Below are 57671 nucleotides of genomic sequence, written 5' to 3' on the forward strand. Positions count from 1 at the left end.
AACAGCGCTTGCTGGCACTGGCCGCGGGACTTGAGCAGCCCTCCGAGCACCCGCTTGCCGAAGCCATTCTGGGCAAGGCAGAACAGGACGGGGTTCGGCCCGAAAAAGTCACCGGCTTCGAGGCACTGAACGGCAAGGGAGTTCAGGGTGAGTTTGAGGGCCAGATCCTGCGCCTGGGCAACCGCCGCTGGCTGGAAGCCGAAGGGCTGTCGGTCGACGGGCTGAACGACGCCTCCCAAACCATTACCGAAGAAGCCGGCACACCGCTGTTCCTTGCGTTGGGCACCGACGTGCTGGGGGTGATCGGCGTGGCAGATGCCATCAAGGCGGATTCAAAGGCGGCCATTCAGCGCCTGCACGACGCCGGCATCCGGGTGATGATGGTCACCGGTGACGTCGACGCCACCGCCAAAGCCATCTCCGCCAAAGCCGGCATCGACGACTACCGCGCCGAAGTGCTGCCGGAAGACAAGGCCGAAGTGGTCAGTGCCATGCGCGGCAAAGGCTATACCGTGGCGATGGTGGGCGACGGCATCAACGACGCGCCGGCCCTGGCCGCCGCCGACGTGGGGTTCGCCATTGGCACCGGGACCGATGTCGCCATCGAGAGCGCCGCCATCACCCTGATGCGCGGCTCCCTGCACGGCGTGCCGGATGCCATTGAGATATCCCGTGCCACCGTGCGTAATATTCATCAGAACCTGTTCGGCGCGTTCATTTACAACTCGCTGGGCATTCCGGTGGCCGCCGGCCTGCTCTACCCGGTGTGGGGCATTCTGATGAGCCCGATACTGGCCGGCGCAGCGATGTCGCTGTCGTCGGTCACCGTGGTCACCAACGCCAACCGCCTGAGGCTGTTCCAAACCAGCCACCGGGGCGGGCAGCGCCAGCAGGAGGAGCGGAACTGATGGGTACATTACTGGTCAATGCCGGAGGCTTGCTGCTGATGGCCGCCATCGTCTGGTGGTTCTGGCTGTCACCCTCGTCCACCGGTCCCGATAACGACGATCACCGTCATCACCACTGAGGAAATGCCATGTCTTTACGAAACAGAATCGTCGGCCTGACCGCCGCCGTCGGGCTCAGCGTGCTCGCCAGCGGCCCGGTACTGGCGGCGGACGACGCCGACAGCATCCATGTGTACAAATCGCCGACCTGTGGCTGCTGCAGCGACTGGATCGACCACCTCGAAGACAACGGCTTTGACGTCACTGCCACCGACACCAACGACATGGGCAAGATCAAGGCCGATGCCGGTCTGATTGCCGGGCTTGGCAGTTGCCACACCGCCTTTGTCGGTGACTATGTGATTGAAGGCCACGTACCCGCCGATGACATCCGCCGCCTGCTGGCGGAAGCGCCCAAAGCCACCGGCCTGAGCGTGCCCGGTATGCCGGCAGGCTCCCCGGGCATGGAGATGGGTGACCGCAAAGATCACTTCAAGGTCATCCTGTTCAATGACAAAGGCCAGACCCGGGTGTTCGCCGAACACAACTAGGCGAATCCGGCCCCGGCGGGGTGGCGCGTTACCGCGCACTCCGTCTGTGTTGCGGTTGTGTAAGAGGTCTGACGTGCCCGGCCATAACCGGTATACTCCGCCCCTGACATTCACAACTTCGCCAGCCAGGTCCTGTTCATGCTCAATGCCGACGCTCTCAGCCAGTTGCGCCAGCTGAAAACCGACATTAAAGAAAACAAGGTGGTCTTTCCCGGCACCGTCAAAGCCACCAACGGTCGTTTCGGTTTCGTAGCGCTGGATGAGGGGCGGGACGTGTTCCTGCCACCGGAGGAGATGCAGAAAGTGCTGCCCGGTGACCGCGTCAACGTCACCGAGCAGGAAGGGGACAAAGGCAAGATCCAGGGTGTGGTGGACGAGCTGCTGGACAGCAGCCTGAATACCTTCGTGGGCCGTTACCTGATCAAGGGCAAGGGCCATTTCGTGGTACCGGAAACCCCGGGTATCAATCGCTGGATCTTCATTCCGCCGAAGGAGCGGATGAACGCCGAGCAGGATGATTTCATTTACTGCCGCATTCACCGGCACCCGATCAAGGATGGCAAGGGCCAGGCGAAGATCCTGAAGGTGCTGGGCAAACCCGGCGATACCGGCATTGAGCGGGCGCTCACCCTGGCCACTTTCGACCTGCCGGACACCTGGCCGGAGGCGGTGCAGCAGCAGGCGGACGCGCTCAGCGAAGCGGACATCGAGGCGCACAGCGACGGTCGCGAAGATCGCACCGCCCTGCCCTACGTCACCATCGACAGCCCGGGCACCCAGGACATGGACGATGCCCTGCTGGCCGAACCCAATGCCACCGGCTGGAAACTGTCCATCGCCATCGCCGATCCCACGGCGGTGATCGAGCCCGGCAGTGCCGCAGAAAACGAAGCCTTCCGGCGGGCCACCGCTATTTATTTCCCGGGTGAGCCGCTGCCGATGCTGCCCGACACCCTCAGTACCCGGCTGTGCTCTCTGATGCCCGAGGTAAAGCGTCTCGCCCTGGTGTGCGATCTGCAGGTCAATAACGACGGCAGCCTTGGCGCGTACAGTTTCCACCAGGCGGTCATCCAGTCCAAAGGCAAGCTCAGCTACGAACTGGTGTCCAACCTGATCGAGGGGCGCGAAGATGACGACATCAAGGCGCTGCCGGATGCCGTCGCCAACAGCCTTGACCAGCTGCACCAGACCGCCACGGCACTGCGCAAATGGCGCGGCGAACACGCGCTGCTGAGCGCCGATCGCCCGGAATTCCGCCTGCGGCTGGACGAGAACAAGCGCGTGCGGCTGATTGAGCCGTCGGTGCAGAACGAAGCCCACCGCCTGGTGGAGGAGTGCATGGTGGCGGCTAACCGCTGTGCCGCCGACTTCCTCAGCCAGCAGGCCAAAGGCTTGTTTATTCAGCACCCCGGCCTGCGGGCGGATCGCGCCGACAATATTCGCGCCCTGCTCGATGGCTATGCCCCGGATCTTTCCGGCGTCGACGCCACCTCGGCCGAGGGCTTCCGGGAGTTGATGAAACACACCGATAACCTCAGCGCGGAGGTGCCGGTCAAGGCCATTCTTTCCCGTCAGCTGGCGCGCGCGGAACTGGCCTTCGACGCCGCGCCCCATCAGGGCATGGGGCTGCCGGCCTACACCACCTTCACCTCACCCCTGCGCAAGTTCAGCGATTTCCATGTGCACCGGCTGATCAAGGCGGTGCTGTGGCAGGACGCCCCGGCGGAACTCTCCGGCGAGCAGCTGGCGGAGCTGCAGACCACCCAGATCCGTGCCCGCCAGGCCGCCAACAGCCTGGAAAACTGGCTCAAGAGCGACTTCGCCAAGACCCTCGGCACCGAGCCAATGACCGGTGTCATCAGCCGCACGGTGCCGGCGGGGTTCTTTGTGCGCCTGGACGCCAATGGCCTGGAAGGTTTCGTCAGTTGTCGCACCCTTGAGGGCAAGTACGGTTTCGATCCGGTGACCCTGCGGCTCATTCACAACAAGAACGGTCGCATCTTCCAGCTCGAGCAGCCGGTGACGGTGACCTTCGCCGACGTCGACGAGGAGCGCCGGCAGATCAATTTCAAGCTGGTGAGCGCGGAAGAGGTCGCGGCGACCAAGGGCACCGACAGCGAGAAGGCCGGGGCTTGAAAAACCGGGGCGGCGGGCGCACCGTATTTATCAGGAGTTGATACACCGAAGGAGGTGATCGCCCATGCCCATCAGCCCCGATGAGTTTCTGAGAAAACACGGTTTCGACACCGACGAGGAAGAGCGGGACCACAGCCTGCGCCACAATGCCATGGAGCACGCCAGACACCTGCGCCGGCCCCACGCCGGTACGCCCCACGACTGGGAAGAGTGGGAGCGTTTCAAGCAGGAGCATCCCGATGAGGTGGAGGATGACGACGCTGACCGCAAGCCCTGAGTCAGCGTTCGAATTCTACTGCTACTGCTCCAGCATCTGCGTCAGCCGCGCGTCCTTGGCCCGCCACTGTTCCGCCAGCCACTCCTTGACGTTCCTGCGGTGTTCGGCATCGGCCGAGTAGTCCCGACCCTTCAGGTGTTCCGGAATGGTCACCGTCTGGATCTCCATCTTCACTTCCGTTACCCGCCCACAGATAAAGTCCCAGAACGTCGGTGCCCCGCCGGGGTAGGCGATGGTTACATCCACCAGGGTCTGGATGGAGTCGCCCATGGCGTCCAGTACGAAGGCCACACCCCCGGCCTTGGGGGTCAGCAGATGGGTGTAGGGTGATTTCTGCTTGTCGTGCTTGGCCGGAGTGAACCGGGTACCCTCCACGAAGTTCATCACGCTGACCGGGGTATAACGGAACTTTTCACAGGCGATACGGGTGGCCTTGAGGTCTTCGCCGCGCTTCTCCGGGTGCTTGATCAGGTATTCCCGGGTGTAGCGTTTCATGAACGGGAAATCCAGTCCCCACCAGGCCAGGCCAATCACCGGCACCCAGATCAGCTGCTGTTTCAGGAAAAATTTCAGGAACGGCGCCCGGCGGTTGAAGACCCGCTGCATGGCGAAGATGTCGACCCAGCTCTGGTGGTTGCTGAGCACCAGGTACCAGCTTTCCCGTTTGAGGTTTTCCGCGCCTTTGACCTCCCAGCGCGTAGCGTGGGTCAGTTTCATCCAGCCGGTGTTGCAGGCCACCCAGGATTCGGAAATCCAGATGATGACGCGGGTGCAGATTACGCGGAAGCCTTTGTGGGGGACTATCAGCTTCAGTACCGCCGGAATGTAGAGCAGCAGGCACCAGAAGAGGGTGTTGATTCCCAGCAGGATCGAGTTGATAACACCGATGACGGGAGCGGGCAGGAAGCTGAGCATGGTGGTCCTGTTTTGGTTGTTGTTTGCGATGGGGTGCAATCATACCAACCGGAGCCCTCATTGGGCAGTGGCCTGAAGTGACCGGTTTGCCCGCAGGATGTGACAGTTATGCCATGTTTCATCGCCCCCGCCTGATCTACTCTTGCTCCCATTCTGCGGGCTTTGGAGTAAGGCGCAGGCAGGAGGGGACTTGCCCAGACACGCCGTGAACCCATCCTTGGGGGCTCGGCATTGCCATCCCTGGCAATGCACGGTCTGGGCAAGTCCCCTCCTACCTGCTCTGCCAACCTCTGTTCTGTCCGCCCTGTATTCTTCATAATTCCGGGTTATCTCTGCTATGGACGCCTCCATGCCAAATCTACTCAAATCCGCAGCCGACAAAGCCGCGGGGCTTACGCGGCAAACGGCGCTTTATGCCGGCAATGCCTTCGATCGGGTGTTCCGCGCTGCCAGCCTGGTGCAGGCCGGACAAACGCCGTTCGAGACGCTTTACACCGACGGTCTGGTGAGCCTGCGCTATTACCCGCCGCTGGCGGAGGATTTTATCGAGCTGGACGGTCAGACCATTGCGGTGGAACGCACCGCTCACAAGACGCCGATTGTGATTGTGCCGCCACTGGCGGTGAACATGCTGATTTACGATCTGTTTCCTCAGCGCAGTCTGGTGCGGTTTCTGCGGGCGAAGGGCTTTGAGGTGTATCTGATCGACTGGGGCGTTCCCACTCGTCAGCACAGTCACTACAACCTGCACACCTACGTGGCGGAGCTGTTGCCGGCCTACCTGAACCGGGTACGGGAACACAGTGGCGAGCGGGAGCTGTCGCTGCATGGCTGGAGCATGGGGGGTATGTTCACGCTGTTCTATTCGGCGCTGAGCAAGGATCAGCACATCCGCAATGCGGTGGTGCTGGGGCTGCCCATCGACAGTCATGCTTCCGGGCTGATGGGGCTGATGTATCAGCGGGTGGCGGATGTGGCGGAGTTTGTGCGCAAACGCACGGGGTTTCGTCTGCATAACGTGAAGCCGCACTGGTTTCACACGCCGGGCTGGGCCAATACCATCGGTTTCAAGCTGACCAATCCGATCGGCAGTGTGATGGGCTACTGGGAGCTGGTGGTGCGTCTGGGCGACCGGGAGTTTGTCAGCAGTCACGCCACGACGTCGGCGTTTCTGGACCGGATGGTGGCGTATCCCGGGGGTATTATTCAGGACACGGTGGTGCGGATCTGGATCGATAATCAGTTGTCGAAGGGGGAGATCCAGATTGGCGAGGATGTCGCTCGCCTGGAAAATGTGAGTGCCAACTTACTCGCTATCGCCGGGCAGGAGGATACGCTGGCAACGCCCGGGGCGGCGAAGCGGGTGATGGACCACGTCAGTTCTACCGATAAGACGTTCCGGGTGGTGCCCGGCGGACACATGGGGATTCTGGCGGGGAGCAAGGCGCCCGGGGAAAGCTGGCTGGAATTAGCGGAATGGCTTGCCCAACGTTCTGATTAAGTCGATGTTTCTGTGAGTGGGCCGGCATGTGTGGGGGTGGGCTTGCCAAAACACGCTCAAGCCCATCCATGGGGCGCTTGGGCTCCGCCATCCATGGCTCCGCACAGTTTTGGCAAGCCCACCCCCACACCTGCCTCCGCAGGCTTCAGAGGTGTTTCAATGTTTCGGGAAGATCTGAAAGGCTTTTGATAACGGCTGAAGGCTCGATTCCCCAGTCTTCGAAGACTTTCTCCGAGTCACGCTGCACCCATACCGCTTTTAACCCTGCCGCACGAGCGCCAATCACGTCCCATGCATTACTCGACACCAGGCACAACGGCTCATCCCAGGCGCCCGTTGCCCGGCGGGCATAGGCGTATACGGCCGGGTCGGGTTTGAAGCTTTTGATGTCGTCCACCGAAACCAGGCCTTCGAACTGGTCGAGCAGGTCGTTGTGGCCCAACACTTTCTCCAGCGCGGGGTAGCTGCCGTTGGAGAAGGCAAACAGCGGGTAGCTTCCGTTCAGGGCTTTCAGCGTCGGCAATGCATCGTCGAACGCGGGCAGGGAGAGGTAGGCGGTCATCAGTTCGTCTTCACGGTCGCCGGCCAGATCCAGTTTGTGGGTGGCCATGGCGTAGCGCAGGGCCTGGCGGGTGCACACACCAAAATCTTCGTAGGCGCGCATCAGGCCCTTGCGGAAGGAAAACTCAAGCTGCTTCTCTCGCCACAAGCTGCTGACGGCTTCGGCCTGATCGCCGGCATCCTGTTTCAACAGGTCGGCCATGCCCATGGGGTCGACCAGGGTGCCGTACACGTCGAATGCGAGCCTGAGTGCCATAGATTTTCCTCCGTTACTGTCATTCTTGAGCGTTCGTTCACTCCACACTAGTACATCCGCGATGCTTTGTGTAGGCGAGCGGGGTCCAGGTGGATTACACTGCGATCCATGAACAGCATTGATACATTAAACCTCGACACCCGCTCTCTGAGTACGTTTCTGACGGTACTTGATGAGGGCAGTGTGTCCCGCGCCGCGGTGCGGCTGGGGGTCAGTCAATCGGCGGTGAGCCATACCCTGGACCGGCTGCGACAGTCGTTGGGGGATCCCCTGTTCGTCAAGTCCGGCCGCGGCATCGCACCGACCCAATACGCACTGCGGGCGGGGCCCCATATCCGGCAGATTCTGGACGACCTGCAGGCCCTGTCCAGCGGCCCGCTGTTCACACCGGCCACCGCCGAGTTCACCTTTACCATTGCCGCCAACGATTACCAACGGGATCTGCTGTTGCCCGGACTGCTCCGTACGCTCAGGCAGGAAGCACCGGGGATCCGGCTGCAGGTGATTCCCTCCGGTATTCCCTCTGCCGACATGCTGCGCAAGGAAGTCTGCGACCTGATTATCTCGCCCCACGCGCCGGAGGCCACGGACATCATGCAGCGGGGCCTGATGGCCGATCGCATGGTGGTGTACTACGATCCGGATCATCGCGAGCCGCCACAGGACATGGCGGAGTATATGAAAGCGGACCACGTGTCCCTGCTGTTTGCCACCGGGGAAAAGCCGGCGCTGGAAACGTCACTGAACAGCCGCGGGCTGAGCCGGCGCAATGCAGTGACGGTATCCAACTTTTCCGGACTGCCGGAGTTCCTGCGTGGCACAGATATGCTGGCGACCGCGCCGGAGCGCATGAGTAACCACTTGCTCCGGGGGTTCGCCTGGGTGCCCCTGCCCTTCGATTTCAAACCGTTTACCTTGCTGATGCTCTGGCACCGGCGCAACCAGAACGACCCCGCCCACCGCTGGCTTCGAAACCAGGTGAACGCCGTCGCCGCGACCATGAATGGCCTCAAGGATTAATCAATCGATATCGCTCATATGTTGTATGAATCGTTGAGCCGTTATCCCTGCTACTCATAGGCGTAGACTTCTCGAACCTAGAGTAGGTCGCAGGTAGTGGGGTCGGGCTTTCCGAAACACGCTGTGAATACATCCCTGTAAGCTCCGCTCCGCCATCCATGGCTCCGCAGGGTTTCGGAAAGCCCCACCCCACTACCCGCTCGCTCACTTTCAGATTAGACCGGGAAACTACATGCTTGCGCTGACCAGCGTTTGGACAACCATATTACTCGCCGCCGCTGTGGCTCTGGGGCCGTTGGCTACTGATATGTATTTGCCAGCGTTACCGCAGATTGGCGCCGATTTTGGCACCGGCACCGATCAGGTGCAGCTGACGCTGAGTCTGTACATGCTGGGCTTTGCCCTGGCGCAACTGGTTTGTGGGCCACTGGCCGACCGCTTTGGCCGCAAGCCGATCATGATTGGTGGATTCCTACTGTTTGCCGTCGCCAGCATCGGCTGCGCCTTTGCCACCAACATCGAAACCCTGATGCTGTGCCGCTTCCTGCAGGCGCTGGGGGGTTCCGCCGGTCCGGTTCTGGGGCGTGCGGCCATTCGTGATATCTACACACCACGGGAAGCGGCCCGGATCATGGCCATTCTGGCCAGCATCATGGCGCTGGCGCCTGCGGTGGCACCAACAATCGGTGGGTTCCTGGTGTCGGGTCTTGGCTGGGCATCCATCTTCCTGGTGCTGGCCGGCTATGCGCTGGTCATGGCCGGGGTAGTCGCCCTCGGCATCCCCGAGCCAATGCGCCCGGAACACCGCCAGCCTTTGCGGATGTGCAGCCTGCTGCGGAACTATCGGGTGATTGCCACGGACATCAGCTTCCTCGGGTACACCCTGACCAATGCGCTGATTTTCTCCGGCCTGTTCGCCTTCCTGTCTGGCTCATCGTTCGTACTGATCGATTTTCTCGGCGTGAAACCCGAACATTTCGGACTCTACTTCGCCGGTATCGTGGTGGGGTACATCACCGGCAATCTGACCGCCGTTCGCCTCGGCAGCCGGCTGATACCGGACCAGATTCTGGTCAGGGGCCTGACCATCGCCGTGGCCGGGGGCGCCCTGATGGCCGGCCTGGCGCTGGCTGAGATCTACAGCGTCTGGGCCGTTATCCTGCCCCAGGCACTGTTCATGATCGGCGTCGGCATGGTGCTGCCCCAGACCATGGCCGGGGCCCTGGCGAATTTCCCCCACATGGCCGGCTCCGCCTCCGCCCTGTTCGGTTTCACCCAGATGGCCATCGCCGCGGTCGCCGGTGTTCTCGTTGGCCACCTGCACGACGGCACCTCACTCGTGATGGCAATGATCATTGCAGCCTGTGCGGCTGCAGCACTGACCAGTTATCTGATCCTGGTTCAGCGACACCCGGCAATAGGATTCGAGGCACAGGCAGCTTCTCCCCGTTAATCACGGTAGAAAGTGGAATGGCCACTCCCAAGTCCGGGATTGGCCAGGGTGGCCCTGGCCGATTTACCCAGAGGTTTGGGTGCAAAGTCATCCAATGTGAGCTAAACAGAGTAGGCTGTCCTAGTACAATCCAGACAACAGGAGCATCCCATGAGTAACGTTACCCTTGATGGCAACCCCATTGAAGTCACCGGCAAATTCCCCCAGCCCGGAGACAACGCGGCCCCATTCACCCTGACCAGCAGCGGCCTGGAAGAAGTCAAACTTGACCAGTGGGCCGGCAAGCGCAAGATCCTCAACATCATCCCCAGCATCGACACCGGTGTCTGCGCCGCATCCACCCGAAAATTCAATGAAAAGGCAGGCGGCCTCGACAACACCGTGGTGCTGGTAATTTCAGCGGATCTGCCCTTTGCCGCCGGACGCTTTTGCGGCGCCGAAGGCCTGAAGGACGTGGAAACCCTCTCCACCTTCCGCAACTACAGTTTCCAGCAGGACTACGGCGTTGCCATCCAGAATGGCCCGCTGGCCGGCCTGTGTTCCCGTGCCGTGGTGGTGCTGGATGAAAGCAACAAGGTCCTGCACAGCGAACTGGTCAGTGAAATCAAGAACGAGCCGGATTACGAGGCGGCCCTGAAAGTACTCTGATCCTGTAGGATGTCGGGTTAGGCTGCGCTAACCCGACCTACAGCGCTTTTAACGTTCTGACTCGAGCACCACACCACCTGTGAGCAAACCACCCCACACCGCATCACTGGCCCGCCACCTGTACTCGATGACGTGGCCCATGCTGTTCGGGGTGCTCTCGCTGATGACCTTCCAGCTGGCCGACAGTGCCTTCATTGGCCAACTCGGCCAGGCTCCCCTGGCCGCACTCGGTTTCACACTGCCCATGCAGCAACTCATCATCGGCCTGCAGGTGGGGCTGGGCATTGCCACCACCGCCATTATCTCCCGCACCCTGGGCCAGGGCGACGAACTCCGCGCGTTCCGGCTCGGTGGTCTGGTGATCACCGTCGGTGGCAGCCTGGTGTTTGTGCTGTGTGTTGGCCTGTGGCTGTTGCAGGAACGCATCATGTCCGCACTCGGGGCCGAGGACTCGCTGCTGCCCATGATCCGCAGTTACTGGCTGCCCTGGCTGATCGCGGCCTGGACCGGCGCCACCCTGTACTTCGGCTACAGCGTATGCCGCTCCCACGGTGACACCAAACTGCCGGGCTACATGATGGTCGCCACCAGCCTGCTCAACATTGCCCTGGACCCCTTGTACATCTTCGTCTTCGACTGGGGCTTGCCCGGCGCAGCCTGGGCGACGGTTACGTCCTTTACCCTGGGCTGCCTGGTGATCTACCCCAAGCTGCTGAAACGTCACTGGGCCCGGTTCGACCTGCGCCAGCTTGCCCTCGGCCCTGCCTTGAAGCAGCTCAACGGCATCATGGCGCCGGCCATGGTCAGCCAGCTGATGCCGGCGGCCTCGGCCATGCTGGCCACCGCGTTGGTGGCCGGTTTCGGATCGGCGGCGGTGGCCGCCTGGGGGCTGGGGACGCGTCTGGAATTCTTCTCGATCGTGGTGGTGTTGGCGCTAACCATGTCGATGCCTCCGATGATCGGCCGCCTGCTCGGCGCCGGGGATATCGCGCAGATCCGCAAACTGGTGCGCCTCGCGGTCCGCTTCGTGGTCGGTTGGCAACTGGCCATCGGCCTGATCTGGCTGGCGGCCTCGGGGCTGGTGTCGGAACTGTTCACCAGCGATGCCGAAGTGCAGGAGATCCTGGCCGGTTACCTGCTGCGGGTGCCCCTCAGCTACAGCGGCCTGGGGGTCTGCATGCTGATGGTATCGGTGTGTAACGCCCTCGGTCTGGCCATGCGGGCATTGCTGGTGTCTACCCTGAGGCTGTTCCTCTGTTTTCTGCCGCTGCTCTGGCTCGGCAGTCAGCTCAATGGCATCTACGGCCTGATGAGTGGCGCGCTGGTCGGCAACCTGTTCGCCGGCGCCATGGCCTACAGCTTCTACCGCGCCGGCATGAACAAGCTGCGCGCCGCGCCGGTATCAGCCGAAGCGTGAGCGGAAGCTCTCCGGCATCGGGGTCACTTCCTTGCGCTGGTAATTGAAGAACACGAACCCGTACTTGGCCAGCGCCACCGGTTGGCCACTGTCGGCCTTGCTGACCCGGAACACGAAATCGCCGCCGTACTTGTTGAAATCCATCAACCCCACCTCGAACCGCAGCATCTCCGGGAAGAAGGATTCCGACTGGTACATGGTGGCCAGGTCGGTCACGATGATGCCCACGCCGTTCTGATCGGCTTCCTGAACACCGTAGGTCACCAGGAACTGGGCCCGCGCTTCGGAGAGCATGGAGATCAGCGCATCGTTTCCCAGGTGGTTGGCGCCATTGATGTCGGTGATGCGAACCGGCATTCGGGTTTCAAAACAAAAAACGTCATCCGGGAAGGAAAGCTTTATACGGGCCAAGGTCAGTATCCTGCTGGGAGAAAGTTTCAGAGAGGCGCCATGATACTCCCTTGCCGACTTGCCATCACCCCGAGACAGCGGGCGGAACTTTGGCTATCTTGAATTGCTATTGGCGGCCACCACGGTGCTGGAAGAAAGAGGTTGGAAGGCTGCTGTCAAAACTGTGCGGAGCCAGGGATGGCGGAGCCCAAGCGTCCCAGGGACGGGCCGAAGGAGCGTGTTTTGACAGCAGCCTTCCAACCTCTTTCCTGCACCCATGGCCCGACGTACTGAAAATAACGGAAAGTCTATGGATATTCGCCCTGCTGCCACACTGGTTCTGACCCGCGATACCGACGAGGGTCTCGAGGTCTTGCTGTTGCAACGCACCTGGGACGCGGTGTTCTTACCCGGTTACTACGTGTTCCCTGGCGGTGCGGTGGATCAGCAGGAACCTCTGGCGCGGCAACATGCACTGGGGCCAGCGGACGCGCAGATCAGCCAGACCATGAGCCTGGACGAAGGCGGCGCGGATTATATGCTGGCGGCAGTCAGGGAGTGTTTTGAGGAAGCCGGGATCCTGATGGCGGTGGACGCTGACGGCGCCAGCCTGGGCGGCGACCACCCGGTGCACGCTGAACGGCAGGCGTTGTTTCAGGGCAAGCAATCGTTGGCGCAGTTGTGTGCACAGCACGGCTTGTCGATTCCACTGGATCGGCTGGCGTATCTGGGGCACTGGATCACTCCGCCGGGTCCGCCGCGGCGGTTCGATACCCGGTTCTTCGTGGCGGTGGCGCCGGAAGGCCAGGAGGCCAGCCACGACGGGGTAGAGACCATCGACCAGGTGTGGATCAGCCCTGCCGAGGCCTTGAGTGAACACCGCAGCGGTGAGCGTTTGCTGGGACTGCCGACGATTCGCACGCTGCGGATCCTGAGCAGCTTTGACACCACCGACGAACTGATGCGCTATGCCCACGCCAATCCACCGGAACCTTATCCGGACCAGCCCTGGCCAGCTTTGAAGAAGGGCGAGCCGGTGCTGCTCGAACCCGGCTCCCCGGCCTACGATGAGGCGATGAAACTGGACCCGGAGGGCGAGGGCTCTACCCACGCGCAAATCCTACCAGGAGAGCCGGTCGAGGTGGCCGCCGGCGTCATCCGCCTGACTGCACCCAACCCCGGCATGATGACCGGGCCCGGCACCAATACCTATCTGCTGGGCCACGAGCGGTTCACGGTGCTGGACCCGGGGCCTGAGAACGAGGCCCACATCGAACGGATTCTCGAACTGACCGGCGGGGTGATTGATCAGGTCGTGGTGACCCACACCCATCTTGACCATTCACCGGCAACGGCGGCGCTGAAGGCCAGAACCGGCTGCCGGGTGTTTGGCCTGCCGGCGCCGGCCGGGGCATCACAGGACCCGACGTTCGCGCCGGACGATGAACCGGAGCATGGCGACCTGATCGTCACCGAGGTCGGCGTGCTCAAGGTGATCCAAACCCCGGGGCACGCCTCCAACCACATCTGCTATCTGCTGCTTGATCAGCAGCTGCTGTTCTCCGGCGACCACATCATGCAAGGCTCCACGGTGGTAATTAACCCGCCGGACGGCGATATGAAGGCCTATCTGGAGGCGCTGTACGACCTGCTGGCCGAATCCATCCGCTACATTGCACCGGCCCATGGCTTTCTGATGGGCCATCCCGAAGCGGTGATCGATTTCCTGATTACCCATCGGCTGGCCCGGGAACACAAGGTGGCCAAGGCGCTGAAACACCTTGGCCCCGCCCCGCTGAAGGACCTGACGACCCACGCCTACGACGACGTTCCGACCGCCATCCATGGTCTGGCGGCGCGCTCGGCCCTGGCGCATTTACTGAAACTGGAGATCGACGGCCGTGCCCGCCAGACGGATGAGGTCTGGCACGCGACCCGCACCACCTAGGGCTTGCAGGTGGTGGCATCGGCCTGGCCAAAGCAGTGCTGCAGGCTGTAAAAATAGGTGTCGATAGTGCGCGCTGCCTCGCGCTCGAACTCAAAGGTGTCGGGCAACAACAACCACAGGTAGATCAGCCCGGTGAGCTGGACGTGCAGCTGTACAATCGCCTGCTCGATGTTGATGTCCCGGGGTAACTGATCACGTTTCAAGGCGTTCTCCAGCGCCCGCCGCATCCGATCGGAGCCATCCAGAAACGCCTGGCGGTGTTTACTGCCCAGGGGTTCGTTGGCATCCGTCAATTCGCATTTCAGGAAAACAATCTCATACACCCGCCGCCGGCGCGGATCGCGGGCAATCTGCTGGGTCAGGTAGATCAGCAGTTCCCGGAAACGCCCCAGCGGATCCGGTTCGTCGGGGTGTTCGATGGCGTCGTGCAACAGTTCCAGCGGTGTTTTCAGCCGCTCGATCATCGCCTCGAAAACGTCGTGCTTGTTCTTGAAATGCCAGTAAATGGCCCCCCGCGTGACGCCGGCGGACTCCGCAATGTCACTCAGCGACGCCTTGGAAACGCCCTTGTCGTAAAAAACGTTCTCCGCCGCTTCGATCAGCAATTCCCGCGTCTTCTGGGCGTCTTCTTTCGTCCGCCTGGCCATGGCCACTCCTGTCAAAGGTATGCAAACACCGTATTTGCCACTATACATACATTCGTGGATGTATGTATGATGCTGTTTTCACCTACACCCGATTTCAGGCTTACAAGGGCACCATCCCTGCTGTAAACCGACACCGCTCATCTGAGGTCATTCATGCGCCATTCTACGCAATCCGCCCTGCTGTTGCTGACCCTATCACTCCTGCTGTCTGCCTGTGGCCAGCAGCAAGGGACTGAAAAGGCCGCCAGCCCGGCTCCACCCAAGGCCGGTTATCTGGTGGTCCAGGAACAGCCGTTTACTCTGGTGAACGAATTACCGGGCCGCACCAGTGCCTACCAGGTGGCGGAAGTACGCCCGCAAATCAGCGGGCTCATCGAAGAGCGACTGTTCGAGGAAGGCCAGTCCGTCGAGGCCGGCCAGGCCCTGTACCGGATTGACGACAAACTCTACCGCGCTGCCGTGGCCAGCGCCGAGGCGGACCTGGCCGACGCCAGGGCCTCGCGGGAATCGGCCCGGCTGACGGCCAGGCGCTATGAAACACTCATTAAAACCGGTGCCGTCAGCCAGCAGGAGCTGGACGAGGCCCGCGCCACCCTGAACGCCACCAGCGCCCGGGTGGCTGCTGCCGAGGCGGCGCTGGATACGGCCCGTATCAACCTCGACTATACCCGGATCAAGGCGCCGATCAGTGGCCGGATTGGCCGGTCCACGGTCACCGCCGGGGCCCTGGTCACCGCCAACCAGGCAACGGCGCTGGTGACCATCCGCCAACTGGATCCGATCTTCGTGGACCTGACCCAGTCCTACGACGAACTGCAACGGCTGCGATCCGCGCTCGCCAAGGGGGAGCTGGCAACCGTGGGGGAAGATCAGGCCGCAGTGCAACTGACCCGAAACAATGACGCCGATTACCCGCATCAGGGCACCCTGCAATTTTCCGAGTTCGCTGTCGACGAAGCCACCGGATCGGTGACGCTGCGGGCCCTCTTCCCAAATCCGGACCACTCGCTTCTGCCGGGCATGTTCGTGCGCGCCCGGTTGCCCCAGGCGCATCGCAACGACGCCATTCTGGTGCCCCAGAAAGCCATCAGCCGTGAACCCGACGGCCAGGCCGTGGCCATGGTCATTGGCGCGGACAACACCGTGGAAAAGCGCAAGGTGGAGGCGGAAAAGGCCATCGGTAACCAGTGGCTGATTGGCTCGGGGCTCGCCGCCGGAGACCGGCTGATTGTCGATGGTCTGCAGAAAATCCGCACCGGATCAGCCGTCACGCCGGTCGATGTGGCCGGCGAAACCGCGGCCACCCTTTCCACCACCGCTGACTCCCGGGGCTGATTGCCATGGCACAGTATTTCATCGACCGACCGATTTTCGCGTGGGTCATCGCGATCATTCTGATGCTGGCGGGCAGCCTCGCGATCTACAACCTGCCCGTGGAGCAGTACCCGACCGTTGCGCCGCCGGAAGTGACCATTTCCGCCAACTACCCGGGCGCCTCCGCCGAAGCGGTTGAAAACTCGGTCACCCAGGTCATCGAGCAGGAGATGAACGGCATCGACAACCTGCTGTACATGTCCTCCACCAGCGACTCCTCCGGCAACGCCCAGACCCGACTGACCTTCGCCGCCGGCACGGATCCGGATATCGCCCAGGTGCAGGTACAGAACAAACTGCAACTGGCCACCCCGCGCCTGCCCCAGGTGGTGCAGCAGCAGGGCGTGCAGGTAAGCAAGTCTTCCGACACCTTCCTGATGGTGCTGGCGTTCACCTCCAGCGATGGCAGCATGAGCCGGGCGGACATTGCGGATTACGTGGGCGCCAACGTCGAGGATGTCATCGCCCGGGTTCAGGGCGTCGGCCAGACCCAATTGTTCGGCTCCCAGTACGCCATGCGGGTGTGGCTGGATCCCAACCGGCTCAATGAGTTCAACCTGACCCCCACCGACGTCACCAGCGCCATCCAGGTGCAGAACAACCAGGTGGCCGGCGGGCAGCTTGGCGGTACCCCCTCGGTGGAGGCGCAGCAGATGAACGCCTCGATCATCGTGCAGACCCTGCTGGAAACCCCAGAAGAGTTCGGCGAGATCCTGCTGAAGGTAACCCCCGAGGGTTCCGAAGTCCTGCTGCGGGACGTCGCCCGAATTGAACTGGGATCCGAGGGCTATGCCACCGAGGGTCGCTTCAATGGCAAGGCGGCCGCCGGCCTGGGCATCAACCTGGCCTCCGGCGCCAACGCCCTGGACACCGCGGAGCGCGTTCGCGCCCGGATCGACGAACTGCAGGCCTACTTCCCCGACAGCCTGGAGGTGGCGTTCCCCTACGACACCACGCCGTTTGTGGAAATCTCCATCATGGAGGTGGTCAAGACCCTGTTCGAGGGCATAGCGCTGGTCTTCCTGGTCATGTACCTGTTCCTGCAGAACTTCCGCGCCACGCTGATTCCCACCATCGCGGTGCCGGTGGTCTTGCTGGGCACGTTCGGCGTGATGTACGCGTTCGGCTTCTCGGTCAACACCCTGACCATGTTCGGCATGGTGCTCGCCATCGGGCTGCTGGTGGATGACGCCATCGTGGTGGTGGAGAACGTGGAGCGGGTCATGGCCCACGAAGGCCTGGGGCCTGTGGAGGCCACGCGCAAATCGATGGGGCAGATTACCGGCGCGCTGGTGGGTATTGCCCTGGTGCTGTCCGCGGTCTTTGTGCCCATGGCATTCTTCCCGGGCTCCACCGGCGCGATCTACCGCCAGTTCTCGATCACCATCGTCTCTGCCATGGCGCTGTCGGTGCTGGTGGCGCTGATTCTGACGCCCGCCCTGTGCGCCACCATGCTGCGGCCCCACAAGGGCGACCACCACAGCAAGGGCGGCTTTTTCGGCTGGTTCAACCGCAGCTTCGACAAGGCCACCGGGCGCTACACCGGCCGTGTCGAGAAGATCATCGGCCGCTGGGGGCGTTACCTGCTGATTTACGTGGCCGTGGTCGGCGTGCTCGCGTTCACGTTCATGCGCCTGCCCTCGTCGTTCCTGCCGGACGAGGACCAGGGCATCCTGCTGGCCCAGGTTCAGCTGCCGGTCGGCTCCAGCCAGGCCCAGACCATTGATGTGCTTGAAAAGATGGAACATCACTTCCTGGTGAACGAGGCCGAGGCGGTGGAATCCATGTTCTCCGTGGCCGGCTTCAGCTTTTCCGGTCGGGGCCAGAATTCCGGCCTGGCCTTCGTGCGGCTCAAGGACTGGAGTGAGCGCGACCTTGAGCAGAATGGTGTCAACGCCATCATCGGCCGGGCCATGGCGGAGTTTTCCCAGGTCCGCGAGGCGGTGATCTTCGCCCTGAACCCGCCCTCCATTCCCGCCCTGGGCGTCGCCAGCGGGTTCAACTTTCAGCTACAGGATCGCGGCGGCCTGGGCCATGAAGCCATGGTCGAGGCCCGCAACACGCTGTTGGCCCAGGCCAACCAGCATCCGGCCCTGAGCCAGGTTCGCTTCAGCGGCCTTCCCGACGCGCCCCAGTACCGGCTCGATGTGGACCGGCAGAGAGCGAAGGCGATGGGCGTCTCACTCACCGACGTCAACACCACCCTGTCTGTGGCCTGGGGCTCCAGCTACGTTAACGATTTCACCGACCGGGGCCGGATCAAGCGGGTGTATGTCCAGGCGGACGCACCCTTCCGCATGCTGCCGGACGATATCAGCAACTGGTATGTCCGCAACGGGGCCGGCGAGATGGTGCCCTTTGCCAGTTTCGCCGAGGGCCAGTGGAGTTACGGGCCACAGCAATTGCAACGCTACAACGGGGTGTCGGCGATGAACATCCAGGGCAGCGCCGCTGCGGGTTACAGCACCGGCGATGCCATGGCCGCCATGGAACAGCTGGCCGGGGAACTGCCCGGCGGTTTCGGCTTCGAATGGACCGGCCTGTCCTATCAGGAAAAGCAGGCGGGCAGTCAGGCGCCGGTACTCTATGCCCTGTCGCTGGTAGTGGTCTTCCTGTGCCTGGCAGCCCTGTACGAGAGCTGGTCGATTCCGTTTTCGGTCATGCTGGTGGTGCCGCTGGGTATCATTGGTGCCGTACTGGCCGCCAGTTTCCGGGGCCTCGCCAACGATGTGTTCTTCCAGGTGGGGCTGCTCACCACCATAGGCCTGTCGGCCAAGAACGCCATCCTGATTGCCGAATTCGCTCTCGAGCTGGAGCAGAAGGGGCGCGGGCTGCTGCGAGCCACCCTGGAGGCCACGCGGATGCGGCTGCGCCCGATCCTGATGACGTCTCTGGCCTTTGGCCTCGGGGTCACGCCGCTGATGCTCAGTAGCGGCGCCGGCTCCGGTGCCCGTAATGCCATTGGTACCGGCGTGTTCGGCGGCGTGGTAGCGGCCACGGTGCTGGCCATCTTCTTTATCCCGTTGTTCTACGTGCTGGTCCGTCGACTGGCCGGGGTTCCGCTGACCGGCGGCGCCGCCAGCAAATCCGGCACTGCACCTGCAACTCCGGAGGCAGCGTCATGAGAGCGACCCTCCCATTGGTTCTGGCCCTCCTGACGGTGACTGGCTGCTCCATGATCCCGGACTACGAGACGCCGGACCGCCCGGTGCCGGTGACCATTGGCCAGGACACCGACGATGCCGCGGACCCGATCCTGCCGGACTGGCAGCACCTGTTCCCCGACCCGCATCTGCGCGCCCTGGTCGAGAGCGCACTGACCAACAACCGGGATCTTGAACTGGCGCTGCTTGATGTCGCCGAAGCCCGGGCCCTGTATGGCATTGAGCGCTCGGCGCTGGCGCCGGAGTTCAACGTCAACGCCGACGGCACCCGGCAGCGTCTTCCTGCCGATCTCAGCGGCAACGGCAACAGCACAATCAGCAGCCAGTACAGCGTCGGCCTTGGCATGGCGGCCTACGAGCTGGACCTGTTTGGGCGGGTGCGCAGCCTGAGCGAATCCGCGCTGCAAACCTACCTCGGGACCGAAGAGGCCGCCCGCAGTGCACGGATTACCCTGATCTCCGAGGTCGCCAACGCCTACCTCCTGTTGTTGGCCGATCAGCAGAAACTGGCGATCAGTGAGGAGACGCTGAAGGCGCAACAGGCGTCCGCCGAGCTTGTGCAGCGCCGGTATCGGGCCGGGCTCAGTTCCGAACTGGCGGTTCGCCAGGCGGAAATCGCGCTGGAAACCGCGCGTACCAACCGCGCCAGTTTCCGCCGCCAGGTCGCCCTGGATCGCAACGCGCTGTCGGTGCTGATCGGTGGACCGGTACCGGAGATCCCGAAAACGAGGGTTATGGAACCGGCGGTGGCACTGCTGAGCGAGGTGCCGGAAAGCCTCAGCGCCTCGGTGCTGACCCGTCGGCCGGATATCCGCCGGGCCGAACATGCACTCAGGGCGGCCAACGCCAGCATCGGCGCGGCCAGGGCGGCGTTCTTTCCGGCCATTACGCTGACCGGCTCGGCCGGCACCGCCAGCGCCGACCTGTCGGGTTTGTTTGACGGCGGATCGGGTGCCTGGTCATTTTCGCCGGGGATCCGCGTGCCGATCTTCAACGCCGGACGCCTGGAAGCCAATCTGGATGTTGCCGAGATTCGCTCGGAAAAAGCCGTGATCGATTACGAGAAAGCCATCCAGACCGCCTTTCAGGAAGTCGCCGATGGCCTTGCAGCGCGGCGGTACCTGAGGCAGCAGGAACGGGCCCAGGCGGCACTGGTGCGGGCATCACAGCGCAGCCTGAACCTCGCCGAGATCCGCTTCGACAGTGGTGCGGATGATTACCTGGCGGTGCTGGACGCCCGGCGGGAGCTGCTGAACGCCCGCCAGGCTCTGGTGGAAGTTAAACGGCAGAAGCTCACCAACCGCATTACCCTCTATCGGGCGCTGGGCGGCGGCGAGGGCGCGACGGCCGAGTCCTGACCCGCGCGACGGGAGACTGCCGCGCGGCCCCCGTCATTTCTTGGCGATGATGTAGACCGCATGCACGATGCCGGGAATGTAACCAAGGAGGGTCAGCAGGATATTGATCCAGAAGTGTTTTCCGATACCGACCTGTAAAAACACCCCCAACGGCGGTAACAAAATTGCAATCAAAATTCGCAAAAGGTCCATACAGTTCATTCCCCCCGGCACGTATAAATGTCACAGGAACGTAAAATCGCACCTGTATCCCTATCTCTTAGGTCATTTTGCGGAAAAACACAAAGATTTCATGAAGGTGGCATTAAACCTTTGTCACAGCCGTATTCATGATGGCAGGGGGGCTTTATCCTAGCGCCTGTTCGCGCTTTCTTAAGCTCTCCACATGCGAGGATTCATGCTGTTGCAGACACACGGGCTAAGGTCTCTTTCGATTCTCGGACTGACAGTGTCGACGCTGGCCTTCGTGGCGGCACCGGTGACCGCTGAACAACAGAGCAGCAAGACCGGCGATGTTCTGGTGGCTGAACTGGCCGAAGACGAGAACGTCGAAGACATCGAACATTCCGAACCGCGACGCGCTCCGGAGGAGGTCAAGGCCCCCAAGAAGGTGGCGCCCGACATTGATCTCAAGGAGATCGCTCCGGTGCCCCCACCCCCGACCACCGACGAGGCCATCGCCGCCGCGCAGGAAGACGCAACGGTGCCCGAGGAACCGGAACCGGCCACCAGTTTCCAACTGCTGGGCACGGAAGTCCGGCCCGGCACCTCGACCCGCCTGTCGTGGTCGCCGAACATCCAGATTGCCGGCCTGTCCCAGCCCACCCCGGTGCTGGTAGTCAATGGCGTCAACCCGGGCCCCACGCTGTGCCTGACCGGCGCGGTGCACGGTGATGAACTCAACGGCATCGAGATCGTGCGCCGCACCGTCTACGATCTCAACCCGGAAAAGCTGTCCGGGCGTGTGGTCGGCATTCCCATCGTCAACCTGCCGGGTTTCCAGCAGGGTACCCGCTACCTGCCCGATCGCCGGGACCTTAACCGACACTTCCCCGGCAGTCCCAATGGCAGCCTGGCGGATCGCATTGCCTATTCGCTGTTCGAAAACGTCATTCGCCATTGCGACATGCTGGTGGACATTCACACCGGCTCCCAGAAGCGAACCAACCTGCCCCAGCTGCGGGCAGACATGAACAACCCCGACGTGGCGGCCTTTACCCGCGGCTTTGACCGGATGGCGGTGGTCCACAGCTCAGGCTCCTCCGGTATGCTGCGTACCGCCGCGGTGGAAGCCGGCATCCGCACCGTCACCATGGAGGCCGGGGAATCTCACCGCATCCAGGAACACCAGATCGACGCCGGCGTGAACAGCCTGACCAGCCTGCTGGACAAGGAAGGCATGATTTCCCGGATGTTCGTCTGGGGTGACCCCGAGCCGGTCTACTACGACTCCAACTGGGTCCGTGTGCCCAACGGCGGCATTCTGTTCAGCGAAGTGGATCTGGGGGCCCGAGTCACCGAGGGCGAAATCCTGGGCTATGTGGCTGATCCGATCACCAACGCACAGCACCCCATCCGGGCCATCAGTGATGGTCGCATTATTGGTATGGCGGTGGATCAGGTGGTGATGGCCGGGTTCGCGGCCTACCACGTTGGTACGGAGGCAGAAGTACCCGGCGAGTAGTATGCTATCGGCTCCCATTGAATTCCCGGATGGATAACAGGAGCCGGTGTGGCGAACCCGTTTTCCCGATCGTTGTGGCCGGCCTACGCCGGTCTGGTGCTGACCCCGCTGTTCTGGGCGGGAAACGCGGTGGTGGCCAAGGGCACGGTGGAGAGCATTCCGCCGCTGTCGATGTCGTTCTGGCGCTGGGTGATCGCTCTGACGGTGCTGCTGCCCTTCGGGCTGCCCGGCATGGTGCGTCACCGCCGCGTCATCCGCCAATACCTCGGCTCCATGGTGGCGCTGGCAACCTTCAGCGTGGCGGCCTTCAATTCCCTGCTCTACTACGCGGCGGTCACCACCAGCGCCACCAACATCGCGCTGATCAACGCCACCATTCCCATTTTCATTGCGCTACTGGCCTGGCTGTTGCTCGGCGACCGCACGCGGCCGCTTCAGGCAGTGGGCATCGCGCTGGCGGTACTGGGCATCCTGACGGTGGTGGCCCGCGGCAAACTCACGGTACTGCTGAACCTGGAGGCCCAGCCCGGTGACCTGATCATGGTTGCGGCGGTGTTCAGCTGGGGCCTGTTTTCAGTGCTGCTGCGGCGACAGGCGGTGCCGTTGCCGGCTCTGACGTTCCTGACCACTCAGATTGCCCTGGGCACATTGATCATTCTGCCGTTCTATCTGGCGGAGTTGCTGTTGTTCAAGGGCGGCTTCGAGGTGCGCCAGTCCACCCTGATGCCGCTGCTGTACTTTGCCTTCTTTCCCGGCATTCTGGCGTACGCCTTCTGGAACTACGGGGTGCACAGGATCGGCCCGGCACGGGCGGCCATGTTCATGTACCTGACGCCAGTGTTCGCATCGGTGCTGGCGGGGGTGTTCCTGGGCGAACGGCTGGGGCTGTTTCACGTTGTCGGCGGGCTGCTGATTCTGGCCGGTCTGTACCTGGCCACCCGCGGTCGGAGAGATTCCGCGCCCGAGACAGGCGAACGCTGAGCGACGGGAAAACCACGGGCGTAAACGACAAAACCCGGGCCATGCCCGGGTTTTGTCGTTTCGGAACCGGAGATCAGGCAGCGCGGCGACGGGCGCGAACGCCCATACCGAGCAGGCCCAGTCCCAGCAGAGCCAGAGTGCCCGGCTCAGGCACTTCTGCTGCGTCGGCGATCAGCTCAATCTTGCCCTTGACCTTGGCGCCATGCTTCCAGCCATCGGCGGTTCCCCACAAATAGCCCTCATTGAACATCGCATCGTACAGAGTTATTCTCATCAGCCCTCCATCACCGAAGGCCAGATTCAGAGGATCTCCCCACGTGAGAATGCCGGCCTGGTAGCTACCCCAGAGTCCGCCTTTGAAGCCATCTGTTTCCCCGTAGACAGTACCTGCGAGTGGTTCCGGCGACGTAAACGCGAAATCAACAGAAATGTTCTTGGCTTCCCTGTCATCGCTGTTGATCGCCGACTCGTCGGTCCAGATCTTGAAGAGTGAAAAATGCTTACTCTCTCCGGCCGCCAGATCGAAGGTGAAGGGATTATCAGCGATATCCCTAGCATCAACGACCAACCCCGGGTCGGAACTGTTGTGGTGTACCGTGTAGCTGGCAGAAATCAGCGCTGCACTTGCCAGCGTTGGGAGTGATAGAGCTACAGCCACCAACGTGGCCAGTGTCAATTTTGGCATACTTGCCTCCCTGGGTTTCCCCGTATTCCGTTAATGAGTACTGCCCCTGGACAAAAGCACGCTGCGTACCGCATTCGCCTTAGTGGTTCAAAAACAAGGATCTGCCAGGAGCAGTAAAGGCCTATGCAACACCAGCTGTAAAATTTACTGACAGCGGTGATAACCTGGCGACATCAACGGAACCGCTCGATCACTGCGGCCTCAAGGCGATCCAGCGCCTCTGCCAGCACGGCGTGCGGGCAGCCGATGTTCATACGCATGAAGCCGCTGCCGGCGGTTCCAAACGACACCCCGGGATTGAGCCCGAGGCCGGCCTGCTCGACAAAAAACCGCTTCAGCGCCGGGTCATCGAGAGCCAGGGCCCGACAATCCAGCCAGATCAGATAGGTGCCCTGCGGTGCGGTCGCGACGATTTCCGGCAGCCGACGGGCCAGGCGGTCGAGGACGAAATCCCGGTTGTCCTGCAGGTAGGGCAACAGTGCTCGCAGCCAATCCGCGCCGTGGCGGTAGCCCGCTTCGAAACCGGCGATGCTGAAGGGGTTGCACTGGGTCATGTGCATGGAGTCGAACACCGCTTTCAACGCCTGCCGCCGTGCGGGGTCGGACACCACCAGGGCAGACAATCCCAGCCCCGGCATATTGAACGTCTTGCTGGGGGCAACAGCGGTGACCAGGGCATCATCGGGTGTGGCGAGGCGAGCGAGGATCTGATGGGCGGGCGCGTCCGGATACACCAGATCGCAGTGGATCTCGTCGGAAAGCACCACCAGGCCGTGGCGGCGGGCAATGTCCAGGACCTGTTGCAGCTCGGTTTCGCGCCATACCCGCCCGACCGGATTGTGAGGCGAGCACAGCAGCAACACCCGGGCATCCTCCCGGGCGGCGCAGGCCTCCAGGTGCTGCAAATCCATGTGATAGCAACCGTCGGTGACCACCAGCGGATTCTCGATCACGGTCCGCCCGGTCTGCCTGACCGCACTGAAAAAGGGCGGATACACCGGTGGCTGGATAATCACGCCGTCGCCGGCGCCGGCGAAGGCCAGACAGGCCGCGTGCAGGGACGGCACCACCCCAGGCGCCATCAGCACCCATTCCCGCTCGATCGGCCAGCCGTATTGACGGGCAAACCAGTCGCTCATCGCCTTATAGAGGCTGTCGGGAAACAGCGTGTAGCCGTAGATCGGATGGCGGGCCCGCTCTTCCAGCGCGCGGGTGACGGCCGCGGGGGCGGCGAAATCCATATCGGCCACCCACAGCGGCAGCACGTCCTCACGCCCGAAGACGGCGTTGCGGGCATCGAGTTTCACGGAACAGGTGTGTTCACGGGGGATCGGGGTGTCGAAATCGAAGGCCACGGGTCACTCCGTCGGTTCTGGGTGATGCTCATTCTGTGGCAGGAGCCGACACCGCTGCAAGCGCCCGGCGGCGCCACCGGCCCTAGGGCTTTGGTCGAAGATCGCCAGGTTTCCCTTGCCCGGCGGCACCAATACTTGCGAACCTAACGGTTTGTGCCCATCCACTCTTGCCCGAATCCGTCGCCAAGAACCAGCGGAGTTTGCGAATGGAAGCCTGCGAATGATTGGTCAGATCCTGTCCACGATGTTACCGGTGTTTCTGATTGCCGGTTGTGGCGCACTGTATGGCCGCTACCACACCCCGGATATCCAGGGCCTCAATAAACTGAACATGGACCTGTTCGTGCCACTGCTGGTGTTTGCCGTACTGGCCGACCAGCAGGCACCGCTGCAGGATTACGCCAGCCTGGCGCTGGCCGCCACGGTGGTGGTGCTGGGGTCCGGCCTGTTGCTGTACCCGGTGGCCCGTGCGCTGAAGCTGAACCTGAAAACCTTCCTGCCGCCGATGATGTTCAACAACTCCGGCAACATGGGCATTCCGATTCTCGTGCTGGCGTTCGGGGAGGCGGCGCTGCCGGCGGCGATCGTGCTGTTCATCGTGGAAATGCTGCTGCATTTCTCGGTGGGTCTGTACATGCTGGACCCCCACACCTCGATTATCCAGCGCCTGCGTCTGCCCATCGTGTTTGCCAGCCTGGCCGGCCTGACCGTGAACCTGGCCGGCATTCCGGTGCCCGGCTGGCTGCTGGAATCCATGGACATGCTTGGCGGGGTCTGCATTCCTCTGATGTTGTTTGCCCTTGGGGTGCGCATGCTGGATGTGGACTTCCGCGACTGGAAACTGGGCATGCTCGGCGCCATTGCCTGCCCGGCGTCCGGCCTGATTCTGGCATGGCCGATGATTGCGCTGCTGGATCTGCCGGGGCTGCAGGTGGCCTCCCTGTGGGTGTTTGCCGCGCTGCCCCCGGCCGTGCTGAATTACATGGTGGCAGAACAGTACCAGCAGGAGCCGCACAAGGTGGCGTCGCTGGTGCTGATCAGCAACCTCGGCAGCCTGGTGGTGATGCCGGTGGTCCTCGGGCTGGTGTTCGGGGCCGGCTACCTCTGAGCTGCGGGGCTCAGTCCCTGAGCCGGAACACGCCAACCCGGGATCTGAGCTGGGTTGCCAGCACCGCCAGATCCCGGCTCGCCCCGGCGACCTGCTCGGAGCCTGCCGAGGTCTGCAACGTCGAGTCGTGAATCCGGCTGATGTTCTGGTTCACTTCCTCGGCCACCGCGGTCTGCTCTTCGGCAGCGCTGGCAATCTGCGCGTTCATGTCATTGATCGCGCCCACTTCACTGCGAATGCGGGCCAGGGCCTGCTCCGCCTCTTCGGTCTGCGCGACCGTGGTGCGCGCCAGTTCACGACTGGTCTCCATCACTTCCGCAGCTTTGCCCGCGCCGGTTTGCAACTGGCCAATCATGTCACGGATTTCCCGCGTCGAATCCTGGGTTCTTGAGGCCAGCGAACGCACCTCGTCAGCCACCACCGCGAATCCGCGCCCGTGGGTACCGGCCCGCGCCGCCTCAATTGCGGCGTTCAATGCCAGCAGATTGGTCTGCTCGGCGATGGCGTTGATCACCTCGATGATGGTTTCGATGTTGGCGCTGTCCGCCGATACCCGCTGCACGGTGTGGGAGGCCTCCTCCAGCGTCTGCGCCAACTCACCGATGGACGAGGCGGTCTGCTTGACGGTGCGGTTGCCGCTTTCCACCTCGCTGTCCGCTTTCTGGGTTGCCGTGGCAGCACTGGACGCGTAGCCGGCCACTTCGTTCACCGTGGCTGACATCTGGTTGATGGCCGTTGCCATCTGCTCCGCTTCGCTGGCCTGCAGGCGAATCTGGCGGCTGTTGTTTTCCGACGTCGACTCCAGCTCGGATGACGACGAGGAGAGCTCGTCTGCCGCCGCGCGCACTTCGCGGATAATGCCCGACAGCCGCTCGACCGTCTGTTGCAGCGCGCCCATGACGCTGTCCGGGTAGCGGGTCTGGATCGACTGATCCAGCTCACCGTCGGCGAGTTGGCGAATGGCCTCGGCGACGTCTTCCGGCTCGCCACCCAGCGTTGCCTTCATCCGGCGGATGATCAGGAAGGCCACCAGCACACTGAGCAGTACCGCCACCCCGGTGACCACAAAGATCAAGGTATTGAAGTTGCCAGCAGCCTCGCGCACCGCGTCCACGTCGGTGGCAATCAGCGCTTCCTGATGGTCGATGAAGGCATTCACCCTCGCCAGCCACTCACTGTAAGCCGCGGACACGTCACTGAGCAGGAAATCCCGCGCGGCTTCAATGTCGCCGTCCTGGCGCATCGAAAGGAGGTCATCGGTCAACGCCAGGGTCCGCCTTTCGATGTCCTTGATCGCCGCCAGCAGCTGCTTCTCGCGCTCGGTGGCCCCCAGGTCGCGGAACAGGGCGTCCATGGGACCTGCGGATTCCCGGTAAAACGCCTTCAGGCGCTCGATGTCCTGCAGATGACGCCGTAGGTCGGTGTCGTTCTCCACCAGCACGGCGTCGCGGATCGCGATGGCGCGGTCGTGCACGCTGCCGCGAAAGTTGATGGCATAACGCTGCTTGACTGCAGCGCCGTCGCCCACCTCGGTCAGGGTACGGTCAATGAACCCGACACGATGGTTACCAATCAGGCTGACCAGGATCATCAGCGACAACAACAGGCCAAATCCCAGCGCCAGGCGCTTGGCAACGGTGAGCTTTGCAAACATGGACTTCTCCGGAAACTTCTGGATTGATATGAACTATGTATTCTTGAAAGCCAAGAGATCAGATCAATGCTTTTGCAGGTTTCGCAGGGCGTTTAACAAACATTTGCATTCCTGCTATTCCTGGCATTGAGGATTGGTAAGCGGGGAACGCTTGCAACCGGTCAGGCTTTGACCGATGGTAAAGGTCGAATCTGATTGATTTCTCTCATGATACGGAGGTCTGCCCATGAGCGTTCTGCTCCTTCTGATCAGTGCACTGGTATTGATTTATCTGGGAATTGGCGGGAAATCGGCGGCGGCGGTGATGATCATCGCCACCATTGCCGGCTTCTTTCAGGACGACTGGCATCTGCTCAGCCTGTTGTTTGGCGGCGGTCTGCTGGCGCTGGCGCTGATTCTGGTGTTCCCGGGCGATCTCCGCCTCGACAAACTCAGCCGCCCGCTGCTGGGCTGGGTTCGCAACCGCCTGCCGACACTGTCGGAGACCGAATCCGAAGCGCTCAAATCCGGCTCAGTGGACTGGGACGGCGAACTCTTCTCGGGCCAGCCGCAGTGGTCGAAACTGCTCGATGCCAAGCCTGCCCATCTGACCAGTGAAGAGCAGGCGTTTCTGGACGGCCCGGTGGAAAAGCTCTGCGGCATGCTGGACGACTGGAAAATCACCCACGAAGAATACGATCTGCCGGACAAGGTCTGGAAGTTCATCCGTGACAACGGCTTTTTCGGGCTGGTGATCCCCAAGGAGGACGGCGGCCTCGGCTTCTCCAACACCGCCCACTCCGAAATCGTGATGAAGATCTCCACCCGCAGCGTGTCCGCCGCGGTCACGGTGATGGTGCCCAACTCCCTTGGCCCCGGTGAGTTGCTGATGCATTACGGCACCGATCAGCAGAAACAGCATTACCTGCCGCGCCTCGCCGGCGGCGAGGAAATTCCCTGCTTTGCCCTGACCTCTCCGGTGGCCGGTTCCGATGCCGGCGCCATTCCCGACAAGGGCATCGTGTGCAAGGGGCAGTGGGACGGCGAAGAGGTTCTGGGGCTGAAGGTCACCTGGAACAAGCGTTACATCACCCTGGCGCCGGTCGCCACACTGATCGGCCTCGCCATCAAGGTCTACGATCCGGACAAACTGCTGGGCGAAAAGGACGAGATCGGCGTTACCTGTGTACTGGTGCCGCGGGAAACCGAGGGCGTGAACGCCGGCGCCCGCCACCTGCCGATGAACACCGTGTTCATGAACGGGCCTACCTGGGGCACCGAGGTGTTCATTCCCATGGAGCAGGTGATTGGCGGTCAGGACATGCTCGGCAAGGGCTGGACCATGCTGCTGGAATGCCTGTCGATCGGCCGCTCCATCTCGCTGCCGGCCCTGGGCACCGGCGCCGGCAAGGTCGCCAGCCTGGCGACCGGCTCCTACGCGCTGGCGCGGGAACAGTTCGGCCGCTCCATCAGCCAGTTCGAAGGGGTGCAGGAGGCATTGGAGCCCATCGCCGGTTACACCTACATGATGGACGCGGCGCGACTGCTGACCTCCGGCATGCTGGATCGGGGCGTGCGGCCCTCGGTGCCCTCGGCGGTGCTGAAATACCGCAACACCGATCTGATGCGGGAGGTGATCAACCACGCCATGGATGTGGTGGCCGGTCGTGGCGTCATCACCGGTCCGCGCAACTTCCTGGCCCGCGCCTATCAGGCGGTGCCCATCGGCATCACCGTGGAAGGGGCCAACATCCTGACCCGCAGCCTGATGATCTTTGGCCAGGGGGCGATTCGCTGCCATCCGTTCATTGTCGATGAAATCGACGCCGCCGGCATGGAAGATGAAGACAAAGCCGCGAAGAAATTCGATGGCATCTTCTACCGCCACATCGCCCACACCACCCGCAATGCCCTGCGGGCCTTCGTGCTGGGGCTGACCCGCGGCCTTTTGGAGCCGGTACCCCGCCAGGGCGACATCAAACCCTGCTACCGTCAGCTGGCGCGTTTTTCCGCGGCGTTTGCGCTGATGACCGACGTCACCCTGCTGACCGTCGGCGGCGGGCTGAAAGCCCGTCAACGGTTGTCCGGTCGCATGGCGGATTGCCTGGTGCACCTGTATTACGCCACCGCGGTCATCAAACAATGGCACGAGGAAGGTTACCCGGACGACCAGCGGCCGCTGGTGGAGTGGAGCCTGAAAACCTGTCTGCGTGATCTGCAGGACGCCATGCGCGACGCCATCATCAACTTCCCGGTACCGGCGCTGCGCTGGCCACTGCGTTTGCTGGTGTTTCCGCTGGGCGCCACCGGCCTCAACGGCCCGGACGACAAACTGGGCGCGCGGGTGGCAGACACCATCGTCAAAGACACCCCGGTACGTCAGCGGGTCAGCCGCGGCGCTTATATCAACACCGATCCGGAGGATGCGCTCGGTCGCGTGCTGAACGCCTATCGCCTGGCCAACGAAACCGTCGAGATGCGCAACCGGCTCCACGAAGCGGTTCGTAACCGTGACGAGGACGAACTGGACGGCATTGCATTGCTGATGGGCCATCAACGCAAGGAGTTGGTGGACTGGGCCTGCGAACAGGGCGTCATCCAGGAAGACGAGTGCGACAAACTGCTGGAAGCGCTCGAAGCGCTGTACGACGTGATCCGCGTGGACGCCTTCGAGGGCGACGGCCTGAAAGCCCTGTCGCGCTGCGCCAAAGGCAAACGCAAAGTGGTGGAGCGCCCACCGCGGGACGAGAATTAACGCCTCGCTTCCGCCACGCCGGGGAAACCTGAGGAATGCACTTTTCCGTATAGCCTATCGGTTATAAAATGGGACATTAATATTTCCATTTTGAATATATCGATATTCCGGCAGGCTATATGGAACTCCAGTTCAGCGAGGTCACCAAGTCGTTTGGCGACCTCAACGTCATCAAGCAGTTCGACAGCACCATCGGCACCGGTGAAATCGTTGCGCTGGTAGGGCCGTCCGGCTGTGGCAAATCAACGCTGCTGCATATGGTGGCTGGCCTGGAGCAGCCTTCTACCGGCAACCTCCGGGCTGACGGTCAGTCCGTCGCCAAACCCTCACCCAAACGCACGCTGGTGTTCCAGGAACATGCGCTGTATCCGTGGATGACACTGATCGACAACGTCGCGCTGGCGCTGGAGTTTCAGGACACCCCCCGTAAAGCGGCGCTGCCGGAGGCCCGCAAATGGCTGGCACGGGTCAAACTGGACGGCTTCGAGGATTATTACCCCCATCAGGTGTCTGGCGGCATGCGTCAGCGCTGCGCCCTGGCCCGGGCGTTCATTGCCCGTCCCCAGGTACTGCTGCTGGACGAACCCTTCGGTGCCCTCGACGCCCTGACCCGCATGACGCTGCAGAGCGTACTCAAGGATCTGATTGAGGAGGAACGCCCGACGGTGGTGCTGGTCACCCACGACGTCGATGAGGCCCTGTATCTGGCCGACCGCGTCCTTGTCTTCAGCAAACGACCGGCGGTGATTCTCAAGGAAATCACCCTGGGCCATATTCCCAAAACCCATGACCTGACAGCGTTTGCCGACATCCGTCGGGACGTACTGAATCTGTTGGGTATCGACACCGACACAACACACGCCGTAGATGCGGAAGGAGAAATATCATGATTCGCTGGATTCTAACCGCTGCCCTCGCAGTTGCGCTGGTCAGCCCCGCGCACGCCGCCGAAGAGTTCCGGGTTGGCTACGTGCGGGTGATGGACGACGCCCAGGCCATGCTGGCCTATGAAGCCGACCTGTACAAAAAGTACGGGCTGGACGCGGAGCTGATCGAATTCAGCTCCGGCACCGACCTGATCAAGGGCATCGTTGGCGGCCAGCTGGACATCGGCGTTCTGGGTTTCTCCAACGCCTTTACCTGGGCGTCCCGCGGGGCGGATCTGAAAATCGTGGGCGGCGCACAGCGCGGATACCACGCCATGCTGGTGCGGGATGACGCCGGCATCGCCGGTATCGAGGGCCTGAAAGGCAAGAACCTGGCCTCCCAGAAGCAGGGCAGCACCGCCGACATCGTACTCAAAGGCGTTACGCTCGCCGAAGCCGGTCTCAAGCCCAACGACCTGAACATCATGGGGGTCGCACCGTCGGTGGCGATCCAGTCGCTGGTGGGTGGTCGCGTTGAAGCCGCCTTCCTGTTCGAGCCCTACGCCAGCATCGCCAAGCTGGTGGCGCCGGTGGAGGAAATCTACGAGATCGGCGAGGTCTGGCCGTTCCCCTGCATGGTGGTCATCACCTCCGGCGAAACCCTGGAGAAGCGCAAAGACGTGCTCTGGGCCGCGCTGGACGCCCAGCGTGACGCCATCGACATGCTGGAGAATGACCCACAGCAGGCGGCACCCCTGATCACCGACTATTTCATCAAAGAGCCGGTGGTGAAGTCCCTGAAGCAGGGCGAAGTGTCCTCCGAGAAGGTCATCGCCGACGCCATCCGCACCAACGACTTCAGCGCCAAGCTGACGGAAGACGACATCGCGCGCATGAAGGAACTGGCGGGCATCATGCAGGAACAGGGCATTCTGCCGGCGGGCGAAGACTTCGATGTGGACGCGCTGCTTGATCTGTCCTGGCAAGAGGCCCGCGAGCTGTAAGCATGAGTAACGCCCAGAGTACCGGCGTTGCCAGCAAGCGCGCCTACGTCATTGCCATCGCCGTTATCCTGTTCTTCTGGCAGGTGGCAGCCTGGTTCCTGCCGGACTTCCTGATGCCCGACGTGCATGTGGCCCTCCAACGCTTGTGGGAGGAGCTCAACAGTGCCGAGTTCTATGAAGGCCTCGGCAACAGCATGAGCCGGCTGGGCATTGGCTATGGCGCGGCCCTGTTCTTCGGCATCGTGCTCGGGCTGGTGGGCGGCACGCTGAACGCGGTGCGCAGCACCCTGAAGGCCGCCATCATCATCCTGCAGTCAATTCCCTCCATTGCCTGGGTGCCGCTGTTCCTGATTCTGATGGGGTTCGGCAACCTGCCGATCATCGTGGTGGTGGCCATCGGCGCGTTTTTCCCCACCGCCCTGAGCGTGATGAACGCCACCGAGAGCGTGGAGAAGGTGCACATCTCCGCGGCGCGGGTGATGGGTGCGTCGAAACTGCAGATGCTCAAGCGGGTGTATTTCCCGGCGGTCACCCCGGAGCTGATCACCGGCGCGCAACTGGCGTTCGGTAACGCCTGGCGGGCACTGATCTCCGCCGAAATGATCGTGGGCTTCAGCGCCGGGCTCGGAAAATCCCTCGCCTATTCCGGCGAAATCGCCGACATGACCGGGGTGATGACCAACATTCTGGTGATAGCGGTTCTGGCGGCCGTGATCGATCAGGTGATCCTCGAACGCATCAAGCATCGGCTGCTTCGATACCAATATCTGTAATACCGCATTATCCTTGAGGAGGCCGCCTGGCCTCCTTTTCTTTATCTGGCCCGCCTTGACAGATTCGCGATACCCCGACTATTACTGAAGGTCGAGTTCATTCGGCAGTATCGGCGACCTTTCCCGAAAAAGCTGTAAATAACAACCAATAACAAACTGGCGATCGATGATGTTCGCCGGGCCATGAAAGGGGTGTCTTTCCGTGAGCGAGCAGGCAAAGCAACCTGGTATTATTCTGGAAACCCGGAATCTGACCAAGGACTTCAAAGGCTTTACCGCCGTAAAAGATGTCAACCTGCAAGTCGAGACCGGCTCCATCCACGCCATCATCGGCCCCAACGGCGCCGGCAAGACCACCTTCTTCAACCTGCTGACCAAGTTCCTCAAGCCCAGCGCCGGCCACATCATCTACGACGGCCGCGACATCACCCATTCCCGCCCGGCCGGCATTGCCCAGCACGGGCTGGTGCGATCGTTCCAGATTTCCGCGGTGTTTCCCCACCTGTCGGCCCGCGAGAACGTGCGCATCGCGCTGCAACGCAAGCTGGGGGTCTCGTACCATTTCTGGCGTCCCAAGAAGATCCTCGATCAGCTCAACGAAGAAGCCCAGGAGTGCCTGGAACAGGTGGGGCTGCAGGAGTTCGGCGACGTCAAGGCGGTGGAACTGCCCTACGGCCAGAAACGGGCGCTGGAAATTGCCACCACCATTGCCCTCAAGCCACGGCTGATGTTGCTGGACGAACCGACCCAGGGCATGAGCTCCGAGGACGTCGGCACCGTGACCGACCTGATCCGCCGGGTGGTGGAAGGCCGCACCATCGTCATGGTGGAGCACAATCTCAACGTGGTCTCGACGCTGGCCGACCGCATCACCGTGCTGAGCCGCGGCGAGATACTGGCGGAAGGGGACTACGACACGGTCTCCACCAATCCGTCGGTGATGGAAGCCTACATGGGGACCACCGATGCAGCCTGACAACCGCCCGGAACTGCTGAAAATCGAAAACCTGCACGCCTGGTATGGCGAATCCCATATCCTGCACGGGCTGAACCTGAGCCTGCACGAGGGCGAGGTCATCACCCTGCTCGGACGCAATGGCTCGGGCCGCACCACCACGCTCAAGGCCATTCTGGGCCTGGTCAGCAAACGCACCGGATCGATCAAGGTCCACGGCACCGAGCTGATCAACATGCCCACCCACCGCATTGCCCACGTCGGCAAGCTCGGCTACTGCCCGGAAGAACGGGGCATCTACGCCTCTCTCAATGTGGATGAAAACCTCACCCTGCCGCCGGCGGTGGCTGATGGCGGCATGTCGGTGGAGGAGATCTACGAGATGTTCCCCAACCTGCGGGAGCGGCGGAAAAGCCAGGGCTCGAAATTGTCCGGCGGCGAGCAACAGATGCTCGCCATTGCCCGCATCCTGCGCACCGGCGCCAGCCTGCTGTTGCTGGACGAGATCACCGAGGGCCTGGCGCCGGTCATCCTGAAATCCCTGGACGGGGTCATCCGCAAGCTTCGCGAGCGGGGCTTCACCATCATTCTGGTGGAACAGAATTTCCGCTTCGCCGCCCCGCTGGCCGACCGACACTACGTGATTGAACACGGCAAGGTGGTGGAGCAGATTGACGCGGCCGATCTTGAGGCCAAAAAAGAGCAGTTGAACAGGCACCTGAGTGTCTGACACCGGGCCCGTCCGGTTGACGACCGCGGACCCTGAACTCTAATAAGAAGAGGAATACCGCTATGTTCAAGCACTTGACGAATGGCCTGGCCGGCGCTGTCGCCGCTGCCAGTCTCGCGATGCCGCTGGCCGCCAGCGCCAACCTGTCCGACGACATGGTCAAGATCGGGGTACTGAGTGACATGTCCGGGGTCTACAAGGCCCTGGAAGGGCCCGGTGCCGTGATTGCCGCCGAAATGGCGGTGGAGGATTTCGGCGGCGAGGTCCTTGGCAAACCCATCGAGATTGTCTCGGCCGATCACCAGAACAAGCCCGACATCGGCGCCAGCACGGCGCGGGAGTGGATTGACGCCGAGAACGTCGACATGATCACCGCGCTGGATAACTCCTCCGTGGCGCTGTCGGTGCAGGGCCTGGCCTCGGATCGCAAGGTCATCACCCTCAACACCGGCGCCGGCACCACCGCGCTGACCGAAGACCAGTGCACCCCCTACGGCATCCACTACGTGTATGACACCCACGCGCTTCCGGTGGGTACCGCCACCGCCATGGTGAAGAACGGGGGCGAGAAATGGTTCTTCATTACCGCCGACTACGCGTTCGGGCACTCACTGCGGGATAACACCTCGGCGGTGGTGGAAAGCCTCGGCGGCGAGGTGGTCGGTGATGTGGAAGCGCCGCTGTCCACCAACGACTTTTCCTCCTACCTGATCCAGGCCCAGTCCTCCGGGGCAGACGTCATCGGCCTGGCCAACGCCGGTCAGGACACGGTGAACGCCATCAAACAGGCCAATCAGTTCCGCATCGTGCAGGGTGGCCAGAAGCTGGCGGGCATGCTGGTGTTCATCTCCGACGTACACAGCATGGGCCAGGACATCGCCCAGGGCCTGCAGTTCACCACCGCGTTCGTGTGGAACCAGAACGATGAGGCCGAGGAGTGGTCGCGCCGTTTCTACGACCGTCACGGTGCGATGCCCACCATGGTGCACGCCGGTGTCTACTCGGCCGTCAGCAACTACCTGAAAGCCATCGACGAAACCGGAACCGACGACAGCGACGCCGTGCGCAAGGCGCTGGGCGAGATGACCCTGAACGACGTGTTCGTGAAAGGCGGCAAGATTGCCCCCAATGGCTCCATGCTGCACGACATGTACCTGGTGGAAGTGAAAAAACCTGAAGAAGCCACCGAGGAATGGGACCTGCTGAAAGTGGTATCCAAGATCCCGGCCGACCAGGCCTACATCTCGATGGAAGATACCACGTGCAAGCTGGTTAACAACTAAGCAAACCGAATTACCACTGCTTCAGGGGGATTGCCAACGTGTCGATACAGGTCATTATGTCCCAGGCACTGCTTGGGCTTAATGTGGGCGTGTTTTACGCCATGTTGAGTCTCGGGCTTGCGGTGATATTCGGGTTGCTGAATATCATCAACTTTGCCCACGGTGCCATGTACATGCTGGGTGCCTTTATTGCACTGATCGGCTACTCCTTCCTGGAGCAGTGGTTCGGAATCAGCCTGCAGATCGGTTTCTGGGCGTCACTGATTGTGGCGCCGCTGCTGGTCGGGCTGCTGGGGGTGATCATCGAGCGCACCATGCTCAAGCGCCTCTACGATCTGGACCACATCTACGGCCTGCTGCTCACCTTCGGGATCACGCTGATCCTGCAGGGGCTGTTTGCCAACTACTTCAACGTCTCCGGCACCCCTTACCCGGGCCAGCCGGAAGTGCTCAGCGGGGTGGTGAACCTCGGGTTCATGTACTTCCCCACCTACCGCCTGTTTGCCATCGTGTTCTCGCTGGTGGTGTGCTTTGCCACCTGGTTCTTCATCGAGCACACCAAGCTCGGCTCCCGCCTGCGGGCCGGCGTGGAGAACCCGGACCTGACCCAGGCCTTCGGCCTCAACGTCCCGCTGATGGTCACCCTGACCTTCGCCTTCGGCGCGGGCCTCGCGGGCCTTGCCGGCGTGCTGGCAGCGCCGATCTACTCCGTCAGCCCGCTGATGGGTGCGGACCTGATCATTGTGGTGTTCGCCGTGGTGGTGATCGGCGGCATGGGCTCCATCATGGGCGCCATCCTGTCCGGCCTCGCCCTGGGCCTGGTGGAAGGCCTGACCAAGGTGTTCTATCCGCCCGCCGCCAACACCGTGATTTTCTTCCTGATGGTGCTGGTGTTGCTGTTCCGCCCCGCCGGCCTGTTCGGTAAGGAGAAGTGAGCCACCCATGACCAACCGTATCCTGTTTATCGTGATGCTCGTGGCCGGCCTGACCGCCCCCTTCTTCGCTTACCCCGTGTTTGTGATGGACCTGCTGTGCTTTGCCCTGTTTGCCTGCGCCTTCAACCTGCTGCTGGGCTACGCCGGGCTGCTGAGTTTCGGCCACGCCGCGTTTTTCGGCGGCGCCGCGTACATTGCCGGCTACGTCACCAAGGAGTGGGGCTTTGGCCCACTGATCGGCATACTCACCGGCACCGGCTTCGCCCTGGTGCTGGGCACCCTGTTCGGCTACCTGGCCATCCGTCGCCAGGGCATCTATTTCGCCATGGTCACCCTGGCACTGGCGCAGATCATCTACTTCCTGGCGCTGCAGATGCCCTTCACCGGCGGTGAGAACGGCCTCCAGCGCATTCCCCGCGGCGACCTGTTCGGGTTCATCGACCTCAACAACGACCTGGCCATGTACTACTTCGTGTTCGCCATCTTCCTGGTAGGCTTCGGCATCATCTACCGCACCATCCATTCGCCCTTCGGCGAGGTGCTGCAGGCCATTCGCGAGAACGAGTCCCGCGCGTTGTCGCTGGGTTACGACATCGACCACTTCAAGCTGATGGCGTTTGTGCTCTCCGCCACCCTGGCGGGCATGGCCGGCGCCGCCAAAGCCATCATCTTCCAGTTTGCCTCACTGACCAGTGCCCACTGGCAAACCTCCGGCGAAGTCATCCTGATGACCCTGGTGGGAGGGCTGGGCACCATCTTCGGACCGGTACTCGGGGCGATTACCGTGGGCGCTCTCAGCCACGAGCTGTCATCCTTCGGCTCTTGGGTGCAGGTCATCCTCGGCGTCATCTTCGTGGTGTGCGTAATGACCTTCCGTCGCGGCATCATCGGGGAATTCCAGCACCGGCTGGAACGCAGGAAAAATCAGCGGGAGACCTGAGCCCTGTCACCTTCATCCTCACTTCGCAGGCCGCCTTCCACGGCCTGTGAAACCAGCCAGCGCCGGAGCAACTGAATCCCGCGCTCCCGGCGACGGCTGGTTTTCCAGGCAAAGTAAAACCTGTCCCCGGTCACCACGAAGTGACAGGGCAGCTTCACGAAATCCTCGGAATCCTTGCGTGTGCTGAGCATGTAATCGTTGGTGAGAGCAATGCCCTGGTGAAACCGCGCCGCCTCCAGCGACAGCAGCATATGGCTGGAATGCAGCAGCCGGCACGAAGCGGGCATACCCAGCCCGGCTTCCTGAAACCACGCCTCCCAGTCACCGCCCTGCTTGTCGTAAATACTGTGGGTGGACAACAGCGGAAACTGCGCAACCTGTTCCGGCGTTAACGCCACCGACGCCGGATCTCCAGCGTCTTCATCCAGCATCAGCTCCCGACGAATGCGCTGCCAGAAATCCTGGCTGCACACCGGAAACAGCCGCTCCTTGTACAGCAGCTCATAACTGAACGCCGGCGAATCCGGCTTGATGGTAATAAAACAGTCCGCCACCCGGTCCGACAGCACCGGATTCTCACTGCTCATCTCCAGCGACAACTCCACCTGCGGATGGGTGCGCTGCAACTCCGGCAGTCGCGGCGCAAGCCAGCGCACCGCAAACGAACTGAACACCGACAGCCGTAACCGCGACTCTTCATGGCCCAGCAGCTGTTCAGTGGCCCGCTCGATCTGCAGCAGCGCGGAACTGACCGCCTCCAAGTACTGCCGACCCTCTTCGGTCATCGCCAGATAGCGCCCGGTGCGAATGAACAGGGTTTCCCCAAGATAGGTTTCCAGCTGTTTGATCTGATGACTGACGGCGCTCTGGCTGACCGCCAGTTCATCCGCCGCCAGCGAAAAGCTGTTCAGGCGGGCAACGGCTTCGAAAACCGGGAGAGCTTTGAGGGGTGGCAGCTTCATTATCTAATTTTCTAATTGATAGTGATTAAAGATCATTTTATCGGATATTAGCACAGCACTAAAATGCCTTCACACAATCCGGGGAGCTCTGAGTACACGCCTTTTCGAAACTCTGCGGAGCCATGGATGGCGTAGCCGAAGCGCCACATGGATGTGCTTGAGCGTGTTTCGGAAAGGTGTGTACTCAGGGCGAATACTGAAAGTAAGAGAGCAGGTTGGGTAAAGCCCTTCCGAAAATGCTCGGAGCCAAGGATGGCGCAGAGCAAGCGTACAGGGACGTATTCACAGCGGTTTTCGGATGGGGCGCTGCCGACCGGCCCATCCACCGAAGCAGAAAAGTTTGAGGTCAACCAAATGTCAGGAAAAACCGTAAACAGCGCCATCCTTCTGCTGGTCATCGGCAACGCCATGGCACTGATTTCAGACGTCTTTATCAAGTTGCTGGAACCGGGCGCACCGATCTTCCAGTTTGCCTTCCTGCGCTGCGTGATCACCCTGGTGCTGTTGCTGCCGCTGGCCGGACAACTGAACCGCAAGGCCCTGTTCGCCGGCGCCAAAATCCACACCCTGCGCGCCCACATTCACCTGGCCGGCATCGTCTGCATGGTGGTGGCACTGGGCAATCTGCCCCTGGCCACCGCCAACGCCATCTTCTACGCCGCCCCGATCCTGGTGATGGTGCTGTCGGTGTTCATCTTCCGCGAAAAACTGACACCACTGAGCGTACTTGCCGTATTCAGCGGCTTCACCGGCATCGTGGTCATCCTGCGGCCGATGGAGTTCAACTGGGCCGCCGTTGCGGCACTGGCGTCCGCGTTCGCCCTGGCCGTCAACGCCGTGATGGTACGCCAACTGCCGAAAGAACAGTCCACGGTTCACAAGCTGTTTCTGAACTACGTGCTGATTCTACCCGCCGCGGCCGCACTGGCCCTGTGGGAAGGCGCCAGCTGGGACAGCGCCATACTGGTCAGCGCGCTGGGATCTGCGCTGTTCATCCTGGGCTACAACATTACCGTGCTGCTGGCGTACCGGCAGGTGGATGCCAACCAGGTCACCAGCGCCGAATACACCGGCCTGATCTGGGCTGTGGGCATCGGCTGGATCTGGTTCGGCGAAGTCCCGGACCTGTGGTTCCTTGCCGGCAGCTCCATGATCGTCGTGCCACTGGTGCTGATCGGCCTGAAACACCGGCGCAAAGCGCCGGCCCGAGGGTTCAACCCGGTGCCTCAGCGGCGGGAAGCATCAATCAACACCTGAGTATCGCGATCAGCAGGGCAGCAGGCTTTCAATCATGAACACGTGGGGGTCGTCGTCGCCCAGGTGGCGCAGTGCCTCGGCGAGCTTGCGCAGGTATTCGTCGTTGCGACCGCTGGGGCCGGCCGCCGCGGCAATCTGTCGGGCAATGTCGGCTTCCGGGGCGTGGCCCATGAACGCCTCGTTGTCTTCGGTGGCAATGTAGACTAGACCCTGCTCCTGACGGCCGTCGTCGAACGTCAGCGTCGTGGTGAAGCGCAGGTAACCGTCCTTTTCACGATGATCCAGATGCTCGAACACCGTCGGCGATACCCGGAACGCCATGCCTTTGCAGATCGAACCTGGCTGTTCGATCAGCGTAACCACCCGCCCGGGCGCCTCCGGCGTCCCGCGGTGATCGTGGGAGCCCTGCCAGAAGCGACGGGCCCAGCCTTCAATGCGGGCCGGCCGCTGCTCGAGAAACGGAAAATCCACCTTGTAGATGAGCGAACCATAGCCGAACAGCCAGATCGACTCGATGCCGGCAAAATCCTGGCGACTGCGGTTCAGTTCGATGGTATTGGCAGCCATGGGGTCTCCTCAACGGCTCAGGGACATCGCCCATTACTCTAAGTGGAGGCAATGAACCCCGCAATACCGGTCAGCACAATCTCGGCCGCCATGGCCGACAGAATCAACCCACTGATCTTGGACAGAATGTTCAGCCCGGTCTTGCCGAGCACTTTTTCGAGATAGCCCGACAGCCGCAACAAAACGCCCAGAATCACCAGCCCGGACACCAGACCAAGCAGCCCGCCCGCCACGTCCGGTACGGTTTTCAGCTCTGCCCCGTAAACCAGAATGGCACCAATGGTGGCCGGGCCAATCATCACCGGAATCGCCAGGGGAACCACGGCAATGTCATCCCGGTCTTCTTCCGGCAGGCCGGTGGCGTGGTTACGGGTACCGCTGGTGACCAGGCTGATGGCGGTGAGGAACAGCAGGCTACCGGCGCCGATGCGGAAGGAATTCAGGGTGATGCCGATGGCGCTGAACAACAGCGGGCCGGCAAAAAACAACACCAGCCCCAGCACAAACGCCGACACGCAGGCGCGGCGGATAATGGATGCCTTTTCCGCCGCCGGCAGGCCGCGGGTCAGCGCCAGAAACATGGTTACCACGAAGAAGGGAGCCAGCAGGAACAGAAAACGAATCGTACTGCTGAGGTAAGTGGCAAAAAAAGAGTCAAGCATTCAGAGCGTTCCGGCCAGTGTGAAGGCCCGTAAGCATAGCTTGTCAAAGGCTTTTTTTCCGTAAGGAAGTGGACGTATGCCGACCGACGCCGCAGCCGGGCCGGACCGCCGGCCATCGGTTACAAATTTCAATCGTTTTACGGTTGTTATGAAGCTAATCTGTTTCGCAAAAATGAACCTAAATTTCGTGGAGTGAAACAATGGGCGCGCTAAACAGGCTCAGAATACGAACCCGCCTGCTGATTGCGACGGTTCTGCCGGTGGTGGCCTCGGCCGCGGTTATCGCCTGGACGACCGCACACCTGATGCAAAGCAATGGTGACAAGGAAGTGGAACGCTTGCGCTCTAACCTGATCGAGTCCCACAAAGAAGGCCTGAAACACATTGTGCAGTCTGCTCGCACGGCCATTGATGAGGCATACTCCGATAACACGATACCCGAGGAGGAAGCCAAGCTGCGGGTACGGGATATCATTCGCTCCATGGGCTTTGGCAGCAACAACTACATTTTCGCCTACACCCACGATTCCTATAACCTGGCGTTCCGACCCAAGCCCTCTGCGGAAGGCTACGTCAAAAACAGTACGCCACAGTCCAAGGCCTTGCTGCGCTCCCTGTTCGACGCCGGCCAGAATGGCGGCGGCTACCATGAATACACCTGGAAAAATCCCGCCACCGGTGAAGTGGAACCCAAGATTTCCTATTCCCTGGCCCTCACCAAGTGGAACTGGGTGATCGGCACCGGAGTGTATGTGACCAATGTAGAGCGTACGGTGGCCGCCGCGCGGGCTGAAATAGCCGCCAACATCACCGCCGCACTGACCTTCATATTTGCCATCGCTGCCGTGGTGGTGGCCGTCGCCATCGCCTTCGGCCTGTTTATTGGACGCACGGTTACCCGTCCGTTGCGCCAAGTGACCGGAACGATGGCCGAAATCGCCAGTGGTGAAGGTGATCTGACCCAGAGATTGCCCGCTCACGGCACCGATGAGCTGGCGGAGCTGGGGCACCAGTTCAATAATTTTGTCTCCCGCATCCAGGGCACCATTCGCGACGTGGGCGACACCACCAACCAGGTGGCCTCCGCCGCCGAAGAGCTGAGCCAGATCGCTCAGGAAACCCGCAACGCGGTGCAGAGGCAAGGTTCAGAGACCGACCAGATCGCTTCGGCCATTACCGAAATGGCCGCCACCATCCAGCAAATATCCAAAAACGCCAACGAAGTGCAGTCTGCCGGCTCGGATGCCGACCGACTCGCCAAAGAAGGCGGTCAGACCATGAGCCTCTCCCAGCAGACCGTCGATGGCCTGTCGACTCACATTCAAGACAGCGCCACCGCGATCAACGCCCTGTCTGAACGCAGTAACGACATCCGCTCCGTACTGGATGTGATTCACGAGGTGACCGATCAGACCAACCTGCTGGCGCTGAACGCTGCCATCGAGGCGGCGCGGGCCGGCGAACATGGCCGCGGCTTTGCGGTGGTTGCGGACGAAGTACGGCAGCTGGCCAAGCGCAGCAGCGAATCTGCCAACCAGATCCGCACCATGATTGACGGTTTCATTGAGGAGTCCGGCAACGCCGTTGAGCGCATGAACAAATCCCGCGACCTGACCGGCGAAACCGTCGAGCGGATTACCCACGCCTCCACTGCGTTGCAGACCATTGAACGGTCGGTGGAACACATTCACGATCAGGTCACCCAGATCGCTACTGGGGCCGAACAGCAGAGTCAGGTAGCCGAGGAAATCAATGCCAACGTGGTACGTATCGTCGATGCCGCGCGGGACAGCAGCGCCGGTGTCGACCAGACCAACGACGCCAGTCAGGAGCTGGCGCGCCTGGGAGAGCATCTGCGGTTGCTGGTGGGTCAGTTCAGGGTGTGAGCTCTAACACCGGAGTCACACTGCGACGTTCCACCGGCGACACATAGCTGAAACGTTTGCGGTACTGTTCCATGGTGCAGCCCACCGTGCGCTTGAACAGCCGCCGGAAGGAGCTGGCGTCCTCATAGCCCACGCTCCAGATTATCCGCGCAGTCTGTTCGCGACTGGATTCCAGCAAGTGTTTGGCCGCTTCGATCCTCAGGTGCTGCAGGTAACCCAGCGGAGTTTCCCCGGTCGCCTCCTTGAAGCGGCGCTTGAAGGTGCGGGGGCCCAGACCCACGGCGGCGGCCACGTCATCAATGGCCAGCGCCTCAGCGTAATGCTGTTCAAGCCAGGCTTGCGCCTTGCGGATCGCCCCGTCCTGGTGGGCCTTGCGACTGTAGAACGCCATGTAGGGGGTCTGCTCCGCGCGGCGACCATCCAGCACCAGCAACTTGCTACACGCCAGGGCGACCGCCGGTGAGGCAAAACGCTCCACCAGATAGATGCACAGGTCCGTAAAAGCAGAGGCTCCGCCGGCGCAAATAATCTGGCCGTTATCCACCACTAACCGGTCTTCCTCAAGGCGCAGGTGCGGATAACGGCTGCGGAACAACGGCGCGGCGCGCCAGTGGGTGGTCGCTATCTGGTCATCCAGCAGCCCCGCCTCCGCCAGCACAAAGCTGCCGGTACAGACACTGGCAATCACCACCCCACGCTCTTGCGCCGCCCGCAGCCAGCCGTGAAGGGCTCTCGACGGCGCCAGCGTGCGCTCAAGACGTTCCGCACCAACGGCGGCTTCCACCGACGACCCGACCACCACCAGATCCGCTTCAAATTCCCCGCGCTTGATGGTGGGCGTAACCAACGCGCCGCTGTATCCATGAACGGGCTGGTCGTCCACCGTGACCACCTGACAGTTGAACAGTGGTTCACTTTGACCTGCGGGACTGCGACCGCAGAAATTGGCCACCGTGAAAAAATCCATCACCCCGTGAACGCCCGAGGCATGGCAGTGGGGCAGAGCAACGATCGCAATATTGAACATGGGGAATGTCCTGTTTCGCACTTTATATGTCAAATATGACACTCCTGCTGGCGCCCCGCAAGTCCTAATCTGAACCTGTCATCCACCAATGCAGGAAGAAGGACTTTCACCATGACCTCACAACTGAACGCGCATTTCGAAAACTTTCCGCCCGCGCCCAGGACTGCCCGCAACGCGGGCCTGGCCGCCACGCGCCTGGCGCTGCAGCTGTACGCCCGGGTGTCACCCGAGAAGGCCGGTCGGCTGGTGCATCACATGGCCCTCAAGCCGTCTCGTCTGCCGATGCCGTCCCGCTACGAGTACCTGCTGGACACCGCTGACAGTCACACCCAGCTTCATCACGGCAGCAATACCCTTCCGGTGTATTCGTGGGGCGAAGGCCCGGTGGTTCTTGGCGTACACGGCTGGGCCGGCGCCGGCATCCAGTACGGCGCCTGGGTAGAGCCGCTGGTGCAGGCCGGCTATCGCGTGGTGCTGTTCGACGCCCCCGCCCACGGGCGCGCACAGGGCGACAGTACCAACCTGTTTGAAATGGCCGAGGTGATTGCAAAAGTCGCCACCAGCGTCGGCCGGGTTCACGGCGTGCTCGCCCACTCCATGGGCTGCCTGGCCGTTGCCAGGGCCATCGCCGATGGCCTGCAGGTCAGCTATCTGGCCATGCTGGCGCCACCGGTCAGCCTTGCCGCAGTGATGGACAACCTGGGCCGGCAGCTGGGATTGACCCCGTCGGTTCTGGCCGTGCACCTGCAGTTGATGGAGGAACGCTTTGGCAAAACCCTGTGGGATCGGCTGGATCTGCAGACCCTGTCGCCGTCGCTGACCCATCGCGGGCTGATCGTGATTGATAACGACGACGGCTCGATCTCGCCGGACGACAGCGAGCGGGTTGCCAACAGCTGGCAACAGGCCGCGGTATTGCGTACCCAGGGTCTGGGACACCACCGCCTGCTGTGGAGCCCGATGGTGATCGAGACGGTGCTGAGGGATCTGGGCCGGCCGGTGCACACTGTCTGACCGTGCTAGCGGCCAGCCTGCACAAACACCCAGTTGGTGCCGACGTTATCGCACACGATGACGTCGGCATTGATGACGGTACACAGCGACACATCCCGGGGCAGCTCATTGTGATAGCGCGCTTTGACCCCGAGGGTTTTCTTGTCCCGTTTCAGCAACGCAAAGGTCTGTTCCATCCGCGCGGCGAAATCGACACCGCTGGCCTCCAGGGTGTGGAAGGCATTATGGAAGGCGGTAAAGCTCTTGGTGTTGGCGCCCAGACCGATATCCAGCATCTTGGGAATATAGCGGTCGTACGCGTCCGAGAGGTAGCGTCGGACCGCTTCCTCGTCGCTGCGGTCACCCTTGAACGGGGCCAGGCCCAGCCGATTGTCCGCAGCCAGCACGCCGTCTGCCAGCTGGCTGTTGGGCTGGTTGCTTGCCAGCTCATACTGTTGCTGGCCGCACACCAGGCGTTCGCCCGCCAGGCGGCAGTCCGCCAGCCGTCCATCGGTGGATGGCACCGCCTGCGCCGGCGCGGGGGGGACCCGTTCCGGGCGCGGGGGTGCCGGCGGCGTTTCCGCGCCAGCGTCGGGCACCTTCAACCCCAGACGTCCCGCCGGGCGGCGCAGCAACAGCCGCTGCACCTGGGGACCATTGCGGCGGAAATCCGTGGCCGAGGGCAGGCCCGCGCCCTGTCCTTCACGAACCACCTGACAGTAGAGTTTTTCGAGATCGGTTTTCGCGCCGTCCATGCAGCCGTCATTGGCGGCGTACGCAGCGCTGCCGCCCAAGGCCCAGGCCAGCAGTGCCATCATCGCCCACCACCGACTCGTCATTCGGCCTGCTCTTCGTCCCGTTGCCCCAGCACTACCCGGGCCATCAGGTCTTCAATACGTCGAATGGTGGCTTCGTCGCCTTTCTTGCCGGTCAGCACCACCTGGGAGCCGATGGTCGCCACATACAGCAAAAGGGAGAGATCTTTCACCCGCTGGGGGTCGCTGCTGAGCCGCTGGAACAGCGTGCAGTTCTGGTTGATGCGGGCACTGTCGACTTCGGTCACCAGATCCGCGGCGTAGTCGTGGCGGCGAGCGTAATCCCGCACCGCCAGCTCCACCTGCAGGCGGCGAATGTTGCGGGAGGCGTCGGTCAGCAGCAGTTCCAGGATCTGCCGCAATTCGGTTTCCACATCACCGCCCTGGGGCTTCCAGTACTGCAGTTCGTGCAGCCGCCGGTCGCGCCAGCGGTTGAGAAAGCTGACCACCAGATCTTCGTGGTCACGGAAGTGCCAGTAGAAACTGCCGCGGGTCACGCCGAGTTTTTTCGACAGGGTCAGCACCCGCAACTGGCCGAAACCGCCGGCGGCCACTTCACCGGCGGCGGCGTCGAGCCAGTCGTCGCGGGTCAGTTGCGCTTTTTCCGGCGACTTGCGGCGGGGGCGGTGCGGCGGTTTGGCGTCCGTCATATTGACTATAGGGTCCTGCTACTGGCGGTTTGTTCCGAATTCTACATCAACGGCGATCACAAGTTTGAAACCGTTGACCGTGACTTGAACATACATTAGTGTATGGACAAACAATACACCAGTGTATGGATATTGCAATGCAGGGTCCGTATACCCTCGATCTCAACCGATGCCAGTAACAGGGAGCTGCCACATGAGTACTGCCCATTACGACGTGAACGGCAATATTGCCGTCATCCGACTCGACAACCCGCCGGTCAATGGCCTTGGCCTGGCCCTGCGCCAGGGAATTGTGAATGGCATTCGCCAGGCGGAATCCGATGACGCGGTGAAGGCCGTAGTACTGGTCGGCTCCGACCGCGCTTTCTCCGGCGGCGCCGACATCAGCGAGTTCGGCTCTCCCAAAGCGTTTGCCGAGCCCAACCTGAACACCGTGATCAACTTCGTGGAAAGCAGCCGCAAACCGGTCATCGCCGCCATCAGCGGTGCCTGCATGGGCGGTGGTCTGGAACTGGCGCTTGGCTGCCACTATCGCATCGCCAAGCCGGATGCCCAGATCGCCCTGCCGGAAGTCAAACTGGGCCTGCTGCCCGGTGCCGGCGGTACCCAGCGTTTGCCACGGGTAATCGGTGCCGAACACGCGGTGAACATGATCGTCTCCGGCAGCGTAGTCCCGGCCAAGCAGTTCAAGGGCAGCGCCCTGTTTGACGAGATCGTGGATGGCGAACTGCTGGACGCCGCCATTGCCTACGCCACCAAGGTGGTCAGCGAAAACCTGCCGCTGAAGAAAGTACGCGACCTGAAAGCAAAGCATCCAAATCCGGAAGGCTTCTTCATGTTCACCCGCAACACCGTGGGAGCCATGACCAAGAACTACCCGGCGCCGCTGAAATGCGTCGATGCCGTGCACGCGGCCGTGACCAAGCCCTTCGACAAGGGCATGGAAGTGGAGCGCGAGGCGTTCGTGACCCTGATGCAGACCCCGGAATCCCGCGCGCTGCGTCACGCGTTCTTTTCCGAGCGTCTGACCAGCAAGATTGCGGACGTGCCTTCTGACACCCCGGTCCGCGACATCCAGTCCGTGGGTGTGATCGGCGGTGGCACCATGGGCACCGGCATCAGCATCAACTTCCTCAACGCCGGTATCCCGGTCACCCTGGTGGAAATGAAGCAGGAAGGTCTGGACCGTGGCGTGGCAGCCATCCAGAAGGTCTACGAAGGCCGCGTGAAAAAAGGCCGCATGAGCGAAGACGACGCCAAGGCCAAGATGGAACTGCTGACGCCGTCGCTCACCTACGACGACCTGAGCAACGTCGATCTGGTGATCGAAGCGGTGTTCGAGGAAATGGGCGTGAAGCAGTCCGTGTTCGAGAAGCTGGACGAGGTGTGCAAGCCCGGCGCGATTCTGGCCTCCAACACGTCCACCCTGGATCTGAACAAGATCGCCAGCTTCACCAAACGCCCGGAAGACGTCATCGGCCTGCACTTCTTCAGCCCCGCCAACATCATGAAACTGCTGGAAGTGGTACGCGGTGACAAGACCGCCAAGGACGTACTGGCCACCGCCATGAAACTGGCCAAGGCGATCAAGAAGACCGCCGTGGTCTCCGGCGTCTGCGACGGCTTTATCGGCAACCGCATGATCAACCAGTACCAGCGCGAAGCCCTGCTGATGCTGGAAGAAGGCGCCAGCGTGCAGCAGATCGACAAGGCCATCGAGAAGTTCGGCTTTGCCATGGGCCCGCTGCGCATGGCCGACCTGGCCGGCGGCGACATCGGCTGGGCCATCCGCAAGCGACAATACGAAGAAAACCCGGACATGGTGAAAATGGTTGTGGCCGATCGCCTGTGCGAAATGGGCCGCTACGGCCAGAAGACCGGCGCCGGGTTCTACCGCTACGAGCCGGGCAACCGCAACGCCCTGCACGATCCGGAAGTGGACAAGGTGGTGGACGAAGTCCGCGCCGAGCTGGGCATTACCCCGCGCAAGATCAGCAACCAGGAAATCGTCGAGCGCTGCGTCTATGCCCTGGTGAACGAAGGCGCCCAGATCCTGGACGAAGGCATCGCCCAGCGCGCCTCCGACATCGACATGGTCTACCTGACCGGTTACGGCTTCCCGGTATTCCGCGGCGGCCCCATGCATTACGCCGAGGAAGTGGGACTGCCGAACGTGGTTCGCGCCATGCAGGCCTTCACCGAAGACCGTCACACCCAGCCTGGTTTCTGGGAGCCGGCGGCCTTGCTGGCCAAGCGCGCCGAAGAAGGCAAGGGTTTTGACGCCAAGTAACCGGTCCACGAATTGATCCGGGGCGGCGCATCCCTTATCGAAAGGCCGCCGCTCCGAACTGAGGAGAATTGTTATGTCCAATGATGTTGTCATCGTATCCACCGCCCGTACGCCCCTGGCCAAATCCTGGCGCGGCGGCCTGAACATGACCCACGGCGCCACCCTGGCCGGTCACGCCATCCAGCACGCGGTCGAGCGCTCCAAGGTCGACCCTAACGAAATCGAAGACGTGCTGATGGGCTGCGCCCTGCCGGAAGGCTCCACCGGCAACGACGTCGCGCGCATGGGCGCCATCCGCGCCGGCCTGCCAGTGACCGTTGGCGGTGCCACCATCAACCGCTTCTGCTCGTCCGGCCTGCAGGCCATCGCCATGGCAGCCCATCACATTGTCGTGGACCGGGTGCCGGTCATGGTTGCCGGCGGTGTTGAATCCATCTCCACGGTTCAGGCCAACGTGAACCAGAACTACTTCATGGAACCCTGGCTGGCGAAGAACAAGCCGGAACTCTACTGGTCCATGCTGGACACCGCTGAGACAGTCGCCAAGCGCTACGGCATCAAGAAAGAAGACATGGACGAATACGGCGTTCGCAGCCAGAACCTGGCTGATCAGGCGCGTCAGGACGGCAAGTTCGACGACGAGATCGTGCCCATCACCACCACCAGGGGCGTCGCCGACAAGGCCACCGGTCAGCTCAGCAGCCAGGAAGTGACCGTCAGCCAGGACGAAGGCATCCGCCCGGGCACCAACCTGGAAGGCGTCAGCAAGATTCGCTCCGCGATGGAAGGCGGCGTGGTCACCGCCGGCAACGCCAGCCAGTTCTCCGACGGCGCCTCCGCCTGCGTACTGATGGACAGCAAAGTCGCCGAACAGCGTGGTGCCACGCCACTGGGCATCTTCCGTGGCTTTGCCGTCGCCGGTTGCGAGCCCGACGAAATGGGCATCGGCCCGGTATTCGCGGTTCCCAAACTGCTCAAGCGCGCCGGCCTGTCGGTCGACGACATCGGCCTGTGGGAACTCAACGAAGCCTTCGCCGTTCAGGTCCTCTACTGCCAGCGCAAACTGGGCATTCCGATGGACCGCCTGAACGTCAACGGCGGCGCCATCGCGGTCGGTCACCCCTACGGCACCACCGGTTCCCGCCTGGTCGGCCACGCGCTGATCGAAGGCAAGCGCCGTGGCGTCAAATACGTCGTCGTTACCATGTGCGTTGGTACTGGTATGGGTGCCGCTGGCCTGTTTGAGGTTGCCTAAGACTCTGATTGCCTGAGGCTTTGGGGGGTAGCGCCTGTTGGGTGGGGTGTTCCGAAACACGCTGTAAACACGTCCGTGTGCGCTTGGGCTCCGCCATCCCTGGCTCCGCACAGTTTCGGAACACCCCACCCAACAGGCGCCCGTAGCTTCGTGCAATGGCCAACAGCTGCAGCGCTAGAACGGCTGGGCCGAGCCCAAAAAAACTCAACTTCCCAGAGCAGGCGCGCACAGGCTCGAAGCGCCGGGCGGGTAGCCCCTTTCAAAACTGTGCGGAGCCATGGATGGCGGAGCCCAAGCGCCCCAGGGATGGGCCGAAGGAGCGTGTTTTGAAAGGGGATGCCCGCCCGGTGCAACCACCCGAGCCAGAAGGCCCGGCACTACAAACTCGCAGGCTACTCACAAGTTAACCTCAGCCACCAGACAAGAGGTGCTCCATGGACCTGAACTACACCCCCGAACAAGAGGCGTTCCGCGCTGAAGTTCGCCAGTTTCTTGAAGACAACCTGCCGGACGACATCCGCGAACGGGTGCAGAAACGCCTGCGCCCGGACAAGGCGATGACCGAACGCTGGCAGAAGATTCTGTTTGATCAGGGCTGGGGTGCTTCCACCTGGCCGGAAGAGTTTGGTGGGACCGGATGGGATCCGATTCAGCAGATTATCTTTGAGGAAGAGTGTGCCCTCGCCGGCGCGCCGCGCCAGCTCGACTTCGGGCTGCGCATGGTCGCACCGGTGATCATGACCTTTGGCAACGACGCTCAGAAACAGCGCTTCCTGCCGGGCATTCTCAGCGGTGAAGACTGGTGGTGCCAGGGCTATTCCGAGCCCGGCGCCGGGTCCGACCTGGCGTCGCTGCGCACCAGTGCCAAACGCGAAGGTGACCATTACATCGTCAACGGCCAGAAAACCTGGACCACCCTGGGCCAGCATGCCGACTGGATTTTCTGTCTCGTGCGCACCAGCACCGAGGGCAAACCGCAGCAGGGCATTTCCTTCCTGCTGATCGACATGAACACCCCGGGCATCGAGGTTCGGCCCATCATCATGCTGGACGGTGAGCATGAGATTAACGAGGTCTACTTCGATAACGTCAAAGTGCCTGCCGAGAACCTGATTGGTGAGGAAAACCAGGGCTGGACCTACGCCAAGTTCCTGCTGGGCCATGAGCGCACCGGCCTGGCTAACGTGGGGCAGTGGAAGGCGTTGATGAAGCGGCTCAAGGCCGTGGCGCGGGAAGAGCAGGATGGTCAACGGCCGTTGATCGAGAATACCCGCTTCCGCGACCGGCTGGCGCAGCTGGATATGGAACTGCGGGCGCTGGAGCTGACCGTGTTGCGGGTGCTGACCGACAAGCGTGGTCCCGGGCCGCAGGCGTCGATCCTGAAGATTCGCGGTACCGAGATCGGCCAGCAACTGTTCGAAATGCTGATGGAAGCCACCGGTCAGGATGCCATCGCCCATATTCCGGACGCACTGGAGCTGGACTACACCGGCCCGCGCCCCGGCTCGGTCGATGCCACACCCGCCGCCGGCGATTACTTCAACATGCGCAAGCTGTCGATCTTTGGCGGGTCCAACGAAATCCAGCGCAATATCATCGCGCAACTCGTGCTTGGTCTGTAAAGAGCCCTCAGCTTCCAAAGTTTGGAGAGACGTTTATGAATTTTGATCTGACCGAAGAACAGCAAATGCTGAGCGATTCTCTGCGCCGCTTCGTGACCAACGAATACAGTTTTGAAAAGCGCGCAGACATCATCAAATCCGGACGCGGCACCGACAGCGCCACCTGGTCCGCGCTGGCGGGGATGGGCCTGCTCGGGTTCACCTTTCCGGAAGACTACGACGGGCTGGGCGGCAACGCCATCGACACCCTGGTGGTGATGGAAAACCTCGGCCGCGGCCTGGTGGTGGAGCCCTACCTGGCCACCGTGGTGCTGGCCGGTGGGCTGATCCGGGATGCCGGAAGCGAGGCCCAGAAAGCCGATATCCTGCCGGGCATCGCCAGCGGTGAACGGCTGCTGGCCCTGGCCCACAGTGAGCCTGGGGCACGCTACAACCTCAGCCATGTACAGACCACCGCCCGCAAGGACGGCGACCAGTTCCTGCTCAGCGGCCAGAAGACCGCCGTGCTCCATGGTGGGCAGGCGAACCAGTTGATCGTCTCCGCGCGCACCAGTGGCGAGGTGAACGACGAATCCGGGCTGTCGCTGTTCCTGGTGGATCGCCATGCCCAAGGCGTCACCGTGGACGACTTCGCCACCCACGATGGCCACCGCACCGCCGAGATCAGCTTCAGCAACGTGACGGTCAGCGCCGACAACCTGATCGGCACGGTGGATGAGGCCTTTCCGGTCATCGAGAAAGCGGTGGATCTCGGTATTGCCGCACTGTGTGCCGAGGCGGTTGGCGCCATGGAAGCCATGAACGCCGCGACCCTGGAGTACATCAAGACCCGCAAGCAGTTCGGGATGCCCATCGGCAAGTTCCAGGCGCTGCAGCACCGCATGGCGGACATGTTCATCCACACCGAACAGGCCAAAACCATGGCCATTCTGGCCGCCAGCGAAGCGGACTCCGATGACCGCGCCCGCCGCCGCGAAGCAATCTCCATGGCCAAGACCCTCGTCGGCCAGGCCGCAAGGTTTGTCGGGCAGGAAGGGGTACAATTGCACGGTGGCATGGGCGTGACCGACGAGATGTTCGCCGCCCACCTGTTCAAGCGCCTGACCCTGATCAACCTGCTGTTCGGCGATGCCGATCATCACCTGGCCCAGGTCAGTGACGGCCTGCTGGCGAAGACCGCCTGAACCCTCAAGGAGAGCATGATGAGTGTAAAACAGTTACTGGACCTGACCGGCAAGGTCGCCTTCATCACCGGCGGCTCCCGCGGCCTGGGCCTGCAGATGGCCGAAGCCCTGGGTGAACTGGGGGCAAAGATCGCCATCAGCGCCCGCAAGCAGCACGAGCTGGACGAAGCCAAGGCGCACCTGGAAAGCCAAGGCGTGGAAGTGGTGACCATCGCCGCTGATCTGTCCGACCTGCAGGGCATCCCGGCGGTGGTGGATCAGGTGGTCAGCCAGCTCGGCGACATCGACATCCTCATCAACAACGCCGGCGCCACCTGGGGCGCGCCGGCCGAGGACTACCCGGCGGAAGGCTGGATGAAGGTGATGAACCTGAACGTCAACGCCAGCTTCTTTCTCACCCAGACCGTGGGCAAGCGTTGCATGATCCCCCGCAACACCGGCAAGGTGATCAACATCGCCTCCATCGCCGGCCTGTCCGGCAACCCGGAAGGTATGAAGACCATCGCCTACAACACCAGCAAGGGCGCCATGGTGAATTTCACCCGCGCGCTGGCGTCCGAGTGGGGGCATTACAACATCAACGTGAACGCCCTCTGCCCGGGCTTCTTCCCGTCGAAGATGTCCCAGGGCCTGCTGGATGCCCAGGGTGAGACCATGCTGGAGCGCATTCCGTTGAAGCGTTTCGGTGGCGAGGAAGACCTGAAAGGTGCGGCGGTGCTGCTGGCCTCCGAGGCCGGGCGGCATATCACCGGGCAGTGCCTGGCGGTGGATGGCGGTACGCTGGTCAGTTAAACGGGCGCGGCCGGCCAGTTACAGGCAGTGACTGACCTGTTCCAGGTCCAGGTTGCCGCCGGTAATGATCAGAACCGTGTTTTTCTCTGGCTCAGGCGGAACCTGGTTTTCCAGTAACGCTGCCAGGCCAACGCTGGCGCCGGGTTCCACGTAGAGCCGGGCTTCGGTCAGCAGGCGCCGGGTCGCCTCCCGGATGCCTGCCTCGGTCACCGTCACAATACGGTCCACCACCTGGCGGGAGGCGGCGTAGGTACAGTCACCCACTACCGCCGGTGCCAGGCTGGCGGCCCAGGTATTCACCGAATCGAGGCTGGCACTGGCATCCTGCTTTTGCCAGGCATTGAACATGGTGGCCGCCCCTTCCGGCTCCACGCCGATCAGCTCCACCTCCGGCCGCTGCGCCTTGATGGCCAGCCCCAGCCCGGAAATCAGCCCGCCGCCGCCAATGGGACACAACACCCAATCCACATCCGGTCTCTGGCGCAGCACTTCCAGACCAACGGTGCCCTGCCCGGCCATGATGCGGACATCGTTATAGGGATGGACCAGGGTCAACCCCTTCTGATCCCGCAGTTCGTGGCACTGGGCCACCGCCTGCTGAATAGTGCCCTGGACAATCACCTCGGCACCCAGCGCCCGGGTGCGACGAATCTTCAGCGGGCTGGAACCCTCCGGCATGACCACCGTGAGCGGCACGTCCTGCATGGCCGCCGCCCAGGCGAGGCCAACGGCGTGGTTGCCCGCAGAGACCGTCACCAGGCCAGCCTTGAGTTCGTCAGCACTGGCGGTCAGCAGCCAGTTCAGCGCACCGCGGACCTTGAAACTGCCGGTGCGCTGCAGGCTCTCGCATTTCAGCCAGAGCGGCTGGCCCAGGGCAGCGTTAAGATCCGGCACCTGCAACAGTGGCGTTTCACCCAGGTGGGGCCGAATGCGCTTTTCAGCGTCCCGGATATGAGCGAGGTCGGGCAGGTCTGGTCGGGTCATGGCGCAGTCTCCGGTTGCTCCATAACCCAACCATGGTCCCATCCGGCCTGAGGATCAAGTCGCCGCCGCGGTCTCCCCCACATCAACCGCTTCCGGTTCACACACATACTGCGCCGCATCAAACCGCTTGGTCTGCTGGCGGAACTGCCAGGTGAAGCCCGGCCACAGGGTGGTGTTCTTGCCGTTCTCGTTCACATACCAGCTCTTGCACCCGGTCTGCCACACCGACTCGCCCAGCTTGGCGTGAATCGAGGCGTTGTACTGGCTGAGCGCGTCTTCCTTCACTTCCACGCTCTTCCAGCCGTGCTTGTCCATCTTCTTCAGGGCATCCAGCACGTACTGGATCTGGCTTTCGATCATGTACACCATGGAGCTGTGACCGAGGCCAGTGTTCGGGCCCATCAGCATGAAGAAGTTGGGGAAACCGGCAATGGCGCTGCCCTTGTAGGCCTCGGCGCCGTCTTTCCAGGCATCCAGCAGATCCTGACCATTGCGACCGTAAACCATGCCGGCGGGAACCGGGTCCTGGGCCTTGAAGCCGGTGCCGTAGATGATGCAGTCCACTTCCCGCTCGTCGCCGTTGTTGTCGACAATCACGTTGCCGCGCACTTCGCGGATGCCGTCGGTAAGCACATCCACGTTGTCCTGAGCCAGCGCCGGGTAGTAGTTGTTGGAGATCAGCACCCGCTTGCAGCCGAAGTGGAAATCCGGGGTCACTTTCTTGCGCAGTTCCTTGTCCTTGATCTGGTTGCGGATGTGGCGACGGGCCTGCAACTCGCCGATCTTGAGGATGCGGGGGTTACCGACAAAACCCAGCACCCGCGCTTCCAGCATCCAGTAGATACTCTGGCGGAAGGCGTTGAGGGTCTGCGGGAACTTGCGGAACATCAGCTTTTCCAGCGGACGGATCTCGCGGTCCGGCTTGGGCACAATCCACGGCGGCGTGCGCTGGTACAGATCCAGATGGCCAGCCTCTTTGGCCACTTCCGGCACGAACTGAATGGCCGAGGCGCCGGTGCCGATCACCGCCACCCGTTTGCCTTTGAAGTCGTAGCTGTGGTCCCAGTCCTGGGAGTGGAAACTGGTGCCGGTGAAGGTTTCGATGCCTTTGACGTTCGGGTACGCGGGGGTGCTGAGGCCACCCATGCCGGACACCACGATGTCAGCCTTGAACGAGCTGAATTTCGGCAGCTCCTTATCCTTGCGATCCAGCTTGTCGCCGGGGTTCAGGCCCTTGTTCTGCATGTAGGACCAGAGCTTCGGGCTGTCGCAGGTTTCCACCGTCCAGCTCTGGGTTTTCTCGTCAAAGCGGGCGCCGGCGACGTGGGTGTTCAGTTTGATGTGTTCAGTCAGCCCGTACTTTTCGGCACAGCGCTTGAGATAGGCTTTAATTTCTTTCTGCTGAGCGTACATGCGGCTCCAGTCTGGGTTCTGTTCGAAGGAGAAAGAGTACAGAGCGGATTGCACGTCACAGGCACAACCCGGGTAATGATTTTCGTGCCAGGTACCGCCAATATCATCACTCTGCTCAAGAATAACAAAGTTGTCGTAGCCTGCTTCCTTCAACTTGATGCCCATCCCCAGCCCGGAAAAACCGGTACCAATAATGGCGATCTTTGCTGTTTGACCCATCTTTCCACCTCGTTGTTCGACGGCCATTCGGCCTTGCCTGTTGTTGTCTGTTTCGCCATGATGCTTGACGGTATACACATGTATACACAACGAAGTAGACAGCTGTATACTTTTTGAATTCAGAAGAGCATCGTTTGGCCCAAGGAGACAACGGTTTGTCCTGACTCCCCGGACCAAGTTTGCAGGGCCTGGGTGGGCAGGGCTTCCGAAAATGCTTGGAGCCATGGATGGCGGAAAGCAAGCGTACATGGACGTACTCGCAGCGGTTTTCGGAAGCCCTGCCCACCCAGGCCCACCACCAAGAGTTGGATTTCATGAATGTTTTAACCGGCGGAAAGCTGAAACTCGTGCAGGCGGCACTGCGACTGATAACAGAGAGTCGAAGTCTTACCTCTCTGGGACTTCGGGAGCTAGCCCGTGAAGCCGGGTTGAATCCGAATACCTTTTATCGCCATTTCAAGAATCTTGACGAGTTCGGGCTGCAGGTTCTGGGATACATCGCCGAGGACATGAAGTCCGGGGTGCGGGAATTACGCCGTATGGCGGAGAGTTCGGAGCAGGCCTCCCATGACACCGTGACCTTTGTGTACCACTATTTCCTGTCCAATCCGGCCGCCACCACCGTTGCCGTCCGGGAACTCCATGGCCCCTCACCGTTACTGCGTCGCGCACTGGAAACCCAGCTCAACGCCAGCGCCCGTGAAATGGCCGAAGACATCATCGACCGTCGGCTGGTCAGTGCCGTACCGCCGGAGACCGTCCACGAAATTTCCGGCATGACCATCCGCTACATTCTGTTCCGCGCCATGGATTACATCGAGAAGCCGGAGCAGCGGGAGGCGA

The 57671-nt window shown here is 62.0% G+C and carries 49 protein-coding genes and 1 pseudogene (2 of these 50 cut by a window edge); 34 read left to right on the forward strand and 16 right to left on the reverse strand.

The annotated features are described in order from the left end of the window. From DYI22_RS04995 to DYI22_RS05010, 4 genes are all read left to right on the forward strand, one after another. On the forward strand, nt 1-908 hold the 3' portion of the coding sequence (locus DYI22_RS04995) for a heavy metal translocating P-type ATPase (RefSeq protein ID WP_213476946.1). The gene continues 1696 nt to the left of window position 1, outside the view; the window shows 908 of its 2604 coding nt (coding positions 1697-2604); the start codon falls outside the window, past its left edge; it ends in the stop codon at nt 906-908. A 128-nt stretch (nt 909-1036) separates the two neighbouring features. Then, on the forward strand, nt 1037-1498 hold the full coding sequence (locus DYI22_RS05000) for a DUF411 domain-containing protein (protein WP_213476947.1): 462 nt from the start codon (nt 1037-1039) through the stop codon (nt 1496-1498). Nucleotides 1499-1636: 138 nt separating this feature from the next. Beyond that, nucleotides 1637-3634, forward strand: coding sequence for a ribonuclease R family protein (locus tag DYI22_RS05005; RefSeq protein ID WP_213476948.1), 1998 nt, complete (start codon nt 1637-1639; stop codon nt 3632-3634). A gap of 64 nt (nt 3635-3698) precedes the next feature. Further along, on the forward strand, nt 3699-3911 hold the full coding sequence (locus tag DYI22_RS05010) for a hypothetical protein (RefSeq protein WP_213476949.1): 213 nt from the start codon (nt 3699-3701) through the stop codon (nt 3909-3911). Between the two features lie 21 nt (nt 3912-3932). Here DYI22_RS05010 and DYI22_RS05015 read toward each other — a convergent pair whose 3' ends face one another. Beyond that, nucleotides 3933-4826 carry an acyltransferase gene (locus DYI22_RS05015; protein ID WP_213476950.1) on the reverse strand — a complete coding sequence of 298 codons (894 nt, stop codon included), beginning with the start codon at nt 4824-4826 and terminating at the stop codon, nt 3933-3935. A gap of 349 nt (nt 4827-5175) precedes the next feature. Between DYI22_RS05015 and DYI22_RS05020 the strand changes: the two genes are divergently transcribed. After that, on the forward strand, nt 5176-6327 hold the full coding sequence (locus tag DYI22_RS05020; protein WP_213476951.1) for an alpha/beta fold hydrolase: 1152 nt from the start codon (nt 5176-5178) through the stop codon (nt 6325-6327). A gap of 145 nt (nt 6328-6472) precedes the next feature. On the opposite strand, the gene DYI22_RS05025 is transcribed toward DYI22_RS05020, so the two are convergent. Then, a complete protein-coding gene (locus DYI22_RS05025) occupies nt 6473-7144 on the reverse strand; it encodes a haloacid dehalogenase type II (protein ID WP_213476952.1) in 672 nt (223 codons plus the stop codon). A gap of 108 nt (nt 7145-7252) precedes the next feature. Here DYI22_RS05025 and DYI22_RS05030 point away from each other — a divergent pair, with 108 nt between their 5' ends. From DYI22_RS05030 to DYI22_RS05045, 4 genes are all read left to right on the forward strand, one after another. Beyond that, entirely contained in the window at nt 7253-8164 is a 912-nt protein-coding gene (locus DYI22_RS05030; protein ID WP_213476953.1) for a LysR family transcriptional regulator, read from the forward strand. Between the two features lie 232 nt (nt 8165-8396). Further along, the gene (locus DYI22_RS05035) at nt 8397-9617 is read left to right on the forward strand and encodes a Bcr/CflA family multidrug efflux MFS transporter (RefSeq protein WP_213476954.1); all 1221 of its coding nucleotides are present in this window, start codon (nt 8397-8399) and stop codon (nt 9615-9617) included. A gap of 150 nt (nt 9618-9767) precedes the next feature. Next, entirely contained in the window at nt 9768-10265 is a 498-nt protein-coding gene (tpx, locus tag DYI22_RS05040; protein ID WP_213476955.1) for a thiol peroxidase, read from the forward strand. A 127-nt stretch (nt 10266-10392) separates the two neighbouring features. Beyond that, nucleotides 10393-11682: an MATE family efflux transporter gene (locus DYI22_RS05045; protein WP_213477294.1), complete on the forward strand. Its 1290-nt coding sequence runs from the start codon at nt 10393-10395 to the stop codon at nt 11680-11682. Here the strand turns inward: DYI22_RS05045 and DYI22_RS05050 are convergent. Continuing rightward, nucleotides 11668-12093, reverse strand: coding sequence for a thioesterase family protein (locus DYI22_RS05050; RefSeq protein ID WP_213476956.1), 426 nt, complete (start codon nt 12091-12093; stop codon nt 11668-11670). The two genes, DYI22_RS05045 and DYI22_RS05050, sit on opposite strands and share 15 nt — an antisense overlap. A gap of 289 nt (nt 12094-12382) precedes the next feature. Between DYI22_RS05050 and DYI22_RS05055 the strand changes: the two genes are divergently transcribed. Further along, nucleotides 12383-14020, forward strand: a complete 1638-nt coding sequence (locus DYI22_RS05055; protein ID WP_213476957.1) for an MBL fold metallo-hydrolase — start codon at nt 12383-12385, stop codon at nt 14018-14020. Here DYI22_RS05055 and DYI22_RS05060 read toward each other — a convergent pair. Beyond that, a complete protein-coding gene (locus DYI22_RS05060; RefSeq protein WP_213476958.1) occupies nt 14017-14667 on the reverse strand; it encodes a TetR family transcriptional regulator in 651 nt (216 codons plus the stop codon). The two genes, DYI22_RS05055 and DYI22_RS05060, sit on opposite strands and share 4 nt — an antisense overlap. Before the next feature lie 153 nt (nt 14668-14820). Between DYI22_RS05060 and DYI22_RS05065 the strand changes: the two genes are divergently transcribed. The 3 genes from DYI22_RS05065 to DYI22_RS05075 are packed head-to-tail and all read left to right on the forward strand — an operon-like array spanning nt 14821 to nt 20563. Further along, entirely contained in the window at nt 14821-16002 is a 1182-nt protein-coding gene (locus tag DYI22_RS05065) for an efflux RND transporter periplasmic adaptor subunit (protein WP_213476959.1), read from the forward strand. A gap of 5 nt (nt 16003-16007) precedes the next feature. Continuing rightward, nucleotides 16008-19166 carry an efflux RND transporter permease subunit gene (locus tag DYI22_RS05070; RefSeq protein WP_213476960.1) on the forward strand — a complete coding sequence of 1053 codons (3159 nt, stop codon included), beginning with the start codon at nt 16008-16010 and terminating at the stop codon, nt 19164-19166. Then, the gene (locus DYI22_RS05075; protein ID WP_213476961.1) at nt 19163-20563 is read left to right on the forward strand and encodes an efflux transporter outer membrane subunit; all 1401 of its coding nucleotides are present in this window, start codon (nt 19163-19165) and stop codon (nt 20561-20563) included. Before DYI22_RS05070 ends, DYI22_RS05075 begins: the two co-directional genes overlap by 4 nt. A 33-nt stretch (nt 20564-20596) precedes the next feature. Here DYI22_RS05075 and DYI22_RS05080 read toward each other — a convergent pair whose 3' ends face one another. Further along, nucleotides 20597-20755, reverse strand: a complete 159-nt coding sequence (locus tag DYI22_RS05080; RefSeq protein ID WP_144777495.1) for a YqaE/Pmp3 family membrane protein — start codon at nt 20753-20755, stop codon at nt 20597-20599. A 205-nt stretch (nt 20756-20960) separates the two neighbouring features. On the opposite strand from DYI22_RS05080, the gene DYI22_RS05085 reads away from it, so the two are divergent. Both DYI22_RS05085 and DYI22_RS05090 read left to right on the forward strand, forming a co-directional pair. Next, nucleotides 20961-22247 carry a succinylglutamate desuccinylase/aspartoacylase family protein gene (locus tag DYI22_RS05085; protein ID WP_213476962.1) on the forward strand — a complete coding sequence of 429 codons (1287 nt, stop codon included), beginning with the start codon at nt 20961-20963 and terminating at the stop codon, nt 22245-22247. Nucleotides 22248-22295: 48 nt separating this feature from the next. Continuing rightward, the gene (locus tag DYI22_RS05090; protein ID WP_213476963.1) at nt 22296-23228 is read left to right on the forward strand and encodes a DMT family transporter; all 933 of its coding nucleotides are present in this window, start codon (nt 22296-22298) and stop codon (nt 23226-23228) included. 73 nt (nt 23229-23301) lie between these two features. On the opposite strand, the pseudogene DYI22_RS17685 reads toward DYI22_RS05090, so the two are convergent. Both DYI22_RS17685 and DYI22_RS05100 read right to left on the reverse strand, forming a co-directional pair. Then, nucleotides 23302-23397: pseudogene (locus DYI22_RS17685) on the reverse strand (PEP-CTERM sorting domain-containing protein); the annotation flags it as partial. Nucleotides 23398-24086: 689 nt separating this feature from the next. Further along, complete coding sequence (locus DYI22_RS05100; RefSeq protein ID WP_213476964.1) at nt 24087-25268, reverse strand: MalY/PatB family protein; 1182 nt, start codon at nt 25266-25268, stop codon at nt 24087-24089. Nucleotides 25269-25488: 220 nt separating this feature from the next. Between DYI22_RS05100 and DYI22_RS05105 the strand changes: the two genes are divergently transcribed. Beyond that, entirely contained in the window at nt 25489-26376 is an 888-nt protein-coding gene (locus tag DYI22_RS05105) for an AEC family transporter (protein ID WP_213476965.1), read from the forward strand. Between the two features lie 10 nt (nt 26377-26386). Here DYI22_RS05105 and DYI22_RS05110 read toward each other — a convergent pair whose 3' ends face one another. Continuing rightward, nucleotides 26387-28030 carry a methyl-accepting chemotaxis protein gene (locus tag DYI22_RS05110; protein WP_213476966.1) on the reverse strand — a complete coding sequence of 548 codons (1644 nt, stop codon included), beginning with the start codon at nt 28028-28030 and terminating at the stop codon, nt 26387-26389. A gap of 226 nt (nt 28031-28256) precedes the next feature. On the opposite strand from DYI22_RS05110, the gene DYI22_RS05115 reads away from it, so the two are divergent. From DYI22_RS05115 to DYI22_RS05155, 9 genes are all read left to right on the forward strand, one after another. Further along, nucleotides 28257-30764, forward strand: coding sequence for an acyl-CoA dehydrogenase (locus tag DYI22_RS05115; protein WP_213476967.1), 2508 nt, complete (start codon nt 28257-28259; stop codon nt 30762-30764). A 119-nt stretch (nt 30765-30883) separates the two neighbouring features. Next, nucleotides 30884-31654: an ABC transporter ATP-binding protein gene (locus tag DYI22_RS05120; protein WP_213476968.1), complete on the forward strand. Its 771-nt coding sequence runs from the start codon at nt 30884-30886 to the stop codon at nt 31652-31654. Continuing rightward, nucleotides 31651-32634 carry an ABC transporter substrate-binding protein gene (locus DYI22_RS05125; protein ID WP_213476969.1) on the forward strand — a complete coding sequence of 328 codons (984 nt, stop codon included), beginning with the start codon at nt 31651-31653 and terminating at the stop codon, nt 32632-32634. Before DYI22_RS05120 ends, DYI22_RS05125 begins: the two co-directional genes overlap by 4 nt. 2 nt (nt 32635-32636) lie before the next feature. Continuing rightward, nucleotides 32637-33407 carry an ABC transporter permease gene (locus DYI22_RS05130; RefSeq protein WP_213476970.1) on the forward strand — a complete coding sequence of 257 codons (771 nt, stop codon included), beginning with the start codon at nt 32637-32639 and terminating at the stop codon, nt 33405-33407. A gap of 202 nt (nt 33408-33609) precedes the next feature. Continuing rightward, nucleotides 33610-34383 carry an ABC transporter ATP-binding protein gene (locus DYI22_RS05135; RefSeq protein ID WP_213476971.1) on the forward strand — a complete coding sequence of 258 codons (774 nt, stop codon included), beginning with the start codon at nt 33610-33612 and terminating at the stop codon, nt 34381-34383. Further along, on the forward strand, nt 34373-35092 hold the full coding sequence (locus DYI22_RS05140) for an ABC transporter ATP-binding protein (RefSeq protein ID WP_213476972.1): 720 nt from the start codon (nt 34373-34375) through the stop codon (nt 35090-35092). Before DYI22_RS05135 ends, DYI22_RS05140 begins: the two co-directional genes overlap by 11 nt. Before the next feature lie 62 nt (nt 35093-35154). Beyond that, nucleotides 35155-36375, forward strand: coding sequence for an ABC transporter substrate-binding protein (locus tag DYI22_RS05145; RefSeq protein ID WP_213476973.1), 1221 nt, complete (start codon nt 35155-35157; stop codon nt 36373-36375). Between the two features lie 56 nt (nt 36376-36431). Beyond that, a complete protein-coding gene (locus tag DYI22_RS05150; protein WP_213477295.1) occupies nt 36432-37310 on the forward strand; it encodes a branched-chain amino acid ABC transporter permease in 879 nt (292 codons plus the stop codon). A gap of 7 nt (nt 37311-37317) precedes the next feature. After that, nucleotides 37318-38250 carry a branched-chain amino acid ABC transporter permease gene (locus tag DYI22_RS05155; RefSeq protein ID WP_213476974.1) on the forward strand — a complete coding sequence of 311 codons (933 nt, stop codon included), beginning with the start codon at nt 37318-37320 and terminating at the stop codon, nt 38248-38250. Here DYI22_RS05155 and DYI22_RS05160 read toward each other — a convergent pair. Next, nucleotides 38235-39212, reverse strand: coding sequence for a LysR substrate-binding domain-containing protein (locus DYI22_RS05160; protein ID WP_213476975.1), 978 nt, complete (start codon nt 39210-39212; stop codon nt 38235-38237). The two genes, DYI22_RS05155 and DYI22_RS05160, sit on opposite strands and share 16 nt — an antisense overlap. A 354-nt stretch (nt 39213-39566) precedes the next feature. Between DYI22_RS05160 and DYI22_RS05165 the strand changes: the two genes are divergently transcribed. Beyond that, on the forward strand, nt 39567-40469 hold the full coding sequence (locus DYI22_RS05165) for a DMT family transporter (protein ID WP_213476976.1): 903 nt from the start codon (nt 39567-39569) through the stop codon (nt 40467-40469). Nucleotides 40470-40478: 9 nt separating this feature from the next. Here DYI22_RS05165 and DYI22_RS05170 read toward each other — a convergent pair whose 3' ends face one another. Then, entirely contained in the window at nt 40479-41036 is a 558-nt protein-coding gene (locus tag DYI22_RS05170) for a gamma-glutamylcyclotransferase (RefSeq protein WP_213476977.1), read from the reverse strand. Nucleotides 41037-41074: 38 nt separating this feature from the next. Continuing rightward, the gene (locus DYI22_RS05175) at nt 41075-41698 is read right to left on the reverse strand and encodes a MarC family protein (RefSeq protein WP_213476978.1); all 624 of its coding nucleotides are present in this window, start codon (nt 41696-41698) and stop codon (nt 41075-41077) included. A gap of 200 nt (nt 41699-41898) precedes the next feature. Here DYI22_RS05175 and DYI22_RS05180 point away from each other — a divergent pair, with 200 nt between their 5' ends. Then, on the forward strand, nt 41899-43584 hold the full coding sequence (locus DYI22_RS05180) for a methyl-accepting chemotaxis protein (protein WP_213476979.1): 1686 nt from the start codon (nt 41899-41901) through the stop codon (nt 43582-43584). Here the strand turns inward: DYI22_RS05180 and DYI22_RS05185 are convergent. After that, entirely contained in the window at nt 43574-44611 is a 1038-nt protein-coding gene (locus DYI22_RS05185) for a GlxA family transcriptional regulator (protein ID WP_213476980.1), read from the reverse strand. The genes DYI22_RS05180 and DYI22_RS05185 overlap by 11 nt on opposite strands. 111 nt (nt 44612-44722) lie before the next feature. Here DYI22_RS05185 and DYI22_RS05190 point away from each other — a divergent pair, with 111 nt between their 5' ends. Then, entirely contained in the window at nt 44723-45625 is a 903-nt protein-coding gene (locus tag DYI22_RS05190) for an alpha/beta fold hydrolase (protein ID WP_213476981.1), read from the forward strand. 5 nt (nt 45626-45630) lie between these two features. Here DYI22_RS05190 and DYI22_RS05195 read toward each other — a convergent pair whose 3' ends face one another. Both DYI22_RS05195 and DYI22_RS05200 read right to left on the reverse strand, forming a co-directional pair. Further along, nucleotides 45631-46443 carry a hypothetical protein gene (locus DYI22_RS05195; RefSeq protein ID WP_228300824.1) on the reverse strand — a complete coding sequence of 271 codons (813 nt, stop codon included), beginning with the start codon at nt 46441-46443 and terminating at the stop codon, nt 45631-45633. Further along, nucleotides 46440-47069: a TetR/AcrR family transcriptional regulator gene (locus DYI22_RS05200; protein WP_213476982.1), complete on the reverse strand. Its 630-nt coding sequence runs from the start codon at nt 47067-47069 to the stop codon at nt 46440-46442. The genes DYI22_RS05195 and DYI22_RS05200 overlap by 4 nt, the downstream gene beginning before the upstream one ends. A 193-nt stretch (nt 47070-47262) precedes the next feature. Here DYI22_RS05200 and DYI22_RS05205 point away from each other — a divergent pair, with 193 nt between their 5' ends. From DYI22_RS05205 to DYI22_RS05225, 5 genes are all read left to right on the forward strand, one after another. Continuing rightward, complete coding sequence (locus DYI22_RS05205; protein WP_213476983.1) at nt 47263-49359, forward strand: 3-hydroxyacyl-CoA dehydrogenase NAD-binding domain-containing protein; 2097 nt, start codon at nt 47263-47265, stop codon at nt 49357-49359. A 73-nt stretch (nt 49360-49432) separates the two neighbouring features. Further along, complete coding sequence (locus tag DYI22_RS05210; protein WP_213476984.1) at nt 49433-50614, forward strand: acetyl-CoA C-acyltransferase; 1182 nt, start codon at nt 49433-49435, stop codon at nt 50612-50614. Nucleotides 50615-51048: 434 nt separating this feature from the next. Next, complete coding sequence (locus DYI22_RS05215) at nt 51049-52236, forward strand: acyl-CoA dehydrogenase family protein (protein WP_213476985.1); 1188 nt, start codon at nt 51049-51051, stop codon at nt 52234-52236. A 35-nt stretch (nt 52237-52271) separates the two neighbouring features. Then, the gene (locus tag DYI22_RS05220) at nt 52272-53420 is read left to right on the forward strand and encodes an acyl-CoA dehydrogenase family protein (RefSeq protein ID WP_213476986.1); all 1149 of its coding nucleotides are present in this window, start codon (nt 52272-52274) and stop codon (nt 53418-53420) included. Nucleotides 53421-53435: 15 nt separating this feature from the next. Then, nucleotides 53436-54212 (forward strand): SDR family oxidoreductase, encoded by a 777-nt coding sequence (locus DYI22_RS05225; RefSeq protein WP_228300825.1) that lies wholly within the window; start codon nt 53436-53438, stop codon nt 54210-54212. Between the two features lie 18 nt (nt 54213-54230). Here DYI22_RS05225 and DYI22_RS05230 read toward each other — a convergent pair whose 3' ends face one another. Together DYI22_RS05230 and DYI22_RS05235 are read right to left on the reverse strand one after the other, a co-directional pair. After that, nucleotides 54231-55196 carry a threonine ammonia-lyase gene (locus DYI22_RS05230; RefSeq protein WP_213476987.1) on the reverse strand — a complete coding sequence of 322 codons (966 nt, stop codon included), beginning with the start codon at nt 55194-55196 and terminating at the stop codon, nt 54231-54233. A 54-nt stretch (nt 55197-55250) separates the two neighbouring features. Next, entirely contained in the window at nt 55251-56828 is a 1578-nt protein-coding gene (locus tag DYI22_RS05235) for a flavin-containing monooxygenase (RefSeq protein WP_213476988.1), read from the reverse strand. A 314-nt stretch (nt 56829-57142) separates the two neighbouring features. Here DYI22_RS05235 and DYI22_RS05240 point away from each other — a divergent pair, with 314 nt between their 5' ends. Beyond that, nucleotides 57143-57671: the 5' portion of a TetR family transcriptional regulator gene (locus DYI22_RS05240; protein WP_213476989.1), read on the forward strand. Its footprint extends 104 nt past the window's final position; 529 of the gene's 633 nt are visible here — the first part of the coding sequence; its start codon is at nt 57143-57145; its stop codon lies off the right edge, out of view.

The organism is Marinobacter lipolyticus, from assembly GCF_018424605.1.
GTDB classification, from domain to species: Bacteria; Pseudomonadota; Gammaproteobacteria; order Pseudomonadales; family Oleiphilaceae; genus Marinobacter; species Marinobacter lipolyticus_B.

Excerpts from the sequence above, each read along its gene's own strand:
- DYI22_RS05000 (WP_213476947.1), top strand. The coding sequence starts at position 1,037 with ATGTCTTTACGAAACAGAATCGTCGGCCTGACCGCCGCCGTCGGGCTC.
- DYI22_RS05005 (WP_213476948.1), top strand. The coding sequence starts at position 1,637 with ATGCTCAATGCCGACGCTCTCAGCCAGTTGCGCCAGCTGAAAACCGAC.
- DYI22_RS05010 (WP_213476949.1), top strand. The coding sequence starts at position 3,699 with ATGCCCATCAGCCCCGATGAGTTTCTGAGAAAACACGGTTTCGACACC.
- DYI22_RS05015 (WP_213476950.1), bottom strand. The coding sequence starts at position 4,826 with ATGCTCAGCTTCCTGCCCGCTCCCGTCATCGGTGTTATCAACTCGATC.
- DYI22_RS05020 (WP_213476951.1), top strand. The coding sequence starts at position 5,176 with ATGCCAAATCTACTCAAATCCGCAGCCGACAAAGCCGCGGGGCTTACG.
- DYI22_RS05025 (WP_213476952.1), bottom strand. The coding sequence starts at position 7,144 with ATGGCACTCAGGCTCGCATTCGACGTGTACGGCACCCTGGTCGACCCC.
- DYI22_RS05030 (WP_213476953.1), top strand. The coding sequence starts at position 7,253 with ATGAACAGCATTGATACATTAAACCTCGACACCCGCTCTCTGAGTACG.
- DYI22_RS05035 (WP_213476954.1), top strand. The coding sequence starts at position 8,397 with ATGCTTGCGCTGACCAGCGTTTGGACAACCATATTACTCGCCGCCGCT.
- tpx (WP_213476955.1), top strand. The coding sequence starts at position 9,768 with ATGAGTAACGTTACCCTTGATGGCAACCCCATTGAAGTCACCGGCAAA.
- DYI22_RS05045 (WP_213477294.1), top strand. The coding sequence starts at position 10,393 with ATGACGTGGCCCATGCTGTTCGGGGTGCTCTCGCTGATGACCTTCCAG.
- DYI22_RS05055 (WP_213476957.1), top strand. The coding sequence starts at position 12,383 with ATGGATATTCGCCCTGCTGCCACACTGGTTCTGACCCGCGATACCGAC.
- DYI22_RS05060 (WP_213476958.1), bottom strand. The coding sequence starts at position 14,667 with ATGGCCAGGCGGACGAAAGAAGACGCCCAGAAGACGCGGGAATTGCTG.
- DYI22_RS05065 (WP_213476959.1), top strand. The coding sequence starts at position 14,821 with ATGCGCCATTCTACGCAATCCGCCCTGCTGTTGCTGACCCTATCACTC.
- DYI22_RS05070 (WP_213476960.1), top strand. The coding sequence starts at position 16,008 with ATGGCACAGTATTTCATCGACCGACCGATTTTCGCGTGGGTCATCGCG.
- DYI22_RS05075 (WP_213476961.1), top strand. The coding sequence starts at position 19,163 with ATGAGAGCGACCCTCCCATTGGTTCTGGCCCTCCTGACGGTGACTGGC.
- DYI22_RS05080 (WP_144777495.1), bottom strand. The coding sequence starts at position 20,755 with ATGGACCTTTTGCGAATTTTGATTGCAATTTTGTTACCGCCGTTGGGG.
- DYI22_RS05085 (WP_213476962.1), top strand. The coding sequence starts at position 20,961 with ATGCTGTTGCAGACACACGGGCTAAGGTCTCTTTCGATTCTCGGACTG.
- DYI22_RS05105 (WP_213476965.1), top strand. The coding sequence starts at position 25,489 with ATGATTGGTCAGATCCTGTCCACGATGTTACCGGTGTTTCTGATTGCC.
- DYI22_RS05110 (WP_213476966.1), bottom strand. The coding sequence starts at position 28,030 with ATGTTTGCAAAGCTCACCGTTGCCAAGCGCCTGGCGCTGGGATTTGGC.
- DYI22_RS05115 (WP_213476967.1), top strand. The coding sequence starts at position 28,257 with ATGAGCGTTCTGCTCCTTCTGATCAGTGCACTGGTATTGATTTATCTG.
- DYI22_RS05120 (WP_213476968.1), top strand. The coding sequence starts at position 30,884 with ATGGAACTCCAGTTCAGCGAGGTCACCAAGTCGTTTGGCGACCTCAAC.
- DYI22_RS05125 (WP_213476969.1), top strand. The coding sequence starts at position 31,651 with ATGATTCGCTGGATTCTAACCGCTGCCCTCGCAGTTGCGCTGGTCAGC.
- DYI22_RS05130 (WP_213476970.1), top strand. The coding sequence starts at position 32,637 with ATGAGTAACGCCCAGAGTACCGGCGTTGCCAGCAAGCGCGCCTACGTC.
- DYI22_RS05140 (WP_213476972.1), top strand. The coding sequence starts at position 34,373 with ATGCAGCCTGACAACCGCCCGGAACTGCTGAAAATCGAAAACCTGCAC.
- DYI22_RS05145 (WP_213476973.1), top strand. The coding sequence starts at position 35,155 with ATGTTCAAGCACTTGACGAATGGCCTGGCCGGCGCTGTCGCCGCTGCC.
- DYI22_RS05150 (WP_213477295.1), top strand. The coding sequence starts at position 36,432 with ATGTCCCAGGCACTGCTTGGGCTTAATGTGGGCGTGTTTTACGCCATG.
- DYI22_RS05155 (WP_213476974.1), top strand. The coding sequence starts at position 37,318 with ATGACCAACCGTATCCTGTTTATCGTGATGCTCGTGGCCGGCCTGACC.
- DYI22_RS05160 (WP_213476975.1), bottom strand. The coding sequence starts at position 39,212 with ATGAAGCTGCCACCCCTCAAAGCTCTCCCGGTTTTCGAAGCCGTTGCC.
- DYI22_RS05165 (WP_213476976.1), top strand. The coding sequence starts at position 39,567 with ATGTCAGGAAAAACCGTAAACAGCGCCATCCTTCTGCTGGTCATCGGC.
- DYI22_RS05170 (WP_213476977.1), bottom strand. The coding sequence starts at position 41,036 with ATGGCTGCCAATACCATCGAACTGAACCGCAGTCGCCAGGATTTTGCC.
- DYI22_RS05175 (WP_213476978.1), bottom strand. The coding sequence starts at position 41,698 with ATGCTTGACTCTTTTTTTGCCACTTACCTCAGCAGTACGATTCGTTTT.
- DYI22_RS05180 (WP_213476979.1), top strand. The coding sequence starts at position 41,899 with ATGGGCGCGCTAAACAGGCTCAGAATACGAACCCGCCTGCTGATTGCG.
- DYI22_RS05185 (WP_213476980.1), bottom strand. The coding sequence starts at position 44,611 with ATGTTCAATATTGCGATCGTTGCTCTGCCCCACTGCCATGCCTCGGGC.
- DYI22_RS05190 (WP_213476981.1), top strand. The coding sequence starts at position 44,723 with ATGACCTCACAACTGAACGCGCATTTCGAAAACTTTCCGCCCGCGCCC.
- DYI22_RS05195 (WP_228300824.1), bottom strand. The coding sequence starts at position 46,443 with ATGACGAGTCGGTGGTGGGCGATGATGGCACTGCTGGCCTGGGCCTTG.
- DYI22_RS05200 (WP_213476982.1), bottom strand. The coding sequence starts at position 47,069 with ATGACGGACGCCAAACCGCCGCACCGCCCCCGCCGCAAGTCGCCGGAA.
- DYI22_RS05205 (WP_213476983.1), top strand. The coding sequence starts at position 47,263 with ATGAGTACTGCCCATTACGACGTGAACGGCAATATTGCCGTCATCCGA.
- DYI22_RS05210 (WP_213476984.1), top strand. The coding sequence starts at position 49,433 with ATGTCCAATGATGTTGTCATCGTATCCACCGCCCGTACGCCCCTGGCC.
- DYI22_RS05215 (WP_213476985.1), top strand. The coding sequence starts at position 51,049 with ATGGACCTGAACTACACCCCCGAACAAGAGGCGTTCCGCGCTGAAGTT.
- DYI22_RS05220 (WP_213476986.1), top strand. The coding sequence starts at position 52,272 with ATGAATTTTGATCTGACCGAAGAACAGCAAATGCTGAGCGATTCTCTG.
- DYI22_RS05225 (WP_228300825.1), top strand. The coding sequence starts at position 53,436 with ATGATGAGTGTAAAACAGTTACTGGACCTGACCGGCAAGGTCGCCTTC.
- DYI22_RS05230 (WP_213476987.1), bottom strand. The coding sequence starts at position 55,196 with ATGACCCGACCAGACCTGCCCGACCTCGCTCATATCCGGGACGCTGAA.
- DYI22_RS05235 (WP_213476988.1), bottom strand. The coding sequence starts at position 56,828 with ATGGGTCAAACAGCAAAGATCGCCATTATTGGTACCGGTTTTTCCGGG.